60 protein-coding genes, 1 riboswitch and 1 other annotated feature (1 of these 62 running past the window's edge) are annotated in these 57,017 nt (G+C 45.6%); of the genes, 40 read left to right on the top strand and 20 right to left on the bottom strand.

The genetic code is table 11. The features are described 5' to 3' along the window. The 5 genes from menC to G9F75_RS18470 form a co-directional block, all read left to right on the top strand. On the top strand, positions 1–1,011 hold the 3' portion of the coding sequence (gene menC / locus G9F75_RS18490) for an o-succinylbenzoate synthase (protein WP_025649760.1). 105 nt of this gene lie to the left of the window's left edge; the window shows 1,011 of its 1,116 coding nt (coding positions 106–1,116); its start codon lies beyond the left edge, outside the window; it ends in the stop codon at positions 1,009–1,011. A gap of 269 nt (positions 1,012–1,280) precedes the next feature. Next, complete coding sequence (locus tag G9F75_RS18485; protein ID WP_029974111.1) at positions 1,281–2,198, top strand: metal ABC transporter solute-binding protein, Zn/Mn family; 918 nt, start codon at positions 1,281–1,283, stop codon at positions 2,196–2,198. Positions 2,199–2,218: 20 nt separating this feature from the next. Continuing rightward, positions 2,219–2,971 (top strand): metal ABC transporter ATP-binding protein, encoded by a 753-nt coding sequence (locus G9F75_RS18480; RefSeq protein ID WP_072177721.1) that lies wholly within the window; start codon positions 2,219–2,221, stop codon positions 2,969–2,971. After that, positions 2,971–4,257 carry a metal ABC transporter permease gene (locus tag G9F75_RS18475; protein WP_017418425.1) on the top strand — a complete coding sequence of 429 codons (1,287 nt, stop codon included), beginning with the start codon at positions 2,971–2,973 and terminating at the stop codon, positions 4,255–4,257. Before G9F75_RS18480 ends, G9F75_RS18475 begins: the two co-directional genes overlap by 1 nt. Further along, positions 4,247–5,128 (top strand): metal ABC transporter permease, encoded by an 882-nt coding sequence (locus G9F75_RS18470; protein ID WP_061862507.1) that lies wholly within the window; start codon positions 4,247–4,249, stop codon positions 5,126–5,128. Before G9F75_RS18475 ends, G9F75_RS18470 begins: the two co-directional genes overlap by 11 nt. 15 nt (positions 5,129–5,143) lie before the next feature. On the opposite strand, the gene G9F75_RS18465 is transcribed toward G9F75_RS18470, so the two are convergent. Genes G9F75_RS18465 through G9F75_RS18455 form a run of 3 tightly spaced genes read right to left on the bottom strand, consistent with a single transcriptional unit; the run spans position 5,144 to position 7,754 of the window. Then, entirely contained in the window at positions 5,144–5,302 is a 159-nt protein-coding gene (locus tag G9F75_RS18465) for a DUF1540 domain-containing protein (protein WP_007408842.1), read from the bottom strand. 57 nt (positions 5,303–5,359) lie between these two features. Beyond that, on the bottom strand, positions 5,360–6,400 hold the full coding sequence (locus tag G9F75_RS18460) for a cytochrome d ubiquinol oxidase subunit II (protein WP_021494497.1): 1,041 nt from the start codon (positions 6,398–6,400) through the stop codon (positions 5,360–5,362). A gap of 22 nt (positions 6,401–6,422) precedes the next feature. Then, entirely contained in the window at positions 6,423–7,754 is a 1,332-nt protein-coding gene (locus tag G9F75_RS18455) for a cytochrome ubiquinol oxidase subunit I (protein ID WP_025649757.1), read from the bottom strand. 197 nt (positions 7,755–7,951) lie between these two features. Between G9F75_RS18455 and G9F75_RS18450 the strand changes: the two genes are divergently transcribed. Continuing rightward, positions 7,952–8,200: a type B 50S ribosomal protein L31 gene (locus G9F75_RS18450; RefSeq protein WP_167409302.1), complete on the top strand. Its 249-nt coding sequence runs from the start codon at positions 7,952–7,954 to the stop codon at positions 8,198–8,200. Between the two features lie 118 nt (positions 8,201–8,318). Then, positions 8,319–8,888 (top strand): beta-class carbonic anhydrase, encoded by a 570-nt coding sequence (locus G9F75_RS18445; RefSeq protein ID WP_003152233.1) that lies wholly within the window; start codon positions 8,319–8,321, stop codon positions 8,886–8,888. Here G9F75_RS18445 and yidD read toward each other — a convergent pair. Then, complete coding sequence (gene yidD, locus G9F75_RS18440) at positions 8,885–9,112, bottom strand: membrane protein insertion efficiency factor YidD (RefSeq protein ID WP_007408838.1); 228 nt, start codon at positions 9,110–9,112, stop codon at positions 8,885–8,887. The two genes, G9F75_RS18445 and yidD, sit on opposite strands and share 4 nt — an antisense overlap. 124 nt (positions 9,113–9,236) lie before the next feature. Here yidD and G9F75_RS18435 point away from each other — a divergent pair, with 124 nt between their 5' ends. Together G9F75_RS18435 and G9F75_RS18430 are read left to right on the top strand one after the other, a co-directional pair. Further along, positions 9,237–9,710, top strand: coding sequence for an S-ribosylhomocysteine lyase (locus G9F75_RS18435; RefSeq protein WP_003152237.1), 474 nt, complete (start codon positions 9,237–9,239; stop codon positions 9,708–9,710). 114 nt (positions 9,711–9,824) lie between these two features. Next, positions 9,825–10,268, top strand: coding sequence for a FixH family protein (locus G9F75_RS18430; protein ID WP_029974113.1), 444 nt, complete (start codon positions 9,825–9,827; stop codon positions 10,266–10,268). Here G9F75_RS18430 and ytzI read toward each other — a convergent pair. Next, complete coding sequence (gene ytzI / locus G9F75_RS18425) at positions 10,265–10,414, bottom strand: YtzI protein (RefSeq protein ID WP_007408836.1); 150 nt, start codon at positions 10,412–10,414, stop codon at positions 10,265–10,267. The two genes, G9F75_RS18430 and ytzI, sit on opposite strands and share 4 nt — an antisense overlap. A gap of 124 nt (positions 10,415–10,538) precedes the next feature. Between ytzI and G9F75_RS18420 the strand changes: the two genes are divergently transcribed. The 3 genes from G9F75_RS18420 to ytkD all read left to right on the top strand — a co-directional run bounded on the left by G9F75_RS18420 (position 10,539) and on the right by ytkD (position 12,144). Continuing rightward, the gene (locus G9F75_RS18420) at positions 10,539–10,976 is read left to right on the top strand and encodes a Dps family protein (RefSeq protein ID WP_007408835.1); all 438 of its coding nucleotides are present in this window, start codon (positions 10,539–10,541) and stop codon (positions 10,974–10,976) included. Positions 10,977–11,127: 151 nt separating this feature from the next. Further along, the gene (locus tag G9F75_RS18415) at positions 11,128–11,532 is read left to right on the top strand and encodes a phage holin family protein (RefSeq protein WP_007408834.1); all 405 of its coding nucleotides are present in this window, start codon (positions 11,128–11,130) and stop codon (positions 11,530–11,532) included. Positions 11,533–11,664: 132 nt separating this feature from the next. Continuing rightward, positions 11,665–12,144, top strand: a complete 480-nt coding sequence (gene ytkD / locus G9F75_RS18410; RefSeq protein WP_003152244.1) for an RNA deprotection pyrophosphohydrolase — start codon at positions 11,665–11,667, stop codon at positions 12,142–12,144. Between the two features lie 34 nt (positions 12,145–12,178). Here ytkD and G9F75_RS18405 read toward each other — a convergent pair whose 3' ends face one another. From G9F75_RS18405 to G9F75_RS18395, 3 genes are read right to left on the bottom strand one after another with little or no spacing between them, the layout of a single operon-like run. Continuing rightward, the gene (locus G9F75_RS18405; protein ID WP_109567149.1) at positions 12,179–12,991 is read right to left on the bottom strand and encodes an ABC transporter permease; all 813 of its coding nucleotides are present in this window, start codon (positions 12,989–12,991) and stop codon (positions 12,179–12,181) included. Continuing rightward, positions 12,966–13,748, bottom strand: coding sequence for an ABC transporter ATP-binding protein (locus G9F75_RS18400; RefSeq protein ID WP_003152246.1), 783 nt, complete (start codon positions 13,746–13,748; stop codon positions 12,966–12,968). Before G9F75_RS18400 ends, G9F75_RS18405 begins: the two co-directional genes overlap by 26 nt. Before the next feature lie 11 nt (positions 13,749–13,759). Further along, a complete protein-coding gene (locus G9F75_RS18395; RefSeq protein ID WP_022553651.1) occupies positions 13,760–14,764 on the bottom strand; it encodes an ABC transporter substrate-binding protein in 1,005 nt (334 codons plus the stop codon). 139 nt (positions 14,765–14,903) lie between these two features. Here G9F75_RS18395 and G9F75_RS18390 point away from each other — a divergent pair, with 139 nt between their 5' ends. Beyond that, positions 14,904–15,677, top strand: coding sequence for an alpha/beta hydrolase family protein (locus tag G9F75_RS18390; protein ID WP_094296101.1), 774 nt, complete (start codon positions 14,904–14,906; stop codon positions 15,675–15,677). A 57-nt stretch (positions 15,678–15,734) separates the two neighbouring features. Continuing rightward, positions 15,735–15,977 carry a DUF2584 domain-containing protein gene (locus G9F75_RS18385; RefSeq protein WP_094296100.1) on the top strand — a complete coding sequence of 81 codons (243 nt, stop codon included), beginning with the start codon at positions 15,735–15,737 and terminating at the stop codon, positions 15,975–15,977. Positions 15,978–16,019: 42 nt separating this feature from the next. Here the strand turns inward: G9F75_RS18385 and pckA are convergent, their stop codons facing one another. After that, complete coding sequence (pckA, locus tag G9F75_RS18380; protein WP_167409301.1) at positions 16,020–17,603, bottom strand: phosphoenolpyruvate carboxykinase (ATP); 1,584 nt, start codon at positions 17,601–17,603, stop codon at positions 16,020–16,022. A 197-nt stretch (positions 17,604–17,800) separates the two neighbouring features. Then, positions 17,801–17,940, top strand: a riboswitch (SAM riboswitch). A 169-nt stretch (positions 17,941–18,109) separates the two neighbouring features. Between pckA and metK the strand changes: the two genes are divergently transcribed. The 3 genes from metK (at position 18,110) to alaP (ending at position 22,961) form a co-directional block, all read left to right on the top strand. Continuing rightward, a complete protein-coding gene (gene metK, locus G9F75_RS18375; RefSeq protein WP_003152253.1) occupies positions 18,110–19,312 on the top strand; it encodes a methionine adenosyltransferase in 1,203 nt (400 codons plus the stop codon). A 142-nt stretch (positions 19,313–19,454) separates the two neighbouring features. Next, a complete protein-coding gene (asnB, locus tag G9F75_RS18370; RefSeq protein ID WP_103526683.1) occupies positions 19,455–21,353 on the top strand; it encodes an asparagine synthase (glutamine-hydrolyzing) in 1,899 nt (632 codons plus the stop codon). 204 nt (positions 21,354–21,557) lie between these two features. Next, the gene (alaP, locus tag G9F75_RS18365; protein WP_017418420.1) at positions 21,558–22,961 is read left to right on the top strand and encodes an alanine permease AlaP; all 1,404 of its coding nucleotides are present in this window, start codon (positions 21,558–21,560) and stop codon (positions 22,959–22,961) included. Positions 22,962–23,138: 177 nt separating this feature from the next. On the opposite strand, the gene G9F75_RS18360 is transcribed toward alaP, so the two are convergent. Further along, positions 23,139–23,654, bottom strand: coding sequence for a gamma carbonic anhydrase (locus G9F75_RS18360; RefSeq protein WP_026092272.1), 516 nt, complete (start codon positions 23,652–23,654; stop codon positions 23,139–23,141). 46 nt (positions 23,655–23,700) lie between these two features. Between G9F75_RS18360 and G9F75_RS18355 the strand changes: the two genes are divergently transcribed. The 3 genes from G9F75_RS18355 to G9F75_RS18345 all read left to right on the top strand — a co-directional run bounded on the left by G9F75_RS18355 (position 23,701) and on the right by G9F75_RS18345 (position 26,500). Then, positions 23,701–24,480, top strand: a complete 780-nt coding sequence (locus G9F75_RS18355) for an alpha/beta hydrolase (RefSeq protein ID WP_003152261.1) — start codon at positions 23,701–23,703, stop codon at positions 24,478–24,480. Between the two features lie 20 nt (positions 24,481–24,500). After that, positions 24,501–25,580 (top strand): tetraprenyl-beta-curcumene synthase family protein, encoded by a 1,080-nt coding sequence (locus G9F75_RS18350; RefSeq protein ID WP_038461867.1) that lies wholly within the window; start codon positions 24,501–24,503, stop codon positions 25,578–25,580. A gap of 110 nt (positions 25,581–25,690) precedes the next feature. Further along, the gene (locus G9F75_RS18345; RefSeq protein ID WP_021494494.1) at positions 25,691–26,500 is read left to right on the top strand and encodes a glycerophosphodiester phosphodiesterase family protein; all 810 of its coding nucleotides are present in this window, start codon (positions 25,691–25,693) and stop codon (positions 26,498–26,500) included. A gap of 17 nt (positions 26,501–26,517) precedes the next feature. On the opposite strand, the gene G9F75_RS18340 is transcribed toward G9F75_RS18345, so the two are convergent. The 4 genes from G9F75_RS18340 to G9F75_RS18325 form a co-directional block, all read right to left on the bottom strand. After that, on the bottom strand, positions 26,518–26,712 hold the full coding sequence (locus G9F75_RS18340) for a hypothetical protein (RefSeq protein WP_003152265.1): 195 nt from the start codon (positions 26,710–26,712) through the stop codon (positions 26,518–26,520). Between the two features lie 122 nt (positions 26,713–26,834). After that, positions 26,835–27,416, bottom strand: a complete 582-nt coding sequence (mnmM, locus tag G9F75_RS18335; RefSeq protein WP_167409300.1) for a tRNA 5-(aminomethyl)-2-thiouridylate-methyltransferase MnmM — start codon at positions 27,414–27,416, stop codon at positions 26,835–26,837. Next, positions 27,413–28,381: a tRNA modification radical SAM protein MnmL/YtqA gene (gene mnmL / locus G9F75_RS18330; protein WP_007408822.1), complete on the bottom strand. Its 969-nt coding sequence runs from the start codon at positions 28,379–28,381 to the stop codon at positions 27,413–27,415. The genes mnmM and mnmL overlap by 4 nt, the downstream gene beginning before the upstream one ends. 86 nt (positions 28,382–28,467) lie before the next feature. Next, positions 28,468–30,135 carry an MFS transporter gene (locus G9F75_RS18325; RefSeq protein ID WP_167409299.1) on the bottom strand — a complete coding sequence of 556 codons (1,668 nt, stop codon included), beginning with the start codon at positions 30,133–30,135 and terminating at the stop codon, positions 28,468–28,470. 440 nt (positions 30,136–30,575) lie between these two features. On the opposite strand from G9F75_RS18325, the gene G9F75_RS18320 reads away from it, so the two are divergent. From G9F75_RS18320 to G9F75_RS18250, 15 genes are all read left to right on the top strand, one after another. Beyond that, entirely contained in the window at positions 30,576–31,688 is a 1,113-nt protein-coding gene (locus G9F75_RS18320) for an ArsR/SmtB family transcription factor (RefSeq protein WP_167409298.1), read from the top strand. A 397-nt stretch (positions 31,689–32,085) separates the two neighbouring features. Continuing rightward, complete coding sequence (locus G9F75_RS18315) at positions 32,086–32,358, top strand: YtzC family protein (protein ID WP_003152272.1); 273 nt, start codon at positions 32,086–32,088, stop codon at positions 32,356–32,358. A gap of 347 nt (positions 32,359–32,705) precedes the next feature. Then, positions 32,706–33,098, top strand: coding sequence for a GntR family transcriptional regulator YtrA (ytrA, locus tag G9F75_RS18310; protein ID WP_014418691.1), 393 nt, complete (start codon positions 32,706–32,708; stop codon positions 33,096–33,098). Further along, positions 33,091–33,969 carry an ABC transporter ATP-binding protein gene (locus G9F75_RS18305; RefSeq protein ID WP_003152276.1) on the top strand — a complete coding sequence of 293 codons (879 nt, stop codon included), beginning with the start codon at positions 33,091–33,093 and terminating at the stop codon, positions 33,967–33,969. Before ytrA ends, G9F75_RS18305 begins: the two co-directional genes overlap by 8 nt. Continuing rightward, positions 33,963–34,943, top strand: coding sequence for an ABC transporter permease subunit (locus G9F75_RS18300; RefSeq protein WP_022553644.1), 981 nt, complete (start codon positions 33,963–33,965; stop codon positions 34,941–34,943). The genes G9F75_RS18305 and G9F75_RS18300 overlap by 7 nt, the downstream gene beginning before the upstream one ends. 15 nt (positions 34,944–34,958) lie before the next feature. Then, positions 34,959–35,945, top strand: coding sequence for an ABC transporter permease (locus G9F75_RS18295; RefSeq protein WP_167409297.1), 987 nt, complete (start codon positions 34,959–34,961; stop codon positions 35,943–35,945). Between the two features lie 36 nt (positions 35,946–35,981). Next, positions 35,982–36,965 (top strand): ABC transporter permease, encoded by a 984-nt coding sequence (locus tag G9F75_RS18290; protein WP_167409296.1) that lies wholly within the window; start codon positions 35,982–35,984, stop codon positions 36,963–36,965. Positions 36,966–36,980: 15 nt separating this feature from the next. Then, positions 36,981–37,676, top strand: a complete 696-nt coding sequence (locus G9F75_RS18285) for an ABC transporter ATP-binding protein (RefSeq protein ID WP_167409295.1) — start codon at positions 36,981–36,983, stop codon at positions 37,674–37,676. Then, positions 37,666–38,976: an ABC transporter permease gene (locus G9F75_RS18280; protein ID WP_095061241.1), complete on the top strand. Its 1,311-nt coding sequence runs from the start codon at positions 37,666–37,668 to the stop codon at positions 38,974–38,976. Before G9F75_RS18285 ends, G9F75_RS18280 begins: the two co-directional genes overlap by 11 nt. 63 nt (positions 38,977–39,039) lie before the next feature. Further along, the gene (locus tag G9F75_RS18275) at positions 39,040–39,735 is read left to right on the top strand and encodes a response regulator transcription factor (protein ID WP_095061243.1); all 696 of its coding nucleotides are present in this window, start codon (positions 39,040–39,042) and stop codon (positions 39,733–39,735) included. Next, positions 39,728–40,732: a sensor histidine kinase gene (locus G9F75_RS18270; protein ID WP_061862497.1), complete on the top strand. Its 1,005-nt coding sequence runs from the start codon at positions 39,728–39,730 to the stop codon at positions 40,730–40,732. Before G9F75_RS18275 ends, G9F75_RS18270 begins: the two co-directional genes overlap by 8 nt. Positions 40,733–40,834: 102 nt before the next feature. Further along, the gene (locus G9F75_RS18265; protein WP_007408812.1) at positions 40,835–41,590 is read left to right on the top strand and encodes an ABC transporter ATP-binding protein; all 756 of its coding nucleotides are present in this window, start codon (positions 40,835–40,837) and stop codon (positions 41,588–41,590) included. Then, the gene (locus G9F75_RS18260) at positions 41,587–43,527 is read left to right on the top strand and encodes an ABC transporter permease (protein WP_167409294.1); all 1,941 of its coding nucleotides are present in this window, start codon (positions 41,587–41,589) and stop codon (positions 43,525–43,527) included. Before G9F75_RS18265 ends, G9F75_RS18260 begins: the two co-directional genes overlap by 4 nt. Before the next feature lie 106 nt (positions 43,528–43,633). Beyond that, positions 43,634–44,353, top strand: a complete 720-nt coding sequence (locus G9F75_RS18255; protein ID WP_014418682.1) for a YwaF family protein — start codon at positions 43,634–43,636, stop codon at positions 44,351–44,353. A gap of 195 nt (positions 44,354–44,548) precedes the next feature. Beyond that, a complete protein-coding gene (locus G9F75_RS18250) occupies positions 44,549–45,733 on the top strand; it encodes an MDR family MFS transporter (protein WP_017418406.1) in 1,185 nt (394 codons plus the stop codon). A gap of 40 nt (positions 45,734–45,773) precedes the next feature. Here G9F75_RS18250 and ytvA read toward each other — a convergent pair whose 3' ends face one another. Continuing rightward, positions 45,774–46,559 (bottom strand): YtvA family blue-light photoreceptor, encoded by a 786-nt coding sequence (gene ytvA, locus G9F75_RS18245; RefSeq protein ID WP_022553638.1) that lies wholly within the window; start codon positions 46,557–46,559, stop codon positions 45,774–45,776. 388 nt (positions 46,560–46,947) lie between these two features. On the opposite strand from ytvA, the gene G9F75_RS18240 reads away from it, so the two are divergent. The 4 genes from G9F75_RS18240 (at position 46,948) to G9F75_RS18225 (ending at position 51,111) form a co-directional block, all read left to right on the top strand. Then, positions 46,948–47,283: a DUF4257 domain-containing protein gene (locus tag G9F75_RS18240; RefSeq protein WP_015418038.1), complete on the top strand. Its 336-nt coding sequence runs from the start codon at positions 46,948–46,950 to the stop codon at positions 47,281–47,283. Positions 47,284–47,385: 102 nt separating this feature from the next. Next, positions 47,386–47,599, top strand: a binding site (T-box leader). Positions 47,600–47,708: 109 nt separating this feature from the next. After that, positions 47,709–50,123 (top strand): leucine--tRNA ligase, encoded by a 2,415-nt coding sequence (leuS, locus tag G9F75_RS18235; protein ID WP_022553637.1) that lies wholly within the window; start codon positions 47,709–47,711, stop codon positions 50,121–50,123. Between the two features lie 116 nt (positions 50,124–50,239). After that, entirely contained in the window at positions 50,240–50,551 is a 312-nt protein-coding gene (locus G9F75_RS18230) for a rhodanese-like domain-containing protein (protein ID WP_007613212.1), read from the top strand. Positions 50,552–50,634: 83 nt separating this feature from the next. Further along, positions 50,635–51,111 carry a GNAT family N-acetyltransferase gene (locus tag G9F75_RS18225; RefSeq protein ID WP_014418678.1) on the top strand — a complete coding sequence of 159 codons (477 nt, stop codon included), beginning with the start codon at positions 50,635–50,637 and terminating at the stop codon, positions 51,109–51,111. A gap of 36 nt (positions 51,112–51,147) precedes the next feature. On the opposite strand, the gene melA is transcribed toward G9F75_RS18225, so the two are convergent. Genes melA through G9F75_RS18200 form a run of 5 tightly spaced genes read right to left on the bottom strand, consistent with a single transcriptional unit; the run spans position 51,148 to position 56,542 of the window. Then, complete coding sequence (gene melA, locus G9F75_RS18220) at positions 51,148–52,446, bottom strand: alpha-galactosidase MelA (RefSeq protein WP_014418677.1); 1,299 nt, start codon at positions 52,444–52,446, stop codon at positions 51,148–51,150. A 22-nt stretch (positions 52,447–52,468) separates the two neighbouring features. After that, positions 52,469–53,290: a carbohydrate ABC transporter permease gene (locus G9F75_RS18215; protein WP_007408803.1), complete on the bottom strand. Its 822-nt coding sequence runs from the start codon at positions 53,288–53,290 to the stop codon at positions 52,469–52,471. Beyond that, positions 53,287–54,201, bottom strand: a complete 915-nt coding sequence (locus G9F75_RS18210; protein ID WP_022553634.1) for a carbohydrate ABC transporter permease — start codon at positions 54,199–54,201, stop codon at positions 53,287–53,289. Before G9F75_RS18210 ends, G9F75_RS18215 begins: the two co-directional genes overlap by 4 nt. Beyond that, the gene (locus G9F75_RS18205; RefSeq protein WP_021494480.1) at positions 54,198–55,475 is read right to left on the bottom strand and encodes an ABC transporter substrate-binding protein; all 1,278 of its coding nucleotides are present in this window, start codon (positions 55,473–55,475) and stop codon (positions 54,198–54,200) included. The genes G9F75_RS18210 and G9F75_RS18205 overlap by 4 nt, the downstream gene beginning before the upstream one ends. Before the next feature lie 41 nt (positions 55,476–55,516). Further along, positions 55,517–56,542, bottom strand: coding sequence for a LacI family DNA-binding transcriptional regulator (locus G9F75_RS18200; RefSeq protein WP_167409293.1), 1,026 nt, complete (start codon positions 56,540–56,542; stop codon positions 55,517–55,519). Between the two features lie 200 nt (positions 56,543–56,742). Between G9F75_RS18200 and G9F75_RS18195 the strand changes: the two genes are divergently transcribed. Beyond that, entirely contained in the window at positions 56,743–56,925 is a 183-nt protein-coding gene (locus G9F75_RS18195) for a sporulation protein Cse60 (protein WP_003152309.1), read from the top strand. Positions 56,926–57,017 lie beyond the last annotated feature (92 nt).

The following is a 57,017-nucleotide window of genomic DNA, read 5'->3' as shown; positions in this document are numbered from 1 at the left end:
GAAGCGATCGATGAAACCGGGAGAACCGGCTGGGGGGAGGTATCGGCGTTTTCTTCTCCGTGGTATACAGAAGAAACGATTCAGACATGCGCGCATATGCTGAGAGATTTTTTCATCCCGAATGTCGTAGGCCGCGAGTTTTTCCATCCGTCAGAGGTGCCTGACAGTCTCGCGCGTTTCAAAGGAAACCGCATGGCAAAAGCGGGGCTGGAATCAGCCGTGTGGGATCTATATGCCAAGAAAAAAGGGATATCACTCGCAGAAGCCTTAGGGGGCAAAAGAGATAAAGTGCCCGCCGGCGTGGCGGTGGGTCTTGCTTCGGCTGATGAGATGCTTCGGGAAATTGAGCAATACGTAAAAGAAGGTTATCAACGTATAAAAATAAAAATTCAGCCCGGCCATGACGTTGATCTGGTCAGAGCCATCCGCAGCCGTTTTCCGAACGTACCGCTGATGGCGGATGCCAACTCGGCATATGAACTGAAAGACATCAGCAGGCTGAAAGAGTTGGATGAATTCCAGCTCATGATGATAGAACAGCCGCTTCAGGCAGATGATATTGTCGATCACCGCCACCTGCAGAAACACTTGAGAACCGCGGTATGCCTTGATGAAAGCATATGCTCATATGATGACGCAAGGCGGGCGATTGAGCTTGGGAGCTGTAAAATCATTAACATAAAACCGGCGCGTGTAGGAGGCCTGACAGAGGCTTTAAAAATACATGACTTATGCAGAGAGCATCACATGCCGGTTTGGTGCGGCGGAATGTTTGAAACCGGCATTTCGAGAGCGCAGACAGTCGCGCTTGCTTCGCTGCCGCAATTTACGATACCAGGTGATATTTCCTCATCAGACCGATACTGGGAGGAGGATATTGTCACTCCCGACATCCATATCGAAGAGGGGTTCATCTCTGTTCCGGACGGTCCCGGACTGGGTGTCGAAGTCAATCAGGAAATAATGAGAAAATACGTCACCCAAATGGACGTTTTTACGACAAACAACTGATAAAAAGACATTTCAGCGAGTTGAGCTGCCTGTATGCTGCTGTTATATTGAAACTGTTCATCATCACCCCTTCCCCCGTTTGAACCGGCTGTATCAGCCGGTTTTTTTAATGAGCGGACACTTGACAAATGTGAGTGTGTGCGATAATTTTGCACAAAGGAAACTTTTTGTCCTGTATCAATCATTTGTTCTTAAATATAAAGAATTGTCATAAGACTGACATCAACATCACATTTAAAAGAGAACGGGACAAAGGAAAGGGGACGGATATGAAAAGAAGCAGTGTAATGGCGTCTGTGCTGATGATTTGTTTTGCATTGTCTTCATGCAGCTCTGAATCTTCAGGCGGACAAAAAGGAAAGCTTACGATTACGGCTACCACTTCTCAGGTGGCTGACGCCGCTGAACATATCGGCGGAGACCATGTTGAAGTGACGTCACTGATGGGGCCTGGAGTCGACCCGCATCTTTATAAAGCATCACAAGGAGATACGAAAAAATTAACGGAGGCGGATGTTGTTTTATACAGCGGACTTCACTTAGAAGGGAAAATGGAGCATATGTTAACGAAAATCAGCCGGCAAAAACCGTCTGCAGCAGTGGCTGAATCAATACCGAAGGAGAAATTGATTCCAGCGGGTGAGAATATGTATGATCCGCATGTATGGTTCAGCATTCCGTTATGGCTGTATGCCGTTGACGAAATCGAAGCGCAATTAAAAAAAGCAAAACCGGAATATGCAGACGACTTTACAAAAAACGCCCAAGAGTATAAAGAGAATTTGAAATCTTTAGATAAAAAATCGAGAGAAAAGATCGGGACAATTCCCGAAAAAAGCCGTGTACTAGTTACAGCACATGATGCCTTTGCGTATTTTGGCAAGGAATACGGATTTGAGGTCAGAGGACTTCAAGGGCTGAGCACTGACTCTGATTACGGACTGAAAGATGTTCAAAAGCTTGTCAGTCTGCTTGCGGATAAGGAAATTAAAGCTGTGTTTACGGAAAGCAGCGTATCGAAAAAGTCAATAAACGCGGTTGTTGAGGGCGCCAAAGAAAAAGGTCATGATGTTTCGGTCGGCGGCTGGCTGTATTCAGATGCCATGGGCGAAAAGGGGACAAAAGAGGGCACGTACGCCGGTATGTTCGCCCATAACATAGATACGATTGTCAGCTCATTAAAATAAACAGGAAGGGAGAGAATGACGTGTATCCTGTCAGCATTGAAAATGTGACGGTAGCCTATCACAAAAAACCGGTCCTGCAGAACGTCACCATGCAGGTGCCGGAAGGAAAACTGATCGGGATTATCGGGCCGAACGGAGCCGGAAAATCAACGTTGATAAAAGCTGTTTTAGGATTAACGCCAAGCGCCTCCGGAACGGTCTCTATTTATGGGAAATCATCAGAAAAGGAGCGGAAGAGGATCGGCTATGTTCCGCAGCGCGGTTCTGTGGATTGGGATTTTCCGACAAGCGCTCTGGATGTCGTTTTAATGGGAAGATATGGGCATATCGGCTGGTGCAGGCGTCCGAAAAAACGTGATATTGATTTTGCTGAAGCCTGTTTGGATAAGATCGGTATGCTTGATTATGCCAAAAGGCAGATCAGCCAGCTTTCAGGAGGCCAGCAGCAGCGGGTTTTTCTGGCCCGGGCTTTATGTCAGGATGCGGATATATACTTTATGGATGAACCGTTTGTGGGAGTTGACGCCGCTACGGAGCGGGCGATTATCACGCTGTTGACGGAATTAAAACAAAAAGGAAAAACCGTGCTCGTCGTCCATCATGACCTGCAGACGGCAAAGGAGTATTTCGATTGGATGCTGCTGCTGAACATGAGAAAGATTGCTTTCGGACCGACTGAACACGTGTTTACAATCGAAAATTTACAAAAAACGTACGGAGGAAGGCTTGCATTTTTGAAAGATCACCTCCTGGCCGAAGGGGGAACGGGCTGATGGCGCTGCATCATATATGGCTTCAGCTTCAGGAACCGAATACCCAATGGGTGTTGGCGGGAACTTTGCTTCTCGGCATGGCAAGCGGCGTGCTGGGAAGCTTTGTGCTTCTCAGGAGGCAGAGTCTGATCGGCGACGCCATGGCTCATTCGGCTTTGCCCGGAGTATGTCTTGCGTTTCTCATTGCCGGAGAAAAGACGATGCTGTTCTTCTTGATCGGAGCGGCTGCCGCGGGGCTTGCTGGAACTTGGTGCATCCAGAACATCACGGAGCATTCAAAAACGAAGGAGGATTCTGCGATCGGCATCGTATTGTCCGTGTTTTTCGGGATCGGCATTATTCTTCTGACCTATATTCAAAGACTCGGTTCCGGAAGCCAGAGCGGGCTTGATTCTTTTTTATTCGGTCAGGCGGCGTCACTCGTTAAACAGGACATTGTCATCATCGGAGTCATTTCTGCCGTTCTGCTTTTGTTGTGCGCCGTCTTTTTTAAGGAATTTAAATTGATCACATTTGATATGGCATTTGCGAAAGGGGCGGGACTGCCTGTCAGGTTTCTGAACGGACTGCTGGTTTTTTTAATTGTTTGTGCGGTTGTGATCGGGCTGCAGACGGTCGGTGTCATCTTAATGGCGGCCATGCTTATTACGCCGGCGATCGCCGCAAGGTATTGGACGGAGCGTTTAACGGTCATGATCGTGCTGTCCGGATTAATCGGCGGGTTATCCGGTGTGGCGGGAACGCTTTTAAGTACGACGACGGACGGTATGGCGACCGGGCCGTTAATTATTTTAAGCGCGGCTTCCGTTTTTCTGTTTTCTCTATTATTCGCTCCGGATCGCGGACTGGTGTCAAAGACGGTTAAACTTTTCCGGCTGAGAAAAAAGACCGCTTTTGAACAAACGCTCTCAGCTATTTACGAAATGAGTGAACAAACGAATGAAACCTCAGTCACCGGGCAGATGTTGAAAAAAGAATGGGAGCGCCCTATCAGGAAACTGGAGAAAAAGGGATACCTCAAGCGCAGCGGAGCCGAACAATGGCGGATGACGGAGGCAGGGCTGACGAAGGGATACGAAATTGTCTTATCACAGCGCATGTATGAAGTTTACCTCATGCATGAAACGGAACTGGCCGGTATAGAAACGGCCGCCAGGGACGAATTTCATCCGGATCTTCTGCCGAAAGAACTGAAAGAAAAGCTTTTGCAGCTTTTACGATTGCACGGGCGAATGCCGAATGAATCACTTCAAAAGGAGAAAGGAGGCGCTTACAATGAGTTATGAAGCGTGGATTATCGCAACGGGAATATTAGTCGGCGTGAGCTGCGCGTTAATCGGCACTTTTCTTGTGCTGAGAAACATGGCGATGCTTGCTGACGCGATCAGCCACACGGTGCTGCTCGGAATTGTCGGCGCTTTCCTTGTGACGGGAGCCCTTAACGGAATTCCGATGTTTATCGGAGCTGCGGCATCCGGGCTGCTGACGGCTTTTTTCGTACAGTTTCTGCACAGTAAAGGCGTGCAGTCTGACGCGGCTATCGGTGTCGTCTTTACGTCCTTGTTTGCGGTCGGCGTCATTCTGCTGTCTGTATACGGCAAACATGTACATCTTGATATAGAACATTCGCTTATGGGAGAAATTGCTTTCGTTCCGTGGAATACAGCTCAGCTGTTCGGCGCTGATATCGGCCCTAAAGCGTTTTGGATGATTTTATCTGTGCTTATCATCAATGTGCTGCTGATTGTCTGCTGCTATAAAGAATTTAAAATCGCCGCCTTTGACCCGGAAATGGCGATAGCCATCGGCATTCCTGTCCTGGTCATTCATTATGTGCAGATGGGTATGCTGTCGCTTACGACGGTTGCTTCTTTTGATTCAGTGGGAGCGGTTTTAGTCGTTGCGATGCTGATTGTACCGCCTGCAGCCGCCTATTTACTGACAAACCGCCTTTCTTCCATGCTTTTCATCAGCGCGGGTATCGGCGGGCTGTCAGCCGTATTGGGATATGGCGCCGCCACATGGCTCAACGTGTCAATTTCAGGTGCGATGGCTGCGATGACCGGCGTGTTTTTTCTGCTGGCCTTTCTGTTTTCTCCGGCTCAAGGGCTGATTTCAAAAAGGCTTGCGGCGCGGAAATTAAAAAGAGCTGTATAAAACAGCTCTTTTCTTTTATAAATCATGCGGTTTAAAGGTTTTGCAATCCGTTTCTTCACTTTTTTCAGCGGTTTCGCCTGTATGGCTGACCACATAAATAGCGTCGGCCGTGCATTTGTTTCCTCTGCCCCAATATGAACAGTTATTGACTTCACACAGAATTTTTTGGTCCATGCTGGCTCCCCTCCAAGATAAAAGGTACGCCATTAGTATGAGCCGCCTTGATTTCTGTTATTCCTCCTGGCGGATATAACGTCTGTCTTTCATAAAGAGCTTCCAGAAGAAATAAAACCCGGGAAACAAAATGATGAAAGCGACGATATACGTCATAAACAGCGCCCTGAAGGTTGCCGGCTCCGTAAATCCTGACATGACCGTAATATCCGGATAAATCATATAAGGAAGATGCGCCCGTCCGTATGCATAGCTTGCCAGAAAGTATTGAAGCGCAATGGCGATCATGGCGATTCTCGGTTTGCCGAGGTTGCGGCCGAAGCGCTTATTCGGCAAAAACAGAGCCACGCCGGCAATGATAAATGTAATGACAGACAGAATGAGCCATGTCTTGTCTTTCATCATCCCCGTATACAGCCAGCCGGCTTCAGAGCGTAATGTCAGCATAATGAAGAAGGCAAACAGAAGCGACAGCGGCCCTGTTAGTAAAGAGCTCCGTCTGTAGATGCGGTACGCATGCTCCTCTTCCGCAACATTTGAAAAATCGGCCAGAAGCAGTGAAGATAAAAATAAAGTGCTTAAAATGGCAAAGCCGATAAACGCATACGCATTAAGGCTTGTAAAGACATTTTCCAAATTCAGGTGATACACGCCGCCCGTCTTCTCAATAAATCCTCCGTGTGTGACCGGAAGGACCAAAATCAGAACAGCGGGAATAATGAAGCCCGAAATTCCGGAGATATATCTCATGATTTTTCTTTCCTTCGCAGTATTGGAGAAGACGAGAAAGCCGCTGCGGATGGCCAAAAGCAGCAAAATAATACTCCCCGGGATCAATAAAACGGTTCCCAGCACGAAGGTTGCCCCTGGAAAGAAGCTGAATAGGGCGACAACGATCGCGACGATAAAGACGTTGGTCACTTCCCATGTCGGGGACAAATAACGGTTGGCGATGTTTGTCGCCTTTGTTTGTTCTCTATTTAAATAAATCATCGACCAAAAGCCTGCTCCGAAGTCCATCGTTGCCATGACCGCGTAGATAAACACGAAGCCCCATACGATTGATATCGCAATGAGAGCATCCATGGTAATGTCCATTTCAATTCAGCCCTTTCTATTGTTAGGATTCCGCCGCTTTTACATCCTCTTCAACAGGATGTTTGCGGAAATAATAAAGCAGCACATAAATGACTGCGGCTGCCAAAATGGCGTAAACGACCGTAAACAGGATGAACAGCAAACCGATTGAACCGGTTGTCGTGACGACATCAGACGTTTTCAAGAGATGGTAAATCACCCATGGCTGCCGCCCCGTACAAGCGAATATCCACCCGAATTCAATTCCGATCAGACTAAGCGGTCCTGCGGTTAAAAATAAAATCAAAAGCCAAGTCGGAAAGCTGTCTTTCTTTAAAATTTTTCTCCAGACGATGCCGACGATTGAGTACAAAATGAGCAGCATCCCGATGCCGACCATTCCGTTAAAAAGTGTATGGATGAATAAAGGCGGCCACTCGTCTTTCGGAAACGCGTTCAATCCTTTGACGACGGTATCAAAGCTGTTTGCAGCCAAAAAGCTTAAAGCCCACGGTACTTCTATCGCCCATTTTACTTTTTCTTCTTTTGCGTCAGTAAAACCCCCGATCGCAAGCGGAGCGTGTGATCTAGTTTCAAACAGCCCTTCTGCGCCCGCAAGCTTCTCAGGCTGGTATTCGTAAAGAAGCTGGGCTGACTCGTGACCGTTTAAAGAGGCAAGAATGGAAAAGATTCCGCCGATCGTTAAGGCGAGCAGCAGCGCTTTTCGGTGAAAGCGGTATACCTGCTCCTGTTTTCTCGTTCTCAGCATTTTATAAGCCGCAACTGACGCAACGATAAATGCACCGGTCATGAAAGCCGTCAGTACGACATGGCCCGCGGTGGTGAAAAAGCTTGGATTAAAAAACGCTGCCCAAGGTTCGACGTCAGTGATTTTGCCGTTTAAAATTTTAAAGCCGGCCGGCGTTCCTTCAAATGCGTGAACATTTGTGATTAAGACGGCGGATGCCGCGGCGCCGATCAAAACGAAAATAACGGCAATGATGCGCATCGCCGGAGTCAGCCGGTCAGCGGCGTAGACATAAATGGACATAAACAGCGCTTCGATAAAGAAAGCATAAATTTCAATCTGAAACGGGAGTGACATCACCCTGCCGATGACTTCCATGAATCCGGGCCACAAAAGGGCAAGCTGTGTACCCGCGATCGTTCCGGTCGGTATCGCCACGCCGAGCAAAACAGCCTGCGCCTTCGTCCACCTTTTCGCCATAATGGCATAATGCGGATCTTTTGTTTTCTGATAAATCAATTCAGCCATTAAAATCATCAGAGGCAAGCCGACACCAAGCGTCGCAAAAATAATATGAAAGCCCATGGTTGTCCCGAACAGGCTTCTGGCTAACACTAAATCATCCACGATCATAAACCGCCTTTCTAAATTACCGTTTTATGTAATGTGGTTATATTATTTGCTGAAGCGATTAGATTATTCTTCTGATTCCATATATGTGCAGGGTTTAGAAACCAAGGGATCAGGGCATATATGATTGACAAGCGGTTATTTAAGGTTTAAAATAAAACGTAATTATTACGATTTGTGAAAGGGAGATCAGCATGAAAAAAGATATTCATCCGGATAACCATCAAGTGATTTTTCAAGATGTGAACAGCGGCTACCGCTTTTTAAGCCATTCAACGAAAACGTCAGAGGAAACGGCAGAGTGGGAAGACGGAAAAATATACCCGCTGATTAAAGTAGAAGTCAGCTCAGATACGCATCCGTTTTATACAGGCCGCCAAAAATTCAACGAAAAAGGCGGGAGAGTCGAACAGTTCAACAAAAAATACAATATGGGGAAATAAGACAAGCCCAATGGGGTTTGTCTTATTTATTGAGCACTTTGTCATCTCGTGCGGGGAGTGACGAATTGACCCGTCTTATGTTATATTGTGAATAAAAAAGCAGAAAGGAAACACCAAGATGAGTCTTCTAAACGATATCATGCAATTTAATGAGCAGTTCACTAAAAACAAAGATTATGAAAAATACCAAACATCTAAATTCCCGGATAAAAAGATGGCGATTTTGTCTTGTATGGACACGCGTCTTGTAGAATTGCTTCCGCATGCGATGAACATGCGAAACGGCGATGTGAAAATTATTAAAAGTGCCGGCGCGCTTGTCGCCCACCCGTTCGGAAGTATCATGCGCAGCCTTTTAGTGGCCGTATACGAATTAAACGCCGATGAAGTCTGCGTTATCGGCCACCATGATTGCGGCATGAGCAAAATCAACAGCGAGGATATGCTTGATAAAATTATCGACCGCGGTATTCCGAAAGAGCGGATTGACATGCTGAAGCACTCAGGAGTTGATCTTGATCAATGGCTGAAAAGCTTTGATTCAGTAGAAGCGAGTGTTACAGACAGCGTAAACGTCATTAAACACCATCCGCTATTCCCTGACAATGTGCCGGTGCACGGTCTGGTGATTGATCCTGAAACCGGTAAACTTGATCTGGTGATCGACGGCTACCAGCATATGGACTAATGTTTTTGTTTTTTGTCCGGTACGGGATCAACACCGCCCGGATGAAAAGGGTGGCACTTTAAAATCCGCTTCAGTGTCAGCCATCCGCCTTTTAATGCGCCGTGAGTCTTGACGGCTTCGATTCCGTACTGTGAACACGTCGGATAAAAGCGGCATGACGGGGGTGTCAGCGGAGAGATGAACTTCTGGTATCCGCGGATGAACGCAATCATTATGGTTTTCATCAAAAAACCACCTTTCTGATGCTAGTATAGAAAAAAAATTTCAGATTGAAAAGCTTCCGCCACAATTCTTATCGGAAAACTGTGTTATAATGGATGCATATTCTGAAAAAAAGGGAGTGCCATTATGCCTTCAGTAGAAAGTTTTGAGCTTGACCATAATGCGGTTGTGGCTCCGTATGTAAGACATTGCGGAGTGCATAAAGTCGGAACAGACGGCGTCGTGAATAAGTTTGACATTCGCTTCTGCCAGCCGAACAAACAGGCGATGAAGCCGGATACGATTCATACGCTTGAGCACTTGCTTGCGTTTACGATTCGCACACATTCTGAGAAATACGATCACTTCGACATCATAGATATCTCACCGATGGGCTGCCAGACAGGCTATTATCTTGTTGTCAGCGGCGAGCCGACAGCGGAAGAAATTGTGGACCTGCTTGACGCTACGCTGAAAGAAGCCATCGATATTACGGAGATTCCGGCGGCCAACGAAAAACAGTGCGGCCAGGCGAAACTTCATGATTTAGAAGGCGCGAAACGTCTGATGCGTTTCTGGCTGTCACAGGATAAAGAAGATTTGCTGAAAGTGTTCGGATAAAAAACAGGCCTTTTTGCTGACATGCAAAAAGGCTTTTTTACATATTTCTAAAAAATGTCACACCTTGTGTGTAAGCGTTTGCTAAAATAGAAGCAAACATAAAGGAGTGATGGGATGAAACGGGCTGTATTGGCAGGTATGTGCGGTATGGTATTTCTATTATCTTCCTGCGGGGGTAATTCGGACAAAACCTCCGCGGATGAGGAGCCTAAAGCGCTTGAGGTCAAGCTTACAGGACCGGAAACGGCAGCACCGCATGAAAAAGCGGAATACAAGGCGGAGGTTTTTTACGGCGGCAAGCGTGTCACGGATGCGGATGAAGTCATGTTTGAAGTATGGAAAGAAGGAAAAAAAGGCAGCAGCAAAACAAGCAAGGCCAAGGAGGAAAAAGGGGCGTATCACCTGCGGACTGAATTTGATGAAGAGGGTGTGTATACCGTTCAATCCCACGTAACGGCAAAACAGCAGCATAATATGCCGACTGTAAAAGTGCGTGTCGGGGATGCTGAAGCTGCCGATGATTCCTCCGGCCATAAGGAACAGACGCATCATCATTAAGGATTTTTTTTATCCGTCAAGCCTTTTGATGCGTCCTCCGGCGGGTCAATCGTATGTTTTACATTATAAGCTCTTACAGTCGACCAGATGGATAAAAGCAGCACGGCGAGCACGATAAGAAAGCCGAAGCTCAGAAGAAGCAGCATGAAATCCCTCCTTTTTAACAAATCATAACATATTTTCCATCCGTAAAATCAAGGGCTAAAAATTTATGTTTTAACACACGATATATAGGGTATATCAATAGTAAACCAAAGGAGGAAGATAGGCATGTCAGAAAAACTATTGGATGCAGTCAATAAGCAAGTTGCAAACTGGACGGTCATGTATGTGAAATTACATAACTATCATTGGTACGTCAAAGGGAAGGACTTTTTCACATTGCATGAAAAGTTCGAGGAGCTGTATAACGAAACGGCTACATATATTGATGATCTGGCAGAACGTCTGCTGGCATTAAACGGCAAGCCGATCGGCACAATGACGGAATCATTGAAGACAGCGTCTGTAAAAGAAGCGGAAGGCAATGAGAGCGCAGAACAAATGGTACAGAACATTTATGATGATTTCACTGTCATTGCGGAAGAGCTGAAAAGCGGCATGGACCTCGCAGATGAGGTAGGAGACGAAACGACCGGTGATATGCTGCTTGCCATTCACCAGAATATCGAGAAACATAACTGGATGCTGAAAGCGTATTTAGGATAATCAACAAGGGAAGACCGGGGCTATAAAGCACTCGGTCTTTTATTTGGCTGCCGAAGAGAGGTGTTGTCCATTTTTCTGAAAAATCCAGTCCGTTCCATTCACTTTTCATAGAATAATGTAAGGCCGTTTCTGTGAAAGGATGTTGGATCAAGTGGGCAAAGACTTTGGCATCTTTTCGTTTTTTGCAGTGATCGTGTCGGCAGCGGGGTTTTTCTTCGGAGGTTTTCAGTATTCGTTTCTGATTTTGCTATCGGTCATGGCGATTGAGTTTATCAGTACAAGCTTAAAAGAATCTCTTTTGCAGCAGCTGAGCGCAAGAAAGCTTTTTGCGCGGCTGGTCAAAAAAATCGTGACCCTGGCATTAGTCTCAGTTTGCCATTTTTTTGACCAGCTGCTTCATACCGAAGGCGCCATCCGTAATTTGGCTATCATGTTTTATATCTTATACGAATCGGTTCAGATCGTGATTACGGCAAGCTCGCTGGGCATACCGGTTCCGCAGGTGCTCGTCGACCTATTGGATACCCTGAAAAATAAATTCAAGCGCAAACCGTAACATTTGCTTCAAAGGAGGCTATACTAGCGGGTATGATGGTTTTCCTCTGAATTTTTGATAAAGGGCTTCCGAACAAACGCAACTGTGGTATGATGTATGGAAGATATGAAGGAACGGATTAGAGGGATAAACATGTACGAGTTTAAAGACTATTATCAGAACACTGTTCAGCTCTCCTTTGAACACCAGCCTTTTTCAGACAGCCCGAAGCACGTATGGGTCATATGCCGATATGGAGATAAGTGGCTTTTGACCGAGCATGAAGACCGGGGGTTTGAATTTCCGGGCGGAAAAGTGGAGCCGATGGAATGTGCGGAGGAAGCGGCCCTGCGCGAGGTGAAAGAAGAAACCGGTGCCGCGGTAAGACATCTGAAGTACGTCGGACAGTATAAAGTTCTCGGCAGGGAAAAGGTAATCGTGAAGAATATTTATTTTGCCGATATTGAAAAGCTTGAAAAACAGGCTGACTATTTTGAAACAAAGGGGCCGGTGCTGTTCAGCGAACTGCCGGAGAATCTCCCCCGAAATAAAAAATTCAGTTTCATTATGAAAGATTCGGTGCTTCCGATCAGTCTGAAAAAGCTGAAAGAGGACGGCGTATTTCAATCATAAAAACGAAGACCCGGCGTTTACGCACGGGTCTTTTTTATATTTTTCCTTTCGTCCATTTTCTTTCTAACAGTTCGACTCCCTGATACATCAATGTTGCAAAAATCGCGATGATCAGAAGGCTTAAGAACACAAGAGTGAAATTGAAGACCTGGAATCCGTAAATGATCATGTAGCCCAGACCTTTTTCGGAAACGAGAAACTCGCCGACGATGACACCGACCCAGGATAAACCGACGTTCACTTTAAGCGCGGAAATAATCGCGGGGGCGCACGCCGGCAGAATGACTTCTTTAAACATGATGCTTTTTTTCGCTCCGAAGGTTTTCATCACCTTAATATAGTTTTCATCCACTTCCTGAAAAGCCGTAAAGACGACGATTGTCGTGATAATGACACTGATGACTGCTCCCATGGCGACAATGCTTGTGAAATTCGGTCCGAGTGCCACGATGAGAATCGGTCCGAGTGCGACCTTCGGCATCGCGTTTAAAATGACGAGGTACGGGTCTAAAACCCGGGCGAGCCTGTTTGACCACCATAACAGAGCGGCGAGGCATGTGCCGAGGAGCGTGCCGAGCAAAAAGCCGAGAACGGTTTCGCCTAAGGTAACGCCGATGTGCGCCGCAAGGGATCCGTCCGCAATCTTTTCAACTAAAAGCCTGCAAACGGCGGAGGGTGAGCTGAAGATTAACGGATCGATCCAGCCCGCCCTGCTCGATATTTCCCATCCGGCAAAAAATACGATGAAAATGGCGGCCTGATACGCACGGATCCGGAGCTTTTCTTTTTGGTGTCTTTTCTTAAACTGCTGATGAAGCTGTTCAATCGTGCCGCTGCTGTTTTTCAAGGGAATTCAGCTCCTTCCATATGGTTTGAAACAGCGGCTGAAAGGCCGGATCCTGACGCGCGTCAAACGGATCTAAAGCCGCGAGCTCCTTAGGCACGGTGAATATTTGGTGGATGGTGCCCGGCTGATTCGAAAATAAATAGATCGTATCGCTCATGGCGATGGCTTCACCGATATCGTGGGTGACGAGCACGGCGGTTTTTTGAAAATCCTTTAATGTTCTGAAGACAAGGTTTTCTAAAGAAAGCTTCGTTTGAAAGTCCAGCGCGGAAAACGGTTCATCAAGGAGCAGCAGGCCCGGGTCCGGCGCAAGAGTTCTGGCAAGTGCCGCCCGCTGCCGCATCCCGCCTGACAGCTCTTTCGGGTATTTTTTTTCAACGCCGATTAATCCGAGCTTAGGCAGAAGGCTGAGAACTTCAGCTCTTTTTTCTTCTGTTAATGTTTTTGAAATGTGTAAACCGAGCAGCACGTTTTCCTCAATTGATTTCCAAGGAAATAAATAATCCTGTTGAAGCATATAACCGATTTGGTGTTCTTTATGGTTCGGCACGCTTCCTTCAATCAGCACCCGGCCTTGCGCAGGGGTGATAAGGCCGGCCAGAATGGACAGGAGTGTTGTTTTTCCGCATCCGCTCGGCCCGAGAAAGGAGATGAAATCCCCTTTTTCAATCTGAAAATGTATATCTTTCACGGCGGTTGTCTTTTCTTTCAGCGAGAAATAAGTATGTGTTACATGATCCACATGTAAAAAAGACATTCATGTTCCTCCTATTGTTCTGAGGTGACTTTTTGGGCGATTTTTGTGTTGACGAGTTTGCTGTACGGAATGTGTTTCGGGAGCTCTCCGGCTTCATCCATAATAGATTGAAGCTGTTCCCATTCATCCTTTTGCAGAACTGGGTCTGCAGAGAATGACTTTTGTTTTTTATAGCGCTCTATTGATGTTTCGATAATGGCCGGATCAGTATCGGCAAATTCCTTCTGAATCGTTTTTGCGATGTCTTTGGCCGGATGGCTTTCCACCCATTGCTGGGCGCGATAGATGGCGCGGGTGAATTTTTCCGCCGTCTTTTCATTGCTTTTCAAATAACTTTCTTTTGCCATAAAGGTTGTGTATGGCACTTGGCCGGAAGCTTCTCCGAAGGATGCGACGATATGGCCGATGCCTTCTTTTTCAAATTGGGATGCCGTCGGTTCAAACAGCTGCACATAATCACCCGTTCCGGATGCGAATGCGTTGGAAATATTGGCGAAATCAATGTTTTGAACGAGGTTAATGTCTTTTTTCGGTTCTATGTGATTCTTTTTCAGGGCGTACTCACCGGCCATTTGGGGCATGCCGCCTTTTCGCTGGCCGAGAAATGTTTTTCCTTTTAAATCGCTCCATTTGAATGATTTCTCATCCTTCCGTGACACGAGAAATGTGCCGTCCGTCTGTGTCAGCTGCGCGAAGTTGATGACCGGATCTTTTGCTCCCTGCGCCTCCACGTAAATGGATGTTTCAGAACCGACCAGCGCGATGTCAGACCCGTTTGACAAAAGCGATGTCATCGTTTTGTCTCCGCCCCATGTTGTTTGAAGTGACACTTGGAGCCCTTCTTTTTTAAAGAAACCTTTTGTTTCAGCGACATACAGAGGCGTATAGAAGATGGAGTGTGTGACTTCCGCCACCTTTACCTTCGTCAGACTTTCTTCCTGTCTGCAGGCCGGAAGAATGAGCAGGAAAAAGGCGCATATGACAAAAACGCAGCCCGTTTTGAGCCATTTGTTCACGGTGTAACCTCCTTGTTTTAAGCGTTTAAATAACCTTTTCTGCTTTACATATCGTATGATGGGTATAAAAAATGTGTGAGTGCCCATATTCACGTTGGGAAAGAATAAAAAAACTGATGATATAAGGAGGCTCATTGTTTTGCTGGCAGAAAAGAAAAGGTTCCCGTCTCCGAGTCCGCATGTCCGCCTCTTTGCGGTATGCTATGAGTCAGAAGGGCTGAAGGTAAAGGGGCTCCTTGCCGAGCCTGCTGAGCCGGGAACATATGACGGTTTTTTATATTTGCGCGGCGGCATAAAAAATGTCGGCATGGTACGCCCCGGAAGAATCGTTCAATTCGCTTCCCAAGGTTTTGTCGTGTTTGCGCCTTATTACAGAGGCAACCAGGGCGGCGAGGGAAATGAAGATTTTGCGGGAGAGGACAGAGAGGATGCGTTTTCCGCTTTTCGCCTGCTTCGGGAGCATCCGAACGTCAGGGAAGGGCGGGTGCATATTTTCGGTTTTTCCCGGGGCGGAATCATGGGGCTTTTGACCGCAATTGAAATGGGGCATCAAGCGGCTTCGCTCGTATCATGGGGCGGTGTGAGCGACATGGTGCTTACTTATGAAGAGCGGAAGGATATGCGGCGGATGATGAAGCGGGTGATCGGAGGCACGCCGAAAAAGGTGCCGGATGAATACAGACGGCGTTCGCCGTTTGAAAAAGCAGACCGCATTCAGGCCCCTGTGCTGCTCATCCATGGAGAGAATGATGAGAATGTTTCGATCGAACACGCCCGAATGATCGAGGACAAGCTGAAAGAGGCGGGGAAACGGGTGGAAACTTGGTATTACAGCGGTTTTACGCATTATTTTCCGCCGCAGGAAAACAGACGCATTGTCCGGCGGCTGGCGGAATGGATGAAGACACGGTAAGATGCCTGATTTATGATATGATAATAAAGAATAAGAGAATGAAAGGGGATTTTCATTTTGGGAATGCCTGTTGAATTTAATACCATGATTGTGACAAAAGGCAATGAAAAACGGATAGAGGAAAATATCTTTTTATTGGAGAAAGAGGGCTACCGCATCTATCCTCTTGATATTCCGATGGACGTGCGCAAAACGAAAACCGGCGAGAAATCCGGCACCGGCGAGGTCCAAAAGCTCGAATGGGCGAACGGCCGGACAAGCATTACATACAGACTCACGTCGCTTCATTCGACAAACTGAAAAAACAAAAGCCGAGGGCATAAACGCCCTTGGCTTTTTTGATTACACGAGAGGTCCGCCGGCTTTGGCAATCGAGTCTGCAAGGGAAAACTTTTTAAAGTTTTCTTTAAACTCATTGGCTAAAAACAGCGCTTTTTCGTTGTATGCTTGTTTATCGCTCCATGTGTTTTCAGGCTGAAGAACTTCATCCGGAACGCCCGGAACATGAACGGGACTGCGCAGGCCGAAAATGCTGTCTGCCGTCATGTCAGTCTGGTTCAGCCTGCCTTCAATAGCGGCCCTGACCATCGCTCTTGTATACGAAAGTTTCATCCGTTCTCCGACTCCGTACCCTCCGCCGGTCCAGCCTGTGTTGACCAAGAAGACTTGAACGCCGTGTTCGTCGATTTTATGCCCGAGCATTTCGGCATATACATGCGCCGGAAGCGGAAGGAACGGTGAACCGAAGCACGTCGAGAAAGTCGTTTGCGGAGATGTCACGCCGCGCTCGGTTCCCGCGAGTTTACTGGTGTACCCGCTTAAGAAGTGATACATCGCCTGTTCCTTCGTCAGTTTGCTGATCGGAGGGAGCACACCGAATGCGTCCGCCGTTAAAAAGACGACCGCCTGCGGATGGCCGGCAATGCTCGGCTGCACGATATTGCCGATCATCTCAATCGGATATGCGGCTCTTGTGTTTTCCGTGTAGAAGGAATTGTCGTAATCCGCTTCACCCGTTTTTTCATCAAGCACGACATTCTCAAGAACAGACCCGAAGCGGATCGCACGAAAAATCTGCGGTTCTTTTTCCTCGCTCAGATTGATACATTTAGCGTAACATCCGCCTTCAATGTTGAAAACGCCGGAATCTGACCAGCCGTGCTCGTCATCGCCGATCAGTTTGCGGTCCGCATCGGCTGAAAGCGTCGTTTTCCCTGTGCCGGAAAGACCGAAAAACAGGGCGACATCGCCTTTTTCACCGACATTGGCTGAGCAGTGCATCGGCAGTATATCCTGCTGCGGAAGCAGGAAGTTCATAATGGAGAATATTGATTTTTTCATTTCTCCGGCGTATTCGGTGCCGCCGATTAAAATGACGCGCTTTTCGAAAGAGACAATGATAAATGTTTCCGAATGCGTGCCGTCCGTCTCCGGATCTGCTTTAAAATGCGGAGCCGAGAGAATGGTGAAAGGCTGCGCTTGCGGATCTCTTTCATCCGTCTCCGGTCTGATAAACAGCTGGCGTGCGAATAAATTGTGCCACGCAAATTCATTTACGACCGTAATCGGGAGTCTGTATTTTTCATCCGCTCCTGCGAATCCTTCAAAAACAAACAGTTCATCCCGCTGTTTTAAGTAGCTGACGACTTTGGCGTACAGCTTTTCAAACGCCTCTTCAGAAATGGGCTGATTCACCGCGCCCCAATCAATTTGATTTTCTGTGCTTTGTTCACGGACGATAAATTTATCTTTAGGTGACCTGCCTGTATAAGCGCCGGTGGTGGCGCGTACGGCGCCCGTTGATGTCAGCGTTCCTTCATTTCGGCTGATCACTTTTTCGGTAAGTTTTGGAGCCGATAAATTATGATGCACATTCGGACTTGCAAGTAATGCTTGAAGATCTGCGGTTAAATCAACTAATTTCATAAAAACCTTCCTTTGCCGGTTTATTTGTATTTCGCTGAATGTGGAATTAGTATAACATATATCTGAAAATAGTCTATACTATTTGCGGTTTTTTGTTTGTGTTTTTCCATTGCTTCCCGAAATAAAGGCGCGTAATCGCTTTAATTCATATTGACACTTTCCGCCCTTTTACGATAAGATATTTCATTGAGCGGATACTCTTATCCCGAGCTGGCGGAGGGACAGGCCCGATGAAGCCCAGCAACCGGTTTCTCTGTAAAAAAGCAGGTGAAAACACTGTGGGAAACCAAGGTGCTAACCTGATGCAAGGTTTAATATTTTCCTTGAGCGATAAGAGTGAAAGGCACACAGACCAAACCCTTTCCTCGAGTGGAAAAGGTTTTTTTATTTCATAAAATATGCCAATTAACATTCTCTGATATAGTATGACATTGTATTAAGAGGGAGCGAGTTCCGTATCATATGAGAAGGTCTTGCAAAAGATCTTTTTTCAGGAGGAAAAGTGAATGAGTAAAAACCGTCGACTATTTACATCTGAATCTGTTACTGAGGGTCATCCGGACAAAATCTGTGACCAAATTTCTGACAGTATCTTAGATGAGATTTTAAAAAATGACCCGAACGCGCGCGTGGCCTGCGAAACATCTGTAACGACAGGACTTGTGCTGGTAAGCGGAGAGATTACTACATCAACATACGTTGACATTCCGAAAACAGTCCGTGAAACGATTAAAGAAATCGGCTACACACGCGCCAAATACGGATTTGATGCGGAGACTTGCGCTGTTTTAACATCAATTGATGAACAGTCTGCGGATATCGCAATGGGTGTCGATCAGGCTCTTGAAGCGCGTGAAGGCACAATGAGCGATGCTGAAATCGAAGCAATCGGAGCGGGAGACCAAGGCCTGATGTTCGGTTATGCGTGTAACGAAACGAAAGAGCTTATGCCGCTTCCGATCTCTTTGGCGCATAAATTAGCCCGCCGTTTGAGCGAAGTCCGCAAAGAAGACATTCTTCCGTATCTTCGCCCTGACGGCAAAACGCAAGTTACCGTTGAATATGATGAAAACAACAAGCCGGTCCGCATCGACGCGATCGTTATTTCAACTCAGCACCACCCGGAAATTACGCTTGAGCAGATTCAGCGCAATCTGAAAGAGCATGTCATTAATCCTGTCGTGCCTGAGGAACTGATCGATGAAGAAACAAAATACTTCATCAACCCTACGGGACGTTTCGTAATCGGCGGACCTCAAGGTGACGCGGGTCTTACCGGCCGTAAAATCATCGTTGACACATACGGCGGATATGCACGCCACGGCGGCGGCGCATTCTCCGGTAAGGATGCGACGAAGGTAGACCGTTCTGCGGCATACGCTGCGAGATACGTAGCGAAAAACATCGTGGCAGCAGGCCTTGCTGATTCTTGTGAAGTGCAGCTTGCATACGCAATCGGCGTAGCACAGCCTGTTTCTATTTCCATCAATACATTTGATACAGGAAAAGCATCTGAAGAAAAACTGATCGAAGTCGTACGGAATAACTTCGACCTGAGACCTGCCGGCATTATTAAAATGCTTGATCTGCGCCGCCCGATCTATAAGCAGACTGCTGCTTACGGCCACTTCGGACGTCATGATGTGGATCTTCCTTGGGAGCGTACTGACAAGGCGGATGCGCTTCGCAAAGAAGCACTAGGAGAATAATTTTATAGCCGCTTACTTAAGCGGCTTTCCCTTTTTGTAGATGCTGCCATGCTTATTTTTACATAGCGTGAAACCAATGGCGTAACAAAGCGTCTATAAAAAGGGGGTCCAATTAGAAAATTACACTTATGGAGGCTATACTATGTGTGGATTTGTCGGTGTTTTTAATAAGCATCCATTAACTCAAACCGCAGATCAAGAAGAGCTAATCAAACAAATGAACCAAATGATCGTTCACCGCGGTCCTGACAGCGATGGGTATTATCATGACGAGCACGTCGGATTCGGCTTCAGACGGCTCAGTATTATTGACGTAGAAAACGGCGGACAGCCTTTATCATATGAAGACGAAAAATATTGGATCATTTTTAACGGCGAAATCTATAACTACATTGAATTGAGAGAAGAGCTTGAAGCGAAAGGCTACACTTTCAATACAGATTCCGATACTGAAGTGCTCCTTGCGACATACCGTCATTATAAAGAAGAAGCCGCTTCAAAGCTTCGCGGAATGTTTGCGTTTTTAATCTGGAACAAAGCTGACCGCGTTATGTACGGCGCGAGAGACCCGTTCGGCATTAAGCCGCTGTATTACACAACCATCGGGGACAAAGTATATTTTGCATCTGAAAGAAAAAGTTTAATGGCCGCTCAAAACGGCATTGATCTTGATACAGCTTCTTTACAGCAATATATGTCTTTCCAATTCGTTCCTGAACCGAGCACGCTTGACGCTGAAGTGAAAAAAGTCGAGCCGGGCAGCCAGTTTACGATCCGCCCGGAAGGCGACATCGCGTTTAAAACATATTTTAAAGCGAACTTTAAGCCTGTTCAGTCTGATGAAGATAAATTGGTGAAAGAAGTCAGAGACGCAATCTTTGACTCTGTCAAAGTTCACATGAGAAGTGACGTTCCTGTCGGTTCGTTTCTATCCGGAGGTATCGACTCCTCTTTTATCGTCTCAGTTGCGAAAGAATTTCACCCGAGCCTTAAAACATTTTCCGTCGGTTTTGAGCAGCGGGGCTTCAGTGAGGTTGACGTAGCGAAGGAAACGGCTGCCGCGCTCGGGATTGAAAACATCAGCAAAGTCATTTCTCCTGAGGAGTATATGAACGAGCTTCCGAAAATCGTCTGGCACTTTGATGACCCGCTTGCAGATCCGGCGGCGATTCCTTTGTACTTTGTCGCAAAAGAAGCGAAAAAACATGTAACGGTCGCGTTATCCGGGGAAGGCGCGGACGAGCTGTTCGGCGGGTACAATATTTACCGCGAACCGCTTTCGCTTAAACCGTTTGAACGCATTCCGTCCGGTCTAAAAAAAATGCTTCTTCATGTGGCGTCCGTCATGCCTGAAGGAATGAGAGGGAAAAGCCTCTTAGTCCGCGGCTGCACACCGCTTGAGGAGCGTTATATCGGTAATGCGAAGATTTTTGAAGAGCCCGTGAAAAAACAGCTGCTCAAACATTACAATCCAGAGCTTTCATACCGTGATGTCACGAAGCCGTACTTTACGGAAAGCCGTTCATACAGCGACATTAATAAAATGCAGTATGTTGACATCCATACGTGGATGCGCGGCGACATCCTGTTAAAGGCTGACAAAATGACGATGGCCAACTCATTGGAACTGCGCGTGCCGTTCCTTGATAAAGTCGTGTTTGACGTGGCTTCTAAAATTCCGGATGAACTGAAAACGAAAAACGGCACGACGAAATACCTTCTGCGCAAAGCTGCTGAAGGGGTAGTGCCTGATCATGTGCTTAACCGCAAAAAACTCGGCTTCCCTGTGCCGATCCGCCACTGGCTGAAAAATGAAATGAACGAATGGGTTCGCAACATCATTCGTGAAAGTGAAACAGATGCTTATATTGAAAAGGATTATGTCCTTCAGCTTCTAGAAGATCATTGTGCCGACAGAGCGGACAACAGCCGCAAAATCTGGACCGTGCTGATCTTCATGATCTGGCACAGCATCAATGTTGAAAAAAGACTGGTGCCGGAAGAGCTGAATCATCAGCCGAAAGAAGTCATTTTCGTTTAATCCAAAAGGCTTTCGATGTTATCGAAAGCCTTTTTTCTATTGTTTTTTTGTAAACCGTCTATTCCGCTCTGTTTTCGACAAAGTATTACGCAATATTCAGAAAAAGGTTATAATAGGACTAATCGGGTAGATTCCGGAAAGTGTTTTCTGGCTATTTCGTCTCGGTTTGTTGTTTCTTTGTCAAAATCAGGGGGAGGGAGAGTTATGCAAAACAAAGAAAAAACGCTTCACCGCGGCTTGGAAGAGCGGCATATCTCGCTTATGTCGTTGGGCGCCGCGATTGGAGTCGGGCTGTTTCTCGGGTCGGCTTCTGCCATAAAGCTTGCCGGGCCGGGGATTTTAGCCGCTTACGCCTGCAGCGGACTGATTATGTTTTTTATTATGCGGGCATTAGGGGAAATGGCGATTCAAAAGCCTGTAGCCGGCTCATTCAGCCGGTATGCCAGAGATTATCTCGGTCCGCTTGCCGGGTTTTTAACAGGCTGGAATTATTGGTTTTTATGGGTGGTTACCTGCATGGCGGAAATCACCGCGGTCGGCATTTATATGGGCTACTGGTTCCCTGACGTGCCGTCATGGATCTGGGCGCTTTGTGCACTCGTCATTATGACGGCTGTCAACTTTCTGGCGGTCAAAGCGTACGGTGAGCTTGAATTCTGGTTTGCGCTCATTAAAGTCTTGGCGATTCTGTCAATGATCGCGATCGGTCTGGTGATGATCGTATTCGGTCTCGGAAACGGAGGCGTTGCGCTCGGAATCAGCAATTTATGGAGCCACGGCGGCTTTTTCCCGAATGGGATTAAAGGGGTGCTGCTGTCGCTTCAAATGGTCATGTTTGCCTATCTCGGGATTGAGCTGATCGGTGTCACAGCCGGTGAGGTCAAAAATCCGGAAAAATCACTGGCGCGGGCCATAGATACTGTTTTTTGGCGCATTCTCATTTTTTACGTCGGAGCTTTGTTTGTCATTATGTCAATTTATCCGTGGCAGGAAATCGGTTCAGGCGGAAGCCCGTTTGTTTTGACATTTGAAAAAATCGGAATCCCCGCTGCAGCCGGAATCATTAATTTTGTCGTATTGACGGCGGCTCTTTCTTCCTGCAACAGCGGGATCTTCAGCACGGGGCGCATGCTGTTCAATCTGGCGGAGCAAAATGAAGCGCCTAAAGCATACGGTACGGTCACAAAAGGCGGTGTGCCGGGAAAAGCGGTATTGGTTTCAGCGGGCGCGTTGTGCATCGGCGTTTTGCTGAACTACGTGGTGCCGGCGAAAGTGTTTACGTGGGTGACGAGCATTGCGACGTTCGGGGCGATTTGGACATGGTCGATTATTTTGCTTTCCCAAATGAAATACCGTAAAAGCTTACAGCCGGAACAACGGAAAAAACTGAAATATAAAATGCCTTTATACCCCTTTTCCTCATATATCTCGCTGGCATTTCTCGCTTTTGTCGTTGTGCTGATGGCTTTTGATGCAGAGACCAGGGTGGCCGTCATCATCGGTCCTGTCTGGTTCGGCATATTATTAGCCGCCTATTACGGGAAAGGTTTCCATAAAAGAAAAGACATAGGTCTGGAAAACGGACAGACATTCGCCGAAAAAGCGTAAAAAAAGAGCCCGGGACATGGGCTCTTTTTTTCATAGGATCGGGCCGGCGGGGGAAGAATAAAACAAATTCCTGAACATTTTGCTTCTGTTTCCTGACAATCGGGAGAATGCAAATGGTTTTTACTTAAATAATATTTTGAAAAATGGTACAGTAGTAAAAACAAAGCTGATCTATTTTTATTTCTTTTGCAGTGTTTTATAATATCGGCCTTTTTCAACATATTCCGTTCTGATTCTTTCCATGTCCTGTATGTCTTCTTCTGTCAGCCGGCGGATAACCTTTGCGGGCCGGCCGAACGCAAGACAGCCGGGAGGAATGGTTTTGCCCGGAGGAACGAGACTTCCGGCGCCGATAAACGCGCCTTCTCCGATTTCCGCCCCGTCAAGAATGACGGAGCCCATACCGATTAAAGCATTCTTTTTGATGATTGCGCTGTGCAGTGTAACCTGATGGCCGATCGTGACGTCATCTTCAATAAGAAGCGGGCGGTTCGGACTTTGATGCAGACAGCTCAAGTCCTGTATGCTGACTCTTTTTCCGATCCTTGTCGGCGCAACATCCCCCCGGATGACGGCCGAGAACCAGATGCTTGATTGTTCTCCGATCACGACGTCGCCCGTAATGACGGCGTTATCCGCAATGAACGCTTCAGGATGTATGTCAGGCGTAAATTGTTTATAAGGGTAGATTATCATGTCTCATCCTTCTTTCTCTAAATTTATGTAAGAGGTGAACTGCATGTGGACTTGGAAAGCAGACAGGCCCGTCGGTACCATTGTCATTATCCACGGGGCGAGCGAATACCACGGGCGTTATAAATGGCTCGTTGAAATGTGGAGATCTTCCGGATATAACGTGGTGATGGGCGATTTGCCCGGTCAGGGAACGTCGACCCGCGCCAGAGGGCATATTCGCTCTTTCCAAGAATACATTGATGAAGTAGATATATGGATTGATAAAGCGAGAACGCTTGAAGCGCCCGTTTTCCTTTTGGGCCACAGCATGGGCGGACTGATTGCGATAGAATGGTTTAAGCAGCAGAGAAATCCCCGCATTACGGCACTCATTTTATCATCACCTTGTCTGGGTCTGCAAATAAAAGTCAATAAAGTCCTTGATTTTGCGTCTAAAGGACTGAACGTCCTCGCTCCGTCCCTCAGAGTGGATTCCGGCTTATCACCTGATATGGCAACGAGGAATGCGGATATGATTGAAGCGGATCAAAACGACTCTTTATATGTCACGAAGGTATCCGTAAGATGGTACAGAGAGCTTTTAAAAACCATTGATGCCGCTATGGTGCCGACTGATGCGTTTTTAAAGGTGCCGCTTTTGCTTATGCAGGGCGGTGATGACAAAATCGTCGATAAAATGAAGGTCCGCAAATGGTTTTCCGGTGTGGCTTCCCATAATAAATCGTACCGGGAATGGGAAGGGCTTTATCATGAAATTTTTAATGAACCGGAAAGAGAAACTGTGTTTAAGGCGGCAAAAGCCTTTACAGATCAGTATATTTGAATTCGCTGGGGGTGCATATGTTGACAGTACCGGAACATCCTTTTAACCTTATGGCAAAAGTGTATCGGGAAATTTTTCCGCTCGTTCATCAGGAATTGAACATGTGGCGGGAAAAATCAGATTCCATTAAAAATACCGAACTGCGGCAGCAGGCGGCCGCAAGTATCCGCGATAAATCGTTTCATTGTGAAGGCGGCGGCATTTTAGCCCTGCTTTCGGGAGAGCAGAAACAGAAATGCGTGCAATTTATCATCGCGTATCAGACAATCAGTGATTATCTGGACAATCTGTGCGACCGCAGCACCTCGCTTGATCCCGAGGACTTCCGCATGCTTCATCTCTCCATGCGTGACGCGCTGACGGTCGGTGCCGAGGTGAGGCCGTACTATCAGTACAGAGAGGAGCGGGATGACGGCGGTTATCTTCATGAGCTGGTCAGAACATGCCAGCGGGTGCTCGGGTCAATAGAACATTACGGTATCATTAAACCTTATTTGCTTGAGCTATGTGATTATTATTGCGATCTTCAGGTTCATAAGCATGTCGTTGAGCATGAACGCGTTCCGAGGCTTAAAGGCTGGTTTGAGCAGTACCGGTCACAGCTTCCGGAAATGGAGTGGTTTGAATTCTCGGCCTGCGCCGGATCGACGTTAGGCATTTTCTGTCTCGTTGCTTACTCATTCCAGCCTGATTTTAACGAACATACCGCTGAGAAAATCCGCAGCAGTTATTTTCCGTACATACAAGGGCTGCATATACTGCTTGATTATTTAATTGACCAGGAAGAGGATCTGCTTGAAGGCGATCTGAATTTCTGTACGTATTATCAGTCTCATGAAGAAATGATGCAGAGACTGCAGCATTTTATTGAAAAAGCGGATGAACATTTGCAAGGCATTCCGCATGAAAATTTTCACCGGCTGATCAACAGGGGGCTGCTCGGCGTCTATTTATCCGATGACAAAGTCGCCGGCCAAAAAGAAATGGGCCGCCTCGCGCGAAAGCTGATCAGGGCAAGCGGAAAAACGTCATTTTTCTTTTATATCAACGGAAGAGCCTACCGCAAATTTCAGAAGATGGCTTGGACGAAAAGTTCGTAATGGGTGAACTGCGCCTCTCGTGTACATCATGACGGCGCAGTTTTTTATTTATGACGTGAAGTATGAAATGAAACATTGTTTGCGCCTGCAGAATATGATACTTTAATTTTATGAAAAAATTAAAGTATTTAGCGGCTATAGCATTACTTTCCATTTCCGGAGGCTGCTCCGTCATCCATGCTTCCGCCGGCTATCATCCTGTCTTGATAGCGCACAGGGGCTCTTCTGCGATTGAGCCGGAACATACAGCTTTGTCTTATACACGTGCGATTAAAGACAAAGCAGATTATATTGAGATAGACTTACGGGAGACGAAGGATGGCCATCTGATTGCAATTCACGATAAAACGGTAGATCGGACAACAGATGGTAAAGGGATGACAGATGATCTGTCTTTGGCTCAGATTAAGAAACTGAATGCGGGAAAAGGAGAAAAGATTTTAACATTAGAAGAAATCATACAGAAATTCGGACAAACTGCCAATTACTATATTGAGACAAGAGAAAGCAACGGCAGCCTGGTGATGGAAAAGAAACTGATTGACATATTACAAAAACATAAGCTGATTTCCAGCCATAAAGCAGTCATTGAGTCTTTTAGCGGGAAGAGCTTAAAGAAAGTTCGATCTATGAATAAAAAAGTTCCTCTTGTCCGATTATTAAAAGATAACGAGGCTGAGGAGATAAATGATAAGCAGCTGCAAACCATCAGAACGTATGCTGATACAGTCGGGCTCAACGCCAAATTGGCAAATGAAGCAGTCGTGAAGCGCATTCATCACAATAAGATGAAAGTGCACGTGTTTTTTGATAAGGAAGACGAGCATACGCTGACGCCTATTATGCTGAAACAAAAAGCAGATGGTGTCTTTACAAACAATCCCGCTTATACACGCGGCGTGCTGCAAAACAGTAAATAAAAAGAGACATGCGCATTTTACGCTGTCTCTTTTTTTAACGGTTTCTTTTTTGCCGCAAGGTGCATTGCGAATTTGCCGATCAGCCCGATGACAAAAAATGCAGCAAACCACCAGTAATAGGTTTTCGCGAACTCAAATCCTAAATGTCTTGATAAAATGATGACGAACATCACATAGGGAACACTTGAAAATATGATGCGAAGAATATTCAAACTGCCGCTCCTCCCAGATGTTACACTTAAAAGATGTGCTTTTTTCCATTATTTCATAGTAATTGATTTTTCTTGAAAAGTAAACACAAAAAGAGTCGGCCCGCTTATGACAGGCCGATTCTTTATTTGCCGGCAGATTTCTTTTCAATCGCTATAATAAACGGCGGGTCGTTTTGCTGGTTGAGAAAGCCGTAGCTCAGCACGCGCGCTTTTTCCTGATCAAGATTGCTGCAGTACTCCAGTAATGCACTTTTTTCCGTCTTGCCTTCAGGATGCCCGTGGTACACAACGAGAACGATCAGCCCGTTCTCCTTCAGCAGTTCAAGGAGCTGTTCGATCGCGGAAATGGTTGAGTGACCGTTTGTCGTAATGCTTTTATCGCCGCCGGGCAGATAGCCGAGATTAAAGACGGCGCAAGCCACACGACCGAGCGCATCTTCAGGCAGCGATGCCTTTATTTGATCATGGCTCTTATGGTGAAGCGTGACGCGCGGGCCGAAGTCGGCACCGAGCCGCTCCTTCGTTTTAGCGAGTGCGTCCGCTTGAATATCAAAAGCATGAACATGTCCTGTCTCACCGACAAGGCCGGCCAGAAAATATGTATCATGTCCGTTGCCCATCGTCGCGTCAACCGTGATATCACCTTCCTGTGCGGCGGACTTCAGCAATTCTTTACTGAAAGGGAGGATGTGCATCAAGGTCATAGGGCGGTCTCCTCCCCGATCTTTCTGAAGAGCTTCCCTTGATAGCTTCCCCGTGTTTCCAGCTCTTTTTGAATGGCGCCCAGTACTTCCCACTTATTGACGCTCCACATCGGTCCGACCATTAATTCGATCGGCCCGTCTCCCGTAATGCGGTGAACAATCATTTCCGGGGGAATGATTTCGAGCTGATCACATACAAGACTTACATATTCTTCTTGAGAAAGGAACTCCAGCTTTCCTTTTTCATATTGCTTCACCATCGGTGTGCCTTTTAATAAGTGAAGCAGGTGAATTTTAATGCCTTGCACATCCAAATCAGCGACGGCTTTGGCCGTCTCCATCATCATGTCCCTGTTTTCAAGCGGAAGCCCGTTAATGATATGGGAACAAACGCGGATGCCGTGTTTTCTCAGTTTATTGACACCCTCAACATAGCAGTCAAAGTCATGGGCGCGGTTGATCAGAAGGGCGGTCCGCTCATGCACGGTCTGCAGCCCGAGTTCAACCCATAAATAGGTCCGCTCATTCAGTTCGGCCAAATATTCCACGACATCGTCCGGCAGGCAGTCCGGACGGGTCGCGATCGACATGCCGACAACGCCGTCAAGCTTGAGGACGGATTCAAATTTTTCACGCAGCTCCTCTACCGGGGCATGCGTATTCGTGAACGCTTGGAAATATGCGATATATTTGCCGTCTTTCCACTTTTCGTGCATACGGTTTTTGATATCGTGAAATTGCGTGAGTAAGTCATCGGCCCGATTGCCGGCAAAATCGCCGGAGCCCGCCGCGCTGCAGAATGTGCAGCCTCCGTGTGCAACCGTGCCGTCCCGATTCGGGCAGTCAAAACCGCCGTCAAGCGCGACTTTAAACACTTTATGTCCGAAATGCTCCCGCAGATGATAATTTAATGTATGGTACCGTTTTTCCGTATTTGAATAAGGAAAAGGGTTATTCTCGTTCAATGTTCAAAAAGCCTCCCTCACATCAGATGCATCCTAAAATTGTAGCATGAATGATGGTGCGGAACAATGAAACAATTATGGAACGGTCAAGACGTAATATCTACCTGGTTTTTCTGTTGTTGTTTTAAACGTTTTGGAGAAATATCACTGAACAATGCAAAAATAATTCCTAAAATAAGAATTACACTGCCTACTTTGAATGTATTATTAAAACTATCACTTATTTTTTCATTATATAAATTTGAAATTTTTTTCTGGATAGCGATAACTTCCTTCTTTTGAATATTGAAACCTTTTTGTACCTTTTCTTTATACGGATCCGGAGTTATAGAAAGAATTTCTTCCTCTTTTTTGTTTAATTCAGCAATACTTTTTCTTCGATCGAAACCTTTACTGTCTGAATGCTTTAAGTGTGTTATTATCTCGTTCTTTGCATTTTTATCAAAAACCTGGTTGTTTTCAACGATTTTTATGGCTTCTTTTTTTGCAGAAGCTGCGTGATCATTTATGTTCATTGTAAGCACAGATGTAAGTATGGCAATGCCTAGCGCTTGTCCAACTGTCCGCATCATATTAAGAATACCTGAGGCAATTCCTACTTTCTCAGGAGGAATAAGCCGTATCCCTGAACTCATTGCTGGTCCTATTACAAGCCCTAAAGCTAAGCCGGTCAAACATAACAGAATAATTACTGACGTTATAGAACTGTCGTATCGTATGTATCCATATAAATATGTTGTGATTGTTAAACCGAGCATACCTAGACCCGAAAGCCAAATGCCCCCGAGTTTATCAGATAGCTTTCCAGAAAGTACAGAGGTAAACATAGATGATAGAGCTAATGTAGAAACAATTAACCCCGCTTCTAATTCAGTTTTTCCCATTAAATTCGTGAGGAGTAAAGTAATAATAAGGGTGCCGCTTGTTAATCCAAGGCCCTGCATAAAGAGGGTGAAAGAACTGAAACTAAACGTACGTATCTTCAGCATGGATAAGGGAATCATCGGGTTTTTAATTTTAGATTCAATAAAGAAAAACAAACAGAATAATAATACAGAGATTACAAAAAGAGAGATAATTACTGGTGATGACCAGCCTAAGTCAGATACTTTTGCAAAGCCAAAGGTTAAACAGAAGAGAGCTCCGGATAAAATAAGAATCCCCATGTAATCAATTTTTTTGCTCACTGTTTCATCATAACTCTCAGTAATAAAAAATGCTGCTAAAAACAGAGAAATCAGACCTAAAGGAATATTTATGAAGAAGATAGCTTGCCAATTAAAATTTTCAGTTAATAATCCTCCAAGTACAGGTCCTAAAGTAGCTGCTAATCCTGAGAAAGCACCCCAGATTCCAATGATCATTCCTTTTTTATTTTGAGGTACGATAGCTAAAGCTATAGGCATTGTAACAGGTACAATGAAAGCAGCAGATAATCCCTGAATCACTCTAATTGTGACAAGCATTTCAATTGAAGTGCTCAAACAGGCAATAACTGATGTCAAAATAAAAAGTGCTAATCCAAATATAAAAGCTTTTTTTCTCCCAAAATGGTCTGCCAGCTTTGATGCACCTACTAATAAAACCGCAAAAGCTAAAGTATAACCTGTAGCCACCCAAGCTACTTGAGAAAGGTTACTCGAAAAATAATCCAGCATCTTAGGTAAGGCAATATTTACTATAGTGGTGTCCATTACCGAAATGAATGTACCTAATAATAATGCAGATAACATAATTAATTTTTTGAAATTCAAAACTACAACCTCCATTAGATATTAATCTAAAATTTAATTCGATATTTATCTAAAAACATGATAAGTGTAATCTTAAGAGGTGTCAATATTATTCATAAATTGTTTTTTTTTCATCCACTTATCTCAAAATCATATTTATAATTCAACAATTTTGTAACTTGAAATAACTCAATAAGAGCTAAAATTGACCTGTAAACTAGCTGAGATGATTAAGGATTTCTGAAGAGTGTGACATGAGGAGAACACTTAGCATGAGGTGAGGCAAGCCTAATAAGTCTAGAACTGCTATGATAATGCTCAGTCAGGTATGTGCTTAAAGGAAAATACCTTAAAATTAGAAATGAATATTCTTTGAAAGTTCCCTTTTGATTGATAATATTAAAAATGTAAAATGTCTGGCATGAAGATAGTACAACGTTTTCCTTGTGGAAAAAGACTTTATGGGGTGTGAAAAAGTGCGGTTAATAATTAATGACAGTGTTTCAGAATTCTTTGACAAGATATCCTCTATTCTATTCTTAAAACACGAGGAATTCTTCAACGATTATACAACCAAATTGGGGTTGAATTTAGATAATGAATATTTTGTATTACTAGATGATCTTAAAAGAATAAAAGAGTTAGATAGTGAGTTTTTACATTTTTATTTTGGCAGCTTTTGCGACTACAAAGATATTAGGAATGCAAATATTTTTTGTTTAGCCACAACCTTTTTTAAAATACCACAAATTTATACGAAAGATTTTTTTGAAATTATTAATTATTTGTCTGCAGTTACAGAAGAAGAGATAAGAAAAAATATTTTAGAGTCTCTAATTTATTTACAAGGAGATCTTAAAACCGAAACATCTACCCAACAGTATTTAAATGATAGGGAAAGTTTATTTGAGCTGCTTAATAATCTAAATATAAAGCCCGAATTCAAGTGGATCATATTTCAGGTAATGAAATCTCCTAAAACTTATGTAGATCAATTTTGCAATAAATTAATGTTGGTGAATGGTTATCTTAACGATGCGATTTATAATTTAATTAAATTTAGAGATGAGTGGATGAATCAATTAAAAAACATAAATATGGATTTTCCAAAAAAGATAATCAGTACGTTAAAAGGTAAGGAATACTTATCTTGTAATTATATTAATATATATCCAACACTTTTACCTTACACTGCAACTATTACGAAAAGTGAAGATAACATTTATGTTGGACTGGGTTATAAAGTTGATAAAATTTTTGAAAATACATTAGAGAAAGCAGAGATTAATCACATCATTGATTTTTTGAAGCTTTTATCGGATAAAAGTAAGTTCAAGATATTAATCTTACTTAGTCATAAAAAAATGTATGCTAATGAGATTGCTGAACAGCTAAATTTAACCAACGCAACCATTTCACACCATATGAGAATTTTGACATTGCAAGGTTTAGTTGAGAGTACGAGAATTCAAAATAAAACATACTATTATCTTAATTCTTCAAAATTCGATTCTCTTTTGAACGGTTTGTTGAAAAAATTTAAAGCTGTTCCAGGCTTAGATGGGGATGATTAAAAAAGGTTGTGGTTTTATAACCTTGGTGTTAGTTTCGGGATGATAATTAAAGCTAATAAAAACAGAACGTCTAATGAATTGGAGACCCTAAAAAATCTGATGAATCCTGGGTGTTTTACACAAAAAAGATAATTTGATGGTGAACAATTTAAAGCGAACCGAAGATCTTGTGAGTGATGTGGAAAAATTTTAATGTTTTTAATAAAAGAAGAATTAAGTTATCGTTCTAAAATGAAGGATTTTTATAAAGAGTTCATTCTGTCTTGATTAAATTATACATTTAATCGTATTTTATACCGTTTCTGTCTTGTGTATGAATTACCTGATATTTCTTGTGAGAATTTATTTGGAATAAGAAATACTATTGATATGACATTATCAATAGGAGGACTGTTTAATGGCAACAAGACAATCAGTAGATGAACATCTCCAAAGAAGCGAACAGGCGTATGAATTTGCGAATGAACAATTTATGACCGCTTCGAAACAAGAGCATTATAATGATAATGAGTACAGTGAAGCGCAAATGATGCTTGAAAACGCGGTGAATGAATTAAACAAGCTGTCATTATCTGCGAATGATCAGCAAAGAGAGCAGCTTTACCGAATGAGATTGCAGCTGCAGACCTTGCAAAACAATATGATTTTGCAGCGTAATTTTGATTACTGACCGCGCCGTTTCAAATGGTTCAGCAAACCTGCCGGAATCCCGGCGGGTTTTTTTGTATTTCTTTTAAAAAAGAATTGACAATAGGCCTGAGTGTGTTTATTGTATTACGTGTACTACTTGATGTAATACACATAAAACACTCAAAAAATGAAATCGACATATAAATGTTAAGCATAGGGAAGGGGAACTTTCATGAAAAACAAAAGATCCGTAAAACAAGATGTGCCTCTTATTATCGCCGCCTCGGTTTTGGCCAGCAGTCTGTTTGCCGTTCTTGTCGTCATCGGATTTCAATGGCAGAACATTTAAAGAAAGAGAGCAGCTCGTAAAAGAAAGAAGGGAAGTAAATGATTCAAATCGATCCGAGAAGCTCAACTCCGATTTATGAGCAGATCATACAGCAACTGAAAGAGCTTTGTTTAAAAGGGATCATGAAGCCGGGGGATAAACTTCCTTCTGTCAGGGAATTGGCAACGATCATTATCGCCAATCCGAACACAGTCAGCAAAGCGTACAAGGAGCTCGAACGCGATGGTGTCATTGAAACGCTGAGGGGAAGAGGAACGTATATATCGGAGAATGCAAAAACGACATTGGTTGAAGGGAAGATGACGATGATAAAAGAGCAATTGAAACAGCTCATCATCGATGCCCATTACGCGGGAGTTGAGCTGGAGAAGCTGCAGGAATGGATAAAGGAAATCAGCGCTGATCTGAAAGGAGGCAAGGATCATGATTGAATTGCGGAATCTCTCAAAAACAATAGACGGTAAAGAAGTGCTCAAGGATATTTCGCTCACCATCGGAAAAGGGGAAATTTTCGGGCTGCTCGGGCGAAACGGATCAGGGAAAACAACGCTGCTCCGGCTCATTCAGCAGATTCTGCTGCCGGATCAAGGGACGGTTTTATTTAATCAGGTGGAAATAAAGCGGCATCCGAAAGTAAAACAGAACATCATTTATATGCCTGTTGAAAATCCTTTTTATGACAAGTATACATATAAACAGCTTGTTGCGATTGTAAGCAGAATCTATCCGAATTTTGATGTGACTTACGCCAATGAGCTGATGAACAGGTACGGCATTCCAGAAACGAAGAAATACCGTGAATTATCGACAGGCCTGAAAAAACAGCTTGCGCTCGTCCTTGCCTTTGCTTCACGTCCGGCTCTTATCCTTTTGGATGAACCGACGGACGGAATTGACGCCGTAACGCGTCATGACGTGCTTCAGCTTATGGTGGATGAAGTGGCTGAACGGGAAACGAGCATTCTGATTACCTCACACCGTTTAGAAGATATTGAGCGAATGTGCAACCGGATCGGGTTTTTGGAAGGAAATCAGCTGACGAATGTGATGGACTTGGATGATATGAAGGAAGAGTACATGAAAATTCAAATGGCATTTGAAGAGGACGTCGCCTTGAAGATCAGAGAACAAAACATACCGATTCTCGACCATGCCGGTGTGTTTTATACGGTGCTGATTCAAAAGAACGATGAAAAGAAAAAGAACTTTCTGCAAGAGCTGCAGCCGAAAGTATGGAACGAACTTCCTGTGAACTTAGAAGAAGTCTTCATCGCGAAGTTTGGAGGGAACCGGAGATGGTAGACAGGGGATTGCTGTACAGAGAATGGGTGCAGAATCGAACTGTTCTTGTGATGGTCGGTATTTTTTTAGCGGCGGTCAATCCATTTGAAGTGTTAAATACCTATCTGGTCTATCAGGGCTGTCTGGATACCCACGGAGCATATTGTAAGTTTTATGTGAATTCTTTGGAGAGCGGAATGCTGAACTTGAACTGGGCGCCCGCTGTCATTTTGGCGGTTTGCTTATTCGGACTGGAGCGTACGAAAGGAACGATTGATGCGCTGTTCAGTCTGCCTTATTCCCGCGCTCAGGTGTTTCACACTAAATTTTGGCTCGGGGCGGCGCTCATTACCGGCGCTCAGGTGATCGGCTACGGGCTGGCTGAGCTGCTCATTCTTCTGTTAAAGCCTGAGCGCGTATATTTCTTTCACCATTACAGCGTCGGAGAGATTATTGTGAGTGTTTTGGCTTTTACATTGGTCGCGAGTGCAGGCTGCTTAACGGGCAATACGTTCGCCCAGCTGTTAACGGCGTTTACCGTGTCGATAGCGCCTTACCTGATTATTACGTTGCCGCTGACAAATGCGGAAGTTATCTTCAGGGTCGGCATGCATGAGCTGATGCCATCAGTCAATGCTTACCTAAACGATTCGTTTCAATATCTGATTCCGATCATGTATGTTAATACGGATTGGGTATCTGCCAGCAAGTATATATTACTCATCCCGGCAGTGATGAGCATTGTATTTTATGCCATCGGGTACTTTTGCTATGTCAGGCAGCCGGTGGAACGGAACGGCCGTTTTTTTCTCTGGAGACAGCTTGACCGGCCCGTTCAGATTGTGGTGATCATAATCGCCGTTCTCGGTTTTGGCCTGGCGGGGTACTCGACGGGACATACGATGACAGGGTATGTGGCCGGGATGCTGGTCGGAGGAGCGATCGGATTTTTGGTCAGTTATTTTGTGATTTATAAAAAAACGAAGCATGTGTAAGAGAGGAGGGCCGGAATGATACCGCGGGGATTGTTGTACACAGAATGGAAGAAAAATCAGTGGTTGTTTTTATGCAGCGGCATTCTTTTAATGGCGGCAAACCCTTTTATGGTTTATAACAACTACTCAACATATCAAGAATGTTTGAATAACCCAGCTCTTCAAGATTGTGAATTCGTTGTCAATTATACGAATGGGTCGCTTCTTTCCTTCAGCTGGATTGTGAGTGTCATCATTGCTGTCTTCTTATTAGGCTTGGAACGGACAAAGGGAACGATGGATGCTTTGTTAAGCATGCCTTACAGCAGAGGCCAAATCTTTCAGACGAAATTCTGGCTCGGCGGGGCAGTCATTGTTGTTCCTCAGGCGATAGGCTATGGAGCGGCGTCATTGCTGATATCTTTACTGAAACCGAGCCATACGTACGATTTTGATCATTTTTCAATCGGAATGATTGTCATCAGTTTTATGGCTTACGCCTTGTTAATGGCATCCGGCGCATTAACGGGACAGATATTCGCCCAGCTGTTAACGGCGTTTACCGTCACGGTTCTGCCCTTTTTACTCATCGGTCTGCCGGCCGCGAATTTGGAGGTCGTTTTCGATTTTAGTGTGGGAGATCAATTTTCTTTTATCAGCAGTTATATCGAATCCCGTCTTTTTATATTTGTAACTCCTATTGGATATGTGTTTAACGACTGGATCAGAGAAAGAGATTTGGTTTTAATCATTCCGATTGTGATGAGCCTAGTCTTTTATCTGATCGGTTACGTCAGCTTTCTGAAACATCCGAATGAACGGAACGGCAGATTCTTTCTTTGGAGAAAATTGGACCGGCCGGTGCAGATCTTGGTGATTGCCTTTGCCGTTATGGGTTTCGGCGTTTTCGGATATGGGGTCACAGACACGATGTTCGGCTATTTAGCCGGCATTATCTTCGGCGCGATTATCGGGTTTTTCATCAGTTATTTTACGGTTTACAGGAAGTCAAAGCATATGTAAATCTGTTTGAAAATGAGCAGTTTGGAGGAAGGCAAGGTGCCGATTAGCGGTTTGCTTTATAAAGAATGGAAGCAGCGGCAGACGCTGCTGCTTCTTACAGCGGGGTTCTTAGCTATTTTAGGCCCTTTGGCAATTATAAATGAGTATTTTCACTATAAGGATTGTTTACGTGCACTTCAGCTGTACCCGGGGTCAGTTTGTACATTCAGCATCGATTACAGCAATTATCAAAATTTGATTGGGCTGCATTTCATTCCTCCGGTTATGATAGGGCTTTTTCTGATAAGAGCAGGCCGGCCTGAAAGGATGTTTACACTGAGTCTTCCGTATTCGAGAAGCCGGATATTTCATACGAAGTTTTTCTTGGGAGCAGCCGTGTTAGCCGGCTCGCAGTTTGTTTCTTACGGATTATCTGACATGTTGTTTCTAGCGCTTAAACCTGACGCTGTCCATCATTTTCAATCATTCAGCGCAGGGATGCTGGTCATCAGCTTGATGATTTATGCATTAATGACAGCTGCCGGCACGATAACGGGCAATTTAGCGGCGCAGCTGATCACGGCGTTCACGGTTTCCGTCTTTCCGATCGTGGTTATGACGATTTACCTGTTAAACGCTGAGTTCCTTTTTGGCAGGCAGGCTGTGCCGGATATTGATTTCCCTTGGAGCGGATTTCTGATCTATTTCATGCCTGCCGCTTACATCCATACCTCATGGATGTATTACATGAAACACGCATTGTTAATCTCCGCAATTATGGGATTTTGTTTCTATCTATTCGGCTATGCGAATTTCCTGAAAATGCCGAGTGAACGAAGCGGACATTTTATCCTAAGCAAACACATTGAACGCACCATTCAAGTGCTCGTCATGGTGCTCAGTATGCTGGGAAGTGCGGGGGTATGCGGATATGCTTATAACGGTTCGTATACCGGTTACATATTCGGCATGCTTATCGGTGCGGTGATCGGGTTTTTCATCAGTTATTACTTCATCTATAAAAAAACGAAACTTATATAAGGGGGAGTGGTGTACATGATAGAAGTACAGCATATTGATCATTCATTTAAAATCGGCAGGAAAGGCAGAGAGAGTGAGGTTCCGGTATTGAAAGATGTCTCTTTGACCGTTGAAAAAGGGGAAATTGCCTGTATCGTCGGGCGGAGCGGTTCCGGAAAATCAACGCTTCTGAATTTAATTTCCGGATACATAGCGCCGACGAAGGGTCGTATCGTCATTAATGGCACTGATGTGACGGGCTTCAGTGAAAAAGAGTGGGCGCAGTTCCGCCTCGGGCATTTCGGTTTTATTTTTCAAAGTTTTCAGCTCATTCCGAGTCTGACAACCTATGAAAATGTTGAAATGCCGCTTGCCTTAAAAGGCGTCAAACCGTCTGAACGCAAGCAAAAAGTCGCGGACATGCTGAAACGGGTCGGACTTGAGAATCATGCGAATCATTATCCGAATGAGCTGTCAGGCGGCCAGCAGCAGCGTGTCAGTATCGCAAGAGCCCTGATTTTAAATCCGTCGATTATTTTAGCTGATGAGCCGACGGGAAGCCTCGATTCAGAAACGGAGTTTGAGGTGCTTGCGTTAATTCAGCAGCTGAACCGGGAGCGCGGGATTACATTTGTCATCATTACGCATGACGATGAAGTCGCTTCAATCGCGCATTCAAAATTCCAGCTGCATGACGGTGTATTAAAAGGGGGCGTTACTGTTGAGATTTAAGGATCAGATTCACTTTATCAGAAGAAATATGAAGAAAAACCGGCTGCGTGTTTTCATGACGGTGCTGGCAACGACAATGGCGTGCGCGTTTTTGGTCGTGCTGTCGTCCGTCGGATTCGGCATCCAAAAAACGATTACAGACATTACGATGAGCCAGCAGATTGTTACGGAAATCAATGTGCTCGGCCAAGAGAACGGAAAAGCTGTGAAGAAATCAGACTTGGAAAAGTATAAAAATGTCAAGTCTGTCGTTGAAAGAACACAAGTGTATGAACCGAATAAAGCGTCGTTAGGAAACCGAACAAATGAAGATTCAGCCATTGTGCTGACAAACATGAACGATGAAGTCAAAGCCAATATGGAGCTTGATCAGGGAAGGGTCGCCCGTACAGAGAATGAAATCGTGGTCGGCTATGATTTTGCGAAGAACCTATTGACGAAAAAAGAGGCTGACGCTTACGACAAAGAGTTAAAGGATCACCAAGGCGACATGTCGGAGGTGAAAAAACCAAAAGGCTATACGAAAGACCTGCTTAATAAAACGATACAGCTGAGCATCTCCAAAACAAACAAAGACGGAGACGTTGAGAAAACGAAAACGTACGACTTCAAAGTAGTCGGAATTACAAAAAAACCGTCCCAAGATTGGATAGAGGATACAAATATTTTTGTAAGTGATCAATTCAAGAAGGACTTCTCAACATTCTTGGATCTGAAGAATGGAAATGTGGAAAAAAACATCAATGTGTATGCGGACAAATTCGAACATGTCGATCAGCTTACCCATGACCTCACGGATGACGGCTTTTATGTCAGATCTGTCACAACCGAGCTGAAGGGCGTCAATACCTTCTTCCTCGTCTTTAAAATCGGCCTGATCTTTGTCGGCTTTATCGCCGTCGTGATTTCTGCCATCGGTATTTTCAATACGATGACGATGGCGGTGACGGAACGAACGCAGGAAATCGGGATTATGAAAGCGATCGGCGCAAGCCCGTCAATCATCCGCAGAATGTTCCTGATGGAAAGCGCCTATATCGGGATATTAGGTTCTGTCATCGGGATTATCATTTCTTACGGAGTGAGTTTTGCCGTCAATCTGGCTGTGCCGGTTATCTTGAAAGCGGTAGGGGGAAACACCGGAGCTGAAGATCTTCATTATACCTTCTCCTATATCCCGCTCAGCCTCGTTGTGATCGCAGTTGTCATTTGTGCGGGGGTCGCGGTGATTTCCGGTATGAATCCGGCCCGCAAAGCGACAAAAACCAACGTTCTGACTGCATTAAGAAGAGAACTGTAAAGGAAAAAAGCCGGCTGGACATCAGCCGGTTTTTCCTCTATCTATCAGAAAAGGGCGGATACCATGTTTCACATTTTGTTAATAGAAGATGATAACACTTTGTTTCACGAGATGAAAGAGAGATTAACGGGCTGGTCATTTGCGGTGCACGGAATAAAAGATTTCAGCCGGGTCATCCGGGAGTTTTCCGAAATTAAGCCTGATTTGGTGATCATTGATGTACAGCTGCCGAAATTTGACGGCTTTCATTGGTGCAGAATGATACGCTCCCAATCAAACGTGCCGATTCTCTTTTTGTCCTCGCGCGATCATCCCGCGGATATGGTCATGTCGATGCAGCTCGGGGCAGATGATTTTATTCAGAAGCCTTTTCACTTTGATGTGTTAATCGCGAAAATACAGGCGGTGTTCCGCCGTATGCATCAATACGGCACAGAACCGGCCCTGATGAAAAGATGGTGCGGGGCGGTCATTGACACAGAAACCAACACGGTCAGCCGTAAAAACGGTTCGGTCGAGCTGACCAAAAACGAAATGCTGATCTTAAAACTGCTGGCTGAGCAGAAAAATAAAATCGTCAGCCGGGAAGAACTCATCAGAAGCCTATGGAATGATGAGCGTTTCGTCAGTGATAATACGCTGACGGTGAATGTCAACCGGCTGCGGAAAAAACTCGATCAATTAGGCATCGGGAAAATGATTGAAACCAAGGTGGGGCAGGGATACATCGCAAAGGAAGAAGACGGTCTTTATGATTAAATCATTTCTGCTCGAAAGAAAAAGCTGGATCGCGATGTTTCTTTTGCAGCAGGCTGTGCTCCTTTTTGCGGCATATATTGATCCGTCTATTCCGTTTTTTTCGGTGCTGTATTTCGTTTACCTGTCGCTTCTTGTGTTTCTTGTATTTCTCTTGTTCCGCTATCGTAAAGAGACCGCCTATTATAAAAGCTTAAGAGAATGGGACGCCAATTTAGACATGTCTTATCTTAAAGCGCCTGACAGTCCGTTTGAGTCTATCGTTGAAGAAAGCATTGAAGGGCAGACGGAGCAGTTAAGAAAAAGCTCCCTTCATCTTCAGGCGGCGTCAGAGCATGAAAAGGACGATCTGATGTCATGGATTCACGAGGTCAAAACACCGCTGACAGCGATGCATCTCATGATCGAGCGCCTTGATGAACAGCAGCTGAAAGCCCCTTTGCTGTATGAATGGCTGCGGATTCACCATCTTCTGGACCAGCAGCTTCACCAGAAACGATTGTCCTTTATTGAAAATGATTTATCATTCCAGCGCATTCAGCTCAGACCGCTCGTTTTCAAAGAAATTAAAAATCTGCAATCATGGTGTATACAAAAAGGGATCGGGTTTGACATTCAGCTTGATTCACCAGACGTTCACAGTGACGGAAAATGGCTTTCCTTCATCATCAGGCAGCTGTTAAGCAATGCCGTTAAATACAGTGAAGCGGATGACATTACCGTAAAAAGCTATGAACAAAACGGCCGGGTGCATGTGGATATCGAAGACCGCGGCATCGGCATCGAGCCCAAAGATCTTCCGCGCATTTTTGAAAAGGGATTTACCTCGACGCGAATGAGGCGTGATCACGCGTCAACGGGGATGGGCCTGTATTTGGCTCGAAAAGCCGCGGCTCCGCTTCTTATTCAGATCAGCGTGCGCTCTGAGCCGGAAAGCGGCTCGGTTTTTACCTTGGTGTTTCCGAAACAGAACGATGCCGTCAGCATGTTCAGCGTGTGACAAAAGTGTCACATGCTTTTCTCTTTTGTTCGCTTAATCAAACGAAAAAAACGGTTTCTGTTTTTAAAATAAAGATAACCAATGTAAAAGGAGAATCATAACGTGATGATTTTAGAAGCAGGCAATATACAAAAAAGCTACGGAAACAAGCTGAATAAACAAGAGGTGCTGAAAGGAATTGATCTTCAGATTCACAAAGGGGAATTCGTCAGCATTATGGGCCCGTCGGGATCAGGGAAAACGACCCTTTTGAATGTGCTTTCCTCCATTGATAAAGTGAGCGCGGGCACCATTAAACTGAATGAGACGGAGATTACATCCATGAAAGAAAAACAGCTTGCCGAATTCAGAAAACGGCATCTCGGCTTTATTTTTCAGGATTATAATTTATTGGACACGCTGACCGTGAAAGAAAACATACTCCTGCCGTTATCCATTACGAAAATGTCTAAGAAAGAGGCAGACCTGCGATTTGCCGAGACGGCAGAGGAGCTTGGGATCTATGATTTGAGACATAAGTATCCGAGTGAAATTTCCGGCGGGCAAAAACAGCGGACGTCTGCCGCAAGAGCTGTTATTCACGAGCCGGGCATTATTTTTGCTGATGAGCCGACCGGAGCGCTCGATTCAAAGGCTGCCATGGATTTACTGAATAAACTCAGCCGTCTGAATCAAAAACGCCGCGCCACCATTGTGATGGTGACGCATGATCCGGTTGCCGCCAGCTATTCCGGACGTGTGGTTTTCATTAAAGACGGCCGTGTGTATACACAGCTGAATAAAGGCGGCCAGGACAGACCGGACTTTTTTCAGGATATTATGAAAACGCAAAGTGTATTGGGCGGAGTTCAGGCATGAGTATTCATCATTTGATCTTCCAGAACTTGAAAAAGAATATGAAAAACTATTACCTTTACGTTTTTGCGCTGGTGTTCAGCGCCGCCCTTTATTTCGCGTTTGTCACGATGCAATACGATCCGGCGCTTGATGAAATGAAAAGTTCCATAAAAGGAGCGGCGGCAATCCGGGCCGCCTCTGTACTGCTTGTGGCGATCGTGTCGGTATTTCTTTTATACGCCAACACCATTTTTATTAAACGGCGCGGCCGGGAAATCGGCTTATTCCGATTAATCGGCATGACGAAAATGCACATTTTCCGCATACTTAGCACAGAAAATTTCATTTTGTATTTCGGATCGATTTGGATCGGTATTTTTGCCGGCTTTTCTCTCTCGAAATTATGTATGATGATGCTGTTTCATACAGTCGGTGTGAAAGCCTCTGTCTCACTATTTTTTTCAAGCAAGGCGCTCGTTCAGACGTTAATTGTGTTCGGGGCAATTTACGTGCTGATTATGATGATGAATTACTTATTTATTAAACGGCAAAGCATTTTGTCTTTATTTAAAACCGCGTCATCGTCAGAAAGCGGCATAAGACGGCTTTCTTGGGTGCAGATGTCGATCGGCGTTATCGGTATTGCGGCCATTATCGCCGGCTATGCCGTGTCCGCGGATTTATTCGGAGGCAGTTTTACGAGCATGAATGAACTGTTTTCGGCAATGGTGTTTATTCTCGGCTCGGTCATTATCGGAACCTATCTGTTTTATAAAGGTTCGGTCAGCTTTCTGGCAAATCTCATCCGGAAATCAAAAGGCGGATATCTGAATGTCAGTGAAGTGCTGTCTTTGTCATCCATCATGTTCCGGATGAAGTCAAACGCCGTCCTGCTGACGATTATTACGACTCTTTCGGCGCTGGCAATCGGTTTGCTGTCTCTAAGCTATATCTCGTACTATTCCGCGGAAAAATCGGCTGAGCAAAATACAGCCGCGGACTTTGCCTTTGATAACCAAAAGGAGACTGACTCATTTACCGCTTTATTGAAGAAAAACGGAATTGAACACAAAGTGAAAACAATCAAGACCATTCAAGCCGGTGTCAATATGAAGAACATCATAAACGGCGATATGAAAAGCTTTCAACAAGACCCGTCCAGCTTGGCGCTGCCGATTATAAGCGAGAAAGACGCAGAAGGGACGGAGCTTTCTGACGGAGAAGCCGTGTTTACCGGATATAATGATATGATGAAAAGATTTCTCGACCTGAAAACGTCAGGTTCCATTGATATAAACGGCAAAACGGATAAAATACCGCTGGCGTATAAGGGCTTGAAGAACGACTTCCTCCTGTCATATACATTTACAAGCGGAGGGCTGCCGACCGTTATCGTCACGCAGCAGGTATTTGATCGGATCGAGAAAGATATCGACCCGTCCATCCAGGGAAAATCAAATCGGTTTTTCGGCATTACACTCAAACGTGAAGAGGACATCCAAAAAGCTGATGGTCTGTTTCAGGCGCAGCACTATTCTGACGGCGCGCTTTCACAATTTGAAACGGCTGACACCCAAAAGAAAAATATGGGGCTGATCATGTTTATTGTCGGCTTTTTGGGATTAACCTTTCTGATCACCTCAGGCTGTATCCTTTATTTTAAACAAATGGGCGAGTGTGAGGATGAGAAGGCTGATTACACAATATTGCGGAAGCTCGGCTTCACAACGGGGGATCTGCTGAAAGGCATCCGCCGGAAGCAGGCGTATCATTTCGGGATTCCGCTCGTTCTCGGGCTGTTCCACAGCTATTTTGCCGTTCAGTCAGGATGGTTTTTATTCGGAACGGAAGTGTGGACGCCGATGATCATCGTCATGGCGCTGTATACGCTGCTGTACTCCATCTTCGGCATGCTGTCGGTGCTATACTATAAAAAGGTCATTCAATCCGCATTGTAAAACAAGTTGAGGAGCCTCCGCATAAGCGGAGGCTTTTTTGTATGAATAGAAGAAAGCGATTTTTAAAAGAATAGACATACGTCATTTTTTCGCGCGGGGGAGCCTTATGCAGAAATATTTTCAATTGAAATCTGAAACAGGGGCCTTTCATCTTTTTTCCAAGGAACACATTTTCACGCTGTTGATCATCGGATTGCTGGGGACGGGCGTGATCGTATTCCGGAAAAAGCTCAACCAGAGGCGGCCGAATCGCGTTTTCCGCTATGTGCTGTTCATTCTCCTTGCCGTGTCGCAGATCAGCTATCATATATGGCTGCTTTGTCATCATGCCTGGTCGCTGAAAACAGCTCTGCCGCTGCAGCTGAGCGACCTTTCCGTCTATTTGGCGATGCTGATGGTCATGACAAAAAGCGAAAAACTGTTCGCCTTCCTCTATTTTGCCGGTTTGGGCAGCGCCGTACAGGCGATGGCAACACCTGATTTAGGGGCGTATTCTTTCCCGCATTTTCGGTACATCGTGTTTTTCGTCTCTCACGGCTGTGTTTTTCTTACCTGTCTATTCATGGCCGCTTCAGAAAGGTACAGGCCGTCGGCGCGCGGGCTGTGGGTATCGGTGCTGATCGTAAATCTGTACGGGGCGTGTGTCTTTTTTATTGACCGTGTGCTGAATGCAAATTACCTATATTTAATGAAAAAACCGAAGACCGCTTCGCTTCTGAACGTTTTCGGACCTTGGCCGTGGTATCTTCTATCAATGGAAGCGGCGGTGATATTGAGCTTTTTCATTCTGTATATTCCGTTTTGGCTGCTGAGGAAAAGAGCGTGAGGCCGGCCTGTTTTTGTGAATCCAATCATTTGTAATTTTTTCAACATTCCGGCATTATTTTTTTCAGATTCTGATGTTGAAAAAAGACGTCCGCGGCGATAGAATGAATGTGCTATGATAACGTGTTCGATACGGAGCCGCGGCTTGCGGTTTCCGTTTTTTCATGGGATTTTTTATAGAGAGAGGGGGATCGGTATGCCGCGCGCTTTGAAGATATTAATCATCGGAATGTTTATCAATGTGACGGGCGCATCTTTTTTGTGGCCGCTGAATACGATCTATATTCATAATCATTTAGGGAAATCGCTGACTGTTGCGGGGATTGTTCTGATGCTGAATTCCGGTGCCAGTGTGGCGGGGAATTTATGCGGCGGATTTTTGTTTGATAAAATCGGCGGATTCAAATCCATTATGCTCGGCATTATGATCACATTGGCAAGTCTTCTCGGACTCGTTCTGTTTCACCAATGGCCTGTTTATATTTGGCTGCTCATCATTGTCGGCTTCGGTTCCGGTATCGTGTTTCCGGCCAGTTACGCCATGGCGGGAGCGGTATGGAAAGAAGGCGGGCGGAGAGCTTTTAATGCGATTTATGTAGCTCAGAACGCAGGTGTCGCCGTCGGCTCGGCACTCGGCGGGATGGTTGCGGCGTACTCGTTTACGTACGTGTTTTTAGCCAATGCTATGCTGTATGTGCTGTTTTTCCTTATCGTATTTTTCGGGTTTCGAAATATCAAAACCGGAAATGCGAGCCAGGTTTCTGTCCTGGACTACGAGCCTGTCAGCAGCAGAACGAAATTTACGGCGCTTCTCATATTGAGCGGCGGGTATGTTCTCGGGTGGATTGCCTATTCTCAGTGGTCCACAACCGTTGCGTCACATACTCAAAGCATCGGTATGCCGCTTTCATTATACAGTGTGCTCTGGACCGTAAACGGAATATTAATTGTCGCCGGACAGCCTCTCATAGGAGTTGTTTTGAAAAAATGGTCCGGTGCGTTAAAAACGCAGATGGTCATCGGCTTTTGTATTTTTATCGTCTCGTTCGGCGTGCTTCTCAGCGCCAAGCAATTTCCGATGTACCTCACCGCAATGGTGATTTTAACCGTCGGAGAAATGCTTGTCTGGCCTGCCGTGCCTACCATTGCCAATCAGCTTGCGCCTAAGGGGAAAGAAGGGTTTTACCAAGGATTCGTCAACAGTGCGGCGACGGGCGGCAGAATGATCGGGCCGCTTCTTGGCGGCGTGCTGGTTGATCAGTACGGAATGAGCGTGCTGCTGTTGATCCTGATGGTGCTTCTTGTTGTCAGCATCGCAGCGACGGTGCTGTACGACAAACGCCTGAAAACCGTTAGTAAACAAAACGTCCAAGTGCGATGACGACATAAAAAATCCCGCTGTTTCGGCGGGATTTTTTTGTTTATACGACCGGAAGCACGTTGACCGCGTCCTTAACGTTTAAATATGTCTTTAATGAAGAAAAGCTGGCATCAAGCTGATTCATTCTCATGGCGAGGGAAGGCTTGATCCCGGTGATAATCAATTCCGTGCCGATTAATTTAAGCAGGTGGTGCAATTTGAAAATCCGGTCTGCGGTCTGTTCGTTTACCTCGGCCAGACCTGATAAGTCTATAATTAAGTAATCATCTTTAGATGCGGTTAATATGTCCGTCAAAGTTGTCACGATTGAATCAAATCGTTCTTCCGTTAAGTTTCCCACTAACGGCAAAGCGGAGATGCCGTTTCGGATCGGAACAATCGGCGTTGACAGCGTCGTGATTTCTGCGAGGGAATCCTCAAGGAGCTTTTCGTATTCTTTCTGCTCTGTGATGTCTTTTTGAAAACCGACAAAATAGAGCTTGTCTTCAACATACAGAGGATCAATGTTGAGTTCATTCCAAAATGGGGTGCCGTCTTTTTTGACATTTTTCAGCCGCACCGTGATCTTTTCTTTCTGGTTTAAGCTCTTTCTTATTTTCGCGACTTGTTGACGGTCGGTTTCTTTGCTTTGCAGAAATCTGCAGTTCTTACCTAATATCTCTTCGGAAGAGTAGCCTGTCATATCCATAAATCCCTGATTTGTATATATGATGGGATTGTCCTCAAGAGAGGGGTCTGTAATCACCACGCCGATGCGTGCGTGATCAAGCGCCTTTTTGATAAGCTCCAGCTGCTCCAATTTTCCGAATACATTTGAGTCAGCCATGTAAAACCCCCTTTTGGCCGTAAAGCTGCGCGCTTTTTCAGCCATTGTTTCTCCCCTTTTTAAATGAATCTACAGTAACCGTAGCATAACATATGTTCTGATTCAAGCAGCCGAAGTTTGCAATTTGTCATTCGGGCTTGTCCTCATATACACTGAATATATAAGGGGAAGGCACATCATCGATAAGTAAGTGACTAGGTCATTGTCACTGGGTGAAAAATGAATCTAATGCATCAAGCTTACCGATCATGTGTTCACATATAATGGAAGAAACAAGCTTTTTACTTTCCTGCTCAATCGCCGGTATGTAGATATCGAAAATCATCGTATTCGTAAGGGGGCTGGATGGCCTGAAGTCGCTTTACTAAATAAGGGCTTTAGGAAGGTGATGAAGATGCTGCATCAGGTAATAATTGCTTGTGTAATTGGAGGAATCATGGGGGTTCTCGGTCATGTGAAAAAGAGAGGCAGGCTGGAGAAACCCAGAATGACAAAGCGGTTTATCTATCTCGGTTTTTTGGAAGATGGTTTTATCGGAATGGCTGCTTCCATCTTACTTGTCTTATCCGCTGACCCCGATTCAGGAATTCAACTCGTCATCTTATCCATAATCGCAGGCTACGGCGGAGAAGCTGTTCTCAGGAGCTTTGATTTTGTCAGAGAACAAAACAGTGATTCGGCCGAAGCAAAACCACACCAGCAAAAAAATCCTCCATCAAAATAATATCCCCGCTTACGACCCGTTCCGGGTACATTCCCATTGTATACAAACCTGCTTGCACTTATGAACAGAATTCTATAAAATACAGGTAAGATTACGGTAGCGATAAGAACAGTGAAGAGGAGCAGTAAGAAGCAGATTTTGCAATCAGAGAGTTGACGGCCGGTGCAAGTCAATCAAGTCTGTTTCCGAACTCGCCTCAGAGTTGCAGCGGCAAAACCGCTGACGCATAACTGCGTTAAAAGTATCAAGTGAGTGCGGCTTAAAAGCGCGCTAACGAGGGTGGTACCGCGGGAAACAAAAATCTCTCGTCCCTTTTTGGGATGAGGGAGTTTTTTTTAGTTTTAGAATAATCTGAATATAATCTCCCTCATCCCGTCAATACTTGGACTACATACGCCGTATTCAATCAGAAGGAGGTTTTTACGTTGAGTTTTCAGCACGAAAAAATAGAAAAGAAATGGCAGAATTACTGGTTGGATCATAAAACGTTCGCCGTCAGTGAAGAGAATGACAAGCCGAAGTTTTACGCGCTTGACATGTTCCCGTATCCTTCAGGAGCCGGCCTTCATGTCGGACATCCGGAAGGCTATACGGCAACCGATATCCTTTCGCGCATGAGACGCATGCAAGGATACAATGTGCTTCATCCGATGGGATGGGACGCGTTCGGGCTTCCTGCCGAGCAATACGCGCTTGACACGGGGAATGATCCGGCTGAGTTCACAAAACAAAATATAGATAATTTCCGCCGCCAGATCCAATCACTCGGATTTTCATATGATTGGGATCGTGAAATCAATACGACTGATCCGGACTATTACAAATGGACGCAGTGGATCTTCACTAAGCTGTACGAAAAAGGGCTCGCTTACGTAGACGAAGTGCCGGTCAACTGGTGCCCGGCGCTCGGAACGGTGCTTGCGAACGAAGAAGTCATTGACGGCAAAAGCGAACGGGGCGGCCATCCGGTTGAACGCCGCCCGATGAGACAATGGATGCTGAAAATCACCGCTTATGCGGACAGGCTTCTTGAAGATTTAGAAGAACTTGACTGGCCGGAAAGCATTAAAGACATGCAGCGCAACTGGATCGGACGCTCAGAAGGCGCAAACGTGCATTTCGCGATCGACGGCACTGATGACACGTTTACCGTGTTTACGACAAGACCGGACACGCTGTTCGGCGCGGCTTATGCCGTACTGGCTCCTGAGCATGAGCTTGTGGAGGCCATCACGACGCCTGAACAAAAAGAAGCGGTAGACGCTTATGTTAAAGAAGTTCAGGCGAAAAGTGACCTGGAACGGACGGATCTTGCGAAAACAAAAACGGGCGTCTTCACGGGCGCATATGCCGTAAACCCTGCAAACGGAGAAAAGCTGCCGATCTGGATAGCGGATTATGTCCTCGCCTCTTACGGAACGGGCGCTGTAATGGCCGTGCCGGCGCATGATGAACGTGATTTTGAATTCGCCAAAGTGTTCAGCCTGCCTGTCAAAGAAGTCGTAAAAGGCGGAAACACGGAAGAAGAAGCGTACACGGGAGACGGAGAGCATGTCAATTCCGGCTTTCTGAACGGACTGAATAAAGCGGAAGCGATTGAAAAAATGATCGCCTGGCTTGAAGAAACGAAAAACGGTGAGAAAAAAGTGACATACCGCCTGCGTGATTGGCTGTTCAGCCGCCAGCGCTATTGGGGCGAGCCGATTCCGGTTATTCATTGGGAAGACGGCACGTCAACAGCCGTTCCTGCGGAAGAGCTGCCGCTGATTCTGCCGAAAACCGATGAGATCAAACCGAGCGGAACAGGTGAATCACCGCTTGCCAACATTAAAGAGTGGGTGGAAGTCACTGATCCTGAAACGGGCAAAAAAGGCAGAAGAGAAACGAACACGATGCCGCAATGGGCGGGAAGCTGCTGGTATTTCCTCCGCTTTATCGACCCGAAAAATCCGGATCAGCTCGCTTCACCTGAGAAACTGGATAAATGGCTGCCCGTTGATATTTACATCGGAGGAGCGGAGCATGCCGTGCTTCACCTTCTGTACGCGCGTTTCTGGCATAAATTCCTCTACGATATCGGTGTCGTGCCGACGAAAGAACCGTTCCAAAAGCTGTATAACCAAGGAATGATTCTCGGAGAAAACAATGAAAAAATGAGTAAATCCCGCGGAAACGTCGTCAATCCGGATGAAATTGTGGCGTCTCACGGAGCAGATACGCTCCGCCTGTACGAAATGTTTATGGGGCCGCTTGACGCATCTATCGCCTGGTCTGAATCAGGTCTTGACGGAGCTCGCCGCTTCCTTGACCGTGTATGGCGTTTGTTTATCGAGGAAAACGGCGAGCTGACGGGCAAAGTGACAGAAGGCGCGGGCGAAACTCTTGAGCGCGTCTATCATGAAACGGTCATGAAAGTGACAGAAAACTTCGAAGCCCTTCGTTTTAACACGGGCATTTCTCAGCTGATGGTCTTCATTAATGAAGCTTACAAAGCGAATGAACTGCCGAGAGAATATATCGAAGGTTTTGTGAAGCTGCTTTCTCCTATTGCGCCGCATTTGGCGGAAGAACTGTGGGAAAAACTCGGCCACGAAGGTTCGATTGCATACGAGGCTTGGCCTGCTTATGACGAATCAAAACTGGTGGATGATGAAGTGGAAATCGTCGTCCAGCTGAACGGAAAAGTAAAAGCGAAATTAATGGTTCCGGCTGATGCTGATAAAGCAGCATTAGAACAGCTCGCACAAGCTGACGAAAAAGTAAAAGAGCAGCTTGAAGGAAAAACGATCCGAAAAATCATTGCCGTACCGGGCAAGCTTGTCAATATCGTGGCAAACTGACCGGACGAAGCCCCTCTCCTACAGAGAGGGGCTTTTTTATCAGGCCTCTATCATAGAAATTGCACCGCAGGCTTTGGTATACTTAACACCATAAAGATGAATGGGAGTGTCACACATTGAAAATAAATGAAATCAGCACAGCCGCACTGGAAGAAAAATTAAAAGCGGGAGAAGAGCTGTATCTGATTGATGTCAGAGAAGACGAAGAAGTTGCCGAAGGAATGATTCCGCAGGCCGTTCACATCCGCATGGGGGACATCCCTGAGAAGATGGATGCGTTAGACAAGGACAAGGAGTATGTATTTATCTGCCGTTCCGGAAAAAGAAGCATGAACGTTTGTATGTATTTACATGAGCAGGGCTTCCGTACGGTTAATGTTGAAGGCGGCATGCTGGAGTGGGAAGGCGAAACAAAGCCGAAGAAATAACGCTTTGAAGTGGAAGAAGAAAAGGGACGTGCGTCTTTTTCTTCTTTTTTTATAAAAAACGGGAGGCGAATCAGGTGAAACCGATGATCCGCGCTATGAAAACAAACGATATCAAACAGGTCCGGCAAGTCGCAGAACGAAGCTGGCATCATACGTATGAAGGGATTATTCCCAGACACATTCAAGATCAGTTTCTCGAATCCGCCTATCAGGATGAGATGATGGAACGCCGGCTCTTGCATTCTCTGTTCTTTGTGGCAGAAGAAGAGGGGCGAGTGCTCGGTTTTGCAAATGTCACTCCGGTTCAAAAAGACGGAAATGCGGAGCTGACCGCCATCTATATTGACCCGGATTGCCAGGGAAGCGGGATAGGAACGGCACTCCTTAAAGAATGCATCAGGCAGTCCGGCGGGGTAAAAAAGCTTTATGTCCATGCAGAAAAAGAGAACCGCATCGCCTTGTCCTTTTATCAAGCGAAAGGGTTTCAATGGGTATGTGAATTTGAAGAAGACTTTAGGGGACACACCTTACAGACGGTCAAACTGGTGCTGAACATATAAAGCGATCCAGCCTTTCCGGGGCCGGATCGCGAATGATCAGTGATAAGCCGGAAGCCGGTCTTTGTGCGCTTCGAATAAGTCATCGCACAAAGATATGATGTCATTCATGGAAAGCTCGGCGCTCGTATGCGGGTCAAGCATGGCCGCCTGATATACAGCTTCCTTTTTTAATGTAACGGCCGCTTCGATGGTTAAAAGCTGTGTGTTAATGTTTGTTCTGTTGAGCGCCGCGAGCTGCTCCGGAAGTTCGCCCGAATAGGACGGCATAATGTGGTTTTTGACGGCTGTGCAAGGCACTTCAACGACCGCTTTCGCCGGCAGATTCGGTATCAGCCCGGTATTCAGCACATTGCCGCCGAATGTGAACGGACGGCCCGTCTCCATCGCTTCAATAATTCTCGAACCGTATTCTTTTGAGCGTTCATGCGTCAGGTTTTGGTTGTTGATGATGCCGTCTCTCATCGTTTCCCAATTGTTGATTTGTTCCGCGCATCTCCTCGGATATTCATCAAGCGGAATTTGGAGTTCATCTATCAGCTCCGGATAACGGCTTTTTATAAAATACGGGTGATATTCGGCATTATGCTCAGATGATTCCGTTACGTAGCAGCCGAATTTATCCATCAGCTCAAACCGCACCATGTCCTTATGTTTCGTCTTTTGTTTTTCGCGTGCCCGTCTTTTGATTTCCGGATATAAATCAATTCCGTCCTTTTTAATCTCCAAAAGCCAAGCCATGTGGTTGATGCCGGCAATGCGTTCTTCCGTACCTTCGTGATCCATGCCGAGTGAGTCAAACAGATCTTTGGTACATACCTGGACGCTGTGGCACAGGCCGACCGTTTTGACATTTGTATGTCTGAGCATCGCTCCGGTCAGAGAGGCCATCGGATTTGTATAGTTTAACAGCCACGCATCCGGGCAGACCTCTTCCATGTCTTTTGCGATGTCAAATAAAACGGGGATGGTGCGAAGGGAACGGAAAATGCCGCCTATCCCGACGGTATCGGCAATCGTCTGGCGGAGACCGTACCGCTTCGGGATGTCAAAGTCAATGACCGTCGCGGGTTTATAGCCTCCGACCTGAATGGCGTTTATCACATAGCCGGCGTGTTTAAGCGCCTGTTTTCGGTCATCGTAGGAGATGATGGATATACTCGTATTGTAGCGGTCTCTCATGTTTTCCAGCATGAGCTGGGATTCTTTCAGCCGTACAGCGTCAATATCATAAAGCGCGAATTCAAACCCGTTTAATGCTTCAGTCAGTAAGCAGTCCCCCAGTACATTTTTTGCGAAAATCGTGCTCCCCGCTCCGATAAACGTAATTTTCTTCAACAGAAATTCCTCCCTTTTCTTCTCAGCCTTTGACCGCCCCGGAGGACAGCCCTGAGATAAAATATTTTTGAAGCGCCAAAAACAATACGACCATCGGCAGCATCGCCATAATCGCGGCTGCGGCGACTAAGTGAAGATTGTTCGCGTTTTCGCCGAAGAATCCCGCCATGGCCACGGTCAATGTCTGCACCTTTTGATCTTGTAAAAAGAAAATCGCAAATTGGTAATCGTTCCAGATAAACACGCAGGAAATAATGCAGACCGTTGCGGTAATCGGTTTCAACAAAGGAAACACGATTGTATAAAAAGTCCTGATCAATCCCGCGCCGTCCATCCTGGCGGCTTCCTCAAGCTCTTTCGGAATGGAAGAGCGGATAAACCCTGAATATAAGAAAACGGTCAGCGGCATATATGCAGCCGTATTAATGAGAATGGCTGCGGCATGCGTATTGATCAGCCCCGCATCAGCGACCATCTTGTATAAAGGAACCATGGAAGTCAAAGGCGGGATGATCATGATAGAAATCAAAAGGCCGAAGACGATTTTGTTCAGCTTTGTATTTCTTCTAGCGAGCGGGTATGCGGCAAGCGAACCCATGAAAATTAACAAAGCGGCGGAAACGGCTGTAATGATAATCGTGTTCAGAAAGGATTGCCCGAGAGAGGCACGTTCCCATGCTTCACGAAAATTCTGAAATGAAAAGGCGGATGGCAGCGACCATTTTGAACTGTAGTCTCCTTTTGCTTTTAATGACGTGGTCAGCAAAATATAAAAGGGGACAATATGAACGCACGAGATAACGGCTGCCAACAGCGTAAAAATCCGCATTCGGGCTGTTTTCATGACATTTCCGTCTCCTTTCGCTTGAAATACACGAGAGCCGAAAAGCTGATGACAAGAATAATGACGGACATAAACACGCCTTGGGCGGCGGCATATCCCGCATCCTGCCGTTTAAAATATAAATCATACATAAACGTCGACATCGATTGAGAGGAATTGCCCGGCCCGCCTGCGGTCAGCGCGAAAATGACATCAAACAGCTTCAGCCCGCCGATGATATTGATGACCATGTTGATGGTGACAGCCGGCATCAATAAAGGCAGGGTGATGGTGAAAAACGGCTGAAGACGTCCAGCGCCATCCATTTTTGCGGCTTCGTAATAATCTTTCGGAATGCTTTGCAGCCCCGCCAAATATACAATCATCGCAATGCCTGCGTATTGATACGTGTTAATCATGACGATAATCCACGGGTTTGCCGCAGGGCTTGCCAAGGCGTTGACAGGACCGATTCCCAGTGCGCCAAGCACATCATTCAGCGCACCCCCGTCATATGAGAAAATAAAATACCAAATGTATCCCATAATCAGCGGACTGATAATGACGGGCAGGTAGACGATCGTTCTTGTGAGCGCCTTCATTTTTAAGCTCTGATTCAAAAGCAGCGCATATAAAAGTCCGAGCATATTCTGAAAAAAAGTGCTTCCGATGCCGTAAAGCAAAGTGTTTTTCACAACAAGCCACGTGTCCGGATCTGTAAAAAGCCTTTTATATTGAGTGACCCCCACCCATTGATACGTCTGTGAGAAGCCGTTCCAGTTTGTAAATGTGATAAAAGCGCCTTTGACAAACGGAAAAATCATGAAAATAAAAACCGTGGCAAGAGCGGGAACGTACATCCACCACAGTGACGCGGGTTTTACTGGCTTTTGATGTTGAAATCCTTGGGTTTCTCTTGCAAGATCACTCATTCTTTTTCAGCTCCCCGTGAATCAGATTGAAGCCGGAGCCGCTTATATTCCCTGCCGAGTTTCGCTGAAATTTCAGCGGGGGTTAAGATATCGGCCATCAGCTCCTGCCCGGCTGTTCCCATCACATCCCACATTCCGTTCGGCAAATAAAGGCGGTCAAAATAAGGCTGCACCTTAATATGCTGATAGCGCTTATAGTCATTTGCGTAGAAAATGTCCGTTTGTACATTCACTAATCCGGCCGGAAGCGAGGTCGCTTCGGCAATTGATTTTGCATGCTCGGGTCGGGCCATAAATGCGATAAACTGTTTCGCTTCTTCAAGCCGCGGGGAATCCTTGAATGCCGCCAGCGTGTAACGTTCGCCTCCGATCCAAACCGGCGCGTCTCCCTTGTGGACGGCCGGGGTCGGTATGATGCCGACTTTTACCTTCGGATTGATTTGAGCGACGTCTTGGCCGAGGGTGCCGCCCTGCAGCGTAAAGGCGATTTTGTTTTGCGCCATCAGTTCAATGAGCTGGGATCGTTTTGCCGTCACGGCATCTATATTGAGCAGGTTTTCCTTTTGCATCTCTTTCAGTTTGTCAGATAAATAGGTGAAGTGTGTCCAGCGGAAGGTTCCGTTTAACAGCTGTTTTTTGTAACGGTGTGCGGGATCTGTGATGAGAAGCGGTGCGGCGAATTGATCGTAATATTGGGCAAATGAGCTTTTCTCATAGCCGGCAAACCAAAAGGGGGTGATTGTTCCGCCGCTTTTTTCTTTAATCTGTCTCAGTGCCTTCATAAAATCATCCATTGTTTCCGGCGGTTTGATTCCGTATTTTTCCAATAACGTGCGGTTGTAGGCCAGTCCGTCCTTTGCCTGATTCAGAGGGAAGGCGTATATTCTGCCTTTGGCGTCTTTGAGCATGCTGTTTAAATTCGGATCGAGCCGCTTCGTCCAAGACATGCCGCTGAGGTCAGCGGTATATTCTCCGTAGCGGATTTTGGCCCAGCCGTGTGTGTCGAAAAGATCGGGCATGTCACCGGCCGCCATTCTGACCCTCATCATATTTTCGTAGTCATTGCCTGGGAAATGAACGTTTACTTGAATGTCCGGATGTTCTTTTTGGAATGAATCAGCCAACTTTCTGAATACGGCGCGTTCGCTGTCTGAGGATATTGTGGAATAGACTGTCAATGTTTTCTGCTTTTCTCCGGCGCCGCTCTGTTCTGCCGAGCAGCCGGGAAGGATCATGCAAGTAAAAGAAAGAAACAAAGCCAGTAAGCGTTTCATCTTTTCCTCCTTTAAATATGATAGTAACGCTGCGGGACACGTCACCTCCTTTCTTGTGAGCCGCAGCTTTGTCTGACAATCAATGAAGTGGGGAGCGTCACGGCCAGCGGGACGGTTCTGCCGTTTAAACGGTCGAGAAGCAATTTGACACCCGTCCGGCCCATCTCTTCCGTGTATACTTTTACCGTTGATAACGGCGTGCTGGCGTATTCTGCCTCATCAATTCCGTTGAAGCTGACAACCGCCGTATCGCGCGGGACTTGAAGGCCGGCTTCCTGCAAGGCTTTTAAAGCGCCGACAGCCATCGAATCACTTGCGATAAAAAAGGCATCAGGGAGACTTCCGCCTTTGATGGCTTCATTCATCAGCCGGAACCCTTCGTGCATGCTGTATTCACCGATCAGTACTTGCTCCGGCTCGGCGCCGGCCATTTGTAAGAAAGCGGTCAGACGCTTATCCTCAATCGTTTTATTGCTGTTTACGCCGTCTATGACGGTATGCTCCCGCTCCCGGCCGCCGATATAACCTAGCCGCTGATAACCGAGCGACAGAAGATGTTCTATCGCCTTCTGCGCTGCGGCATAAAAATCCACGCTGACGGTATCGTAGCGGGCAGGATCGGGTGTGCCGTTAACAAATACCGCGTGCCTGAAAGCGGCGCTGATATTCGTAAGCGCCTCGTCTTGCAGGCTGCCGATGACGATCACGCCGTCCAGTTCGTGAAACATATGCTCTTGAAAAGAACCGAGATGGATAGAAGATGTGATAAAAACTTTTTGCCGAAAGCATTCTTCCTCAATGCCTTTTCGGATCGCCGAAAAATAAGGATCCTGCCGTTCTTCTTCCGGTGACAGACAGCTGACAACGCCGATCAGGGGCGCTGAATCGCTGCGGCTGCGGTTCTTCCGTTTTTTTGCCGACGGCTGATAGCCCAGCTCATCGGCGATCCTCAGAACTTTTTCTCTTGTTTCATCAGTCACGGCCAAAGAGTCATCCTTATTTAAAATTCTCGATACTGTCGCGCTGGATACAGATGCCTGTAAGGCAATATCTTTGAGACGGACCATTTCGTATCTCCTTTTTACTAAATATTTACTAAACAGAAATGACCTGGTTATTGTTAAAATGATATTATCATACGTTAGTAAGCGTTTTCAACAACTATTTTTGGTTGATTTTAGTAAAAATCAGTAAAAAAGAAAATCTGTTTTTCTCTATCATATTTCAATTGAACCGGAATAAATTGATAGAGAAAGGAGAGGGTGATGTGCTGAAGATAGCTGTTTTTGATGAGGAGCATGAAAAGGATCTGCAGACTGAAGTCAATACATTTTTAAAGGGGATTTCTGATGAACAGCTCGTTGATATTAAATATACGGTAGCGGCGGCCTGTGATCCTGAAGGTGAGCAGCTTTATTGTTTTTCCGCTCTCATTTTATACCGAAAATAAAAAAGCCCGGACGAAAGGGACTGACCCCATAAGATGAGACAAACAAAAAACACCTTCAAGTTTGAAAACGGATGATTGTTAGCCGAAATTAG

Source organism: Bacillus sp. EKM208B, from assembly GCF_011800725.1.
Classification (GTDB): domain Bacteria; phylum Bacillota; class Bacilli; order Bacillales; family Bacillaceae; genus Bacillus; species Bacillus velezensis.
Note: the sequence above shows the minus strand (reverse complement) of the source record. Positions and strands in the feature narration are given on the sequence as shown.

What these genes read in the sequence shown, in the direction of transcription:
- G9F75_RS18305 (WP_003152276.1), top strand. Translation starts at nt 33,091, where the DNA reads ATGATTGAATTGCGGAATCTCTCAAAAACAATAGACGGTAAAGAAGTG.
- G9F75_RS18260 (WP_167409294.1), top strand. Translation starts at nt 41,587, where the DNA reads ATGAGTATTCATCATTTGATCTTCCAGAACTTGAAAAAGAATATGAAA.
- pckA (WP_167409301.1), bottom strand. Translation starts at nt 17,603, where the DNA reads ATGAAATTAGTTGATTTAACCGCAGATCTTCAAGCATTACTTGCAAGT.
- metK (WP_003152253.1), top strand. Translation starts at nt 18,110, where the DNA reads ATGAGTAAAAACCGTCGACTATTTACATCTGAATCTGTTACTGAGGGT.
- G9F75_RS18420 (WP_007408835.1), top strand. Translation starts at nt 10,539, where the DNA reads ATGTCAGAAAAACTATTGGATGCAGTCAATAAGCAAGTTGCAAACTGG.
- G9F75_RS18250 (WP_017418406.1), top strand. Translation starts at nt 44,549, where the DNA reads ATGCCGCGCGCTTTGAAGATATTAATCATCGGAATGTTTATCAATGTG.
- G9F75_RS18430 (WP_029974113.1), top strand. Translation starts at nt 9,825, where the DNA reads ATGAAACGGGCTGTATTGGCAGGTATGTGCGGTATGGTATTTCTATTA.
- G9F75_RS18200 (WP_167409293.1), bottom strand. Translation starts at nt 56,542, where the DNA reads ATGGTCCGTCTCAAAGATATTGCCTTACAGGCATCTGTATCCAGCGCG.
- G9F75_RS18240 (WP_015418038.1), top strand. Translation starts at nt 46,948, where the DNA reads ATGAAGATGCTGCATCAGGTAATAATTGCTTGTGTAATTGGAGGAATC.
- G9F75_RS18295 (WP_167409297.1), top strand. Translation starts at nt 34,959, where the DNA reads ATGATACCGCGGGGATTGTTGTACACAGAATGGAAGAAAAATCAGTGG.
- G9F75_RS18225 (WP_014418678.1), top strand. Translation starts at nt 50,635, where the DNA reads ATGATCCGCGCTATGAAAACAAACGATATCAAACAGGTCCGGCAAGTC.
- ytzI (WP_007408836.1), bottom strand. Translation starts at nt 10,414, where the DNA reads ATGCTGCTTCTTCTGAGCTTCGGCTTTCTTATCGTGCTCGCCGTGCTG.
- G9F75_RS18355 (WP_003152261.1), top strand. Translation starts at nt 23,701, where the DNA reads ATGTGGACTTGGAAAGCAGACAGGCCCGTCGGTACCATTGTCATTATC.
- G9F75_RS18270 (WP_061862497.1), top strand. Translation starts at nt 39,728, where the DNA reads ATGATTAAATCATTTCTGCTCGAAAGAAAAAGCTGGATCGCGATGTTT.
- G9F75_RS18465 (WP_007408842.1), bottom strand. Translation starts at nt 5,302, where the DNA reads ATGGACCAAAAAATTCTGTGTGAAGTCAATAACTGTTCATATTGGGGC.
- alaP (WP_017418420.1), top strand. Translation starts at nt 21,558, where the DNA reads ATGCAAAACAAAGAAAAAACGCTTCACCGCGGCTTGGAAGAGCGGCAT.
- G9F75_RS18485 (WP_029974111.1), top strand. Translation starts at nt 1,281, where the DNA reads ATGAAAAGAAGCAGTGTAATGGCGTCTGTGCTGATGATTTGTTTTGCA.
- G9F75_RS18400 (WP_003152246.1), bottom strand. Translation starts at nt 13,748, where the DNA reads ATGTCTTTTTTACATGTGGATCATGTAACACATACTTATTTCTCGCTG.
- G9F75_RS18285 (WP_167409295.1), top strand. Translation starts at nt 36,981, where the DNA reads ATGATAGAAGTACAGCATATTGATCATTCATTTAAAATCGGCAGGAAA.
- G9F75_RS18445 (WP_003152233.1), top strand. Translation starts at nt 8,319, where the DNA reads ATGAGTCTTCTAAACGATATCATGCAATTTAATGAGCAGTTCACTAAA.
- G9F75_RS18435 (WP_003152237.1), top strand. Translation starts at nt 9,237, where the DNA reads ATGCCTTCAGTAGAAAGTTTTGAGCTTGACCATAATGCGGTTGTGGCT.
- G9F75_RS18205 (WP_021494480.1), bottom strand. Translation starts at nt 55,475, where the DNA reads ATGAAACGCTTACTGGCTTTGTTTCTTTCTTTTACTTGCATGATCCTT.
- G9F75_RS18470 (WP_061862507.1), top strand. Translation starts at nt 4,247, where the DNA reads ATGAGTTATGAAGCGTGGATTATCGCAACGGGAATATTAGTCGGCGTG.
- G9F75_RS18315 (WP_003152272.1), top strand. Translation starts at nt 32,086, where the DNA reads ATGGCAACAAGACAATCAGTAGATGAACATCTCCAAAGAAGCGAACAG.
- G9F75_RS18475 (WP_017418425.1), top strand. Translation starts at nt 2,971, where the DNA reads ATGGCGCTGCATCATATATGGCTTCAGCTTCAGGAACCGAATACCCAA.
- asnB (WP_103526683.1), top strand. Translation starts at nt 19,455, where the DNA reads ATGTGTGGATTTGTCGGTGTTTTTAATAAGCATCCATTAACTCAAACC.
- G9F75_RS18345 (WP_021494494.1), top strand. Translation starts at nt 25,691, where the DNA reads ATGAAAAAATTAAAGTATTTAGCGGCTATAGCATTACTTTCCATTTCC.
- ytrA (WP_014418691.1), top strand. Translation starts at nt 32,706, where the DNA reads ATGATTCAAATCGATCCGAGAAGCTCAACTCCGATTTATGAGCAGATC.
- yidD (WP_007408838.1), bottom strand. Translation starts at nt 9,112, where the DNA reads ATGAAAACCATAATGATTGCGTTCATCCGCGGATACCAGAAGTTCATC.
- G9F75_RS18215 (WP_007408803.1), bottom strand. Translation starts at nt 53,290, where the DNA reads ATGAAAACAGCCCGAATGCGGATTTTTACGCTGTTGGCAGCCGTTATC.
- G9F75_RS18255 (WP_014418682.1), top strand. Translation starts at nt 43,634, where the DNA reads ATGCAGAAATATTTTCAATTGAAATCTGAAACAGGGGCCTTTCATCTT.
- mnmM (WP_167409300.1), bottom strand. Translation starts at nt 27,416, where the DNA reads ATGACCTTGATGCACATCCTCCCTTTCAGTAAAGAATTGCTGAAGTCC.
- G9F75_RS18210 (WP_022553634.1), bottom strand. Translation starts at nt 54,201, where the DNA reads ATGAGTGATCTTGCAAGAGAAACCCAAGGATTTCAACATCAAAAGCCA.
- G9F75_RS18460 (WP_021494497.1), bottom strand. Translation starts at nt 6,400, where the DNA reads ATGGACATTACCATGGATGCTCTCATTGCGATATCAATCGTATGGGGC.
- G9F75_RS18300 (WP_022553644.1), top strand. Translation starts at nt 33,963, where the DNA reads ATGGTAGACAGGGGATTGCTGTACAGAGAATGGGTGCAGAATCGAACT.
- ytvA (WP_022553638.1), bottom strand. Translation starts at nt 46,559, where the DNA reads ATGGCTGACTCAAATGTATTCGGAAAATTGGAGCAGCTGGAGCTTATC.
- ytkD (WP_003152244.1), top strand. Translation starts at nt 11,665, where the DNA reads ATGTACGAGTTTAAAGACTATTATCAGAACACTGTTCAGCTCTCCTTT.
- G9F75_RS18450 (WP_167409302.1), top strand. Translation starts at nt 7,952, where the DNA reads ATGAAAAAAGATATTCATCCGGATAACCATCAAGTGATTTTTCAAGAT.
- G9F75_RS18275 (WP_095061243.1), top strand. Translation starts at nt 39,040, where the DNA reads ATGTTTCACATTTTGTTAATAGAAGATGATAACACTTTGTTTCACGAG.
- G9F75_RS18320 (WP_167409298.1), top strand. Translation starts at nt 30,576, where the DNA reads ATGGGGTGTGAAAAAGTGCGGTTAATAATTAATGACAGTGTTTCAGAA.